The organism is Paenibacillus brevis, assembly GCF_018919145.1.
Classification (GTDB): domain Bacteria; phylum Bacillota; class Bacilli; order Paenibacillales; family Paenibacillaceae; genus Fontibacillus; species Fontibacillus brevis.
The window spans coordinates 114405-164471 of record NZ_JAHLQJ010000014.1 but is presented as its reverse complement, the minus strand read 5'-3'; the positions used below and the strand labels follow the sequence as shown (position 1 = coordinate 164471).

The 50067-nt window shown below is 50.3% G+C and carries 55 protein-coding genes (1 of these 55 cut by a window edge); 44 read left to right on the top strand and 11 right to left on the bottom strand.

Features of this window, described 5'->3' with window-relative positions; translation table 11 throughout:
• On the top strand, positions 1-188 hold a 188-nt coding region (locus KQJ23_RS16815; RefSeq protein ID WP_216480062.1), incomplete at its 5' end, for a hypothetical protein.
• 14 nt (positions 189-202) lie between these two features.
• On the opposite strand, the gene KQJ23_RS16810 is transcribed toward KQJ23_RS16815, so the two are convergent.
• Together KQJ23_RS16810 and KQJ23_RS16805 are read right to left on the bottom strand one after the other, a co-directional pair.
• A complete protein-coding gene (locus KQJ23_RS16810; protein ID WP_216480061.1) occupies positions 203-2269 on the bottom strand; it encodes an ABC transporter ATP-binding protein in 2067 nt (688 codons plus the stop codon).
• A gap of 14 nt (positions 2270-2283) precedes the next feature.
• Complete coding sequence (locus KQJ23_RS16805) at positions 2284-4029, bottom strand: ABC transporter ATP-binding protein (RefSeq protein ID WP_216480060.1); 1746 nt, start codon at positions 4027-4029, stop codon at positions 2284-2286.
• A gap of 450 nt (positions 4030-4479) precedes the next feature.
• Between KQJ23_RS16805 and KQJ23_RS16800 the strand changes: the two genes are divergently transcribed.
• The gene (locus tag KQJ23_RS16800; RefSeq protein ID WP_216480059.1) at positions 4480-4803 is read left to right on the top strand and encodes a HesB/YadR/YfhF family protein; all 324 of its coding nucleotides are present in this window, start codon (positions 4480-4482) and stop codon (positions 4801-4803) included.
• Between the two features lie 155 nt (positions 4804-4958).
• On the opposite strand, the gene KQJ23_RS16795 is transcribed toward KQJ23_RS16800, so the two are convergent.
• Positions 4959-5474 carry an ADP-heptose synthase gene (locus KQJ23_RS16795; protein WP_216480058.1) on the bottom strand — a complete coding sequence of 172 codons (516 nt, stop codon included), beginning with the start codon at positions 5472-5474 and terminating at the stop codon, positions 4959-4961.
• Between the two features lie 135 nt (positions 5475-5609).
• Here KQJ23_RS16795 and KQJ23_RS16790 point away from each other — a divergent pair, with 135 nt between their 5' ends.
• Positions 5610-6590 (top strand): phosphotransferase family protein, encoded by a 981-nt coding sequence (locus KQJ23_RS16790; protein ID WP_216480057.1) that lies wholly within the window; start codon positions 5610-5612, stop codon positions 6588-6590.
• A gap of 25 nt (positions 6591-6615) precedes the next feature.
• On the top strand, positions 6616-8364 hold the full coding sequence (locus KQJ23_RS16785) for an ABC transporter ATP-binding protein (RefSeq protein ID WP_249529839.1): 1749 nt from the start codon (positions 6616-6618) through the stop codon (positions 8362-8364).
• 14 nt (positions 8365-8378) lie between these two features.
• Here the strand turns inward: KQJ23_RS16785 and KQJ23_RS16780 are convergent, their stop codons facing one another.
• Both KQJ23_RS16780 and KQJ23_RS16775 read right to left on the bottom strand, forming a co-directional pair.
• Positions 8379-8831 (bottom strand): DUF441 domain-containing protein, encoded by a 453-nt coding sequence (locus tag KQJ23_RS16780; RefSeq protein ID WP_216480077.1) that lies wholly within the window; start codon positions 8829-8831, stop codon positions 8379-8381.
• On the bottom strand, positions 8831-9829 hold the full coding sequence (locus tag KQJ23_RS16775) for a YpdA family putative bacillithiol disulfide reductase (protein ID WP_216480056.1): 999 nt from the start codon (positions 9827-9829) through the stop codon (positions 8831-8833). The genes KQJ23_RS16780 and KQJ23_RS16775 overlap by 1 nt, the downstream gene beginning before the upstream one ends.
• A 209-nt stretch (positions 9830-10038) precedes the next feature.
• Between KQJ23_RS16775 and KQJ23_RS16770 the strand changes: the two genes are divergently transcribed.
• From KQJ23_RS16770 to rsgA, 3 genes are all read left to right on the top strand, one after another.
• The gene (locus KQJ23_RS16770) at positions 10039-10506 is read left to right on the top strand and encodes a DUF3939 domain-containing protein (protein ID WP_216480055.1); all 468 of its coding nucleotides are present in this window, start codon (positions 10039-10041) and stop codon (positions 10504-10506) included.
• A 171-nt stretch (positions 10507-10677) separates the two neighbouring features.
• Positions 10678-11367: an HAD family hydrolase gene (locus KQJ23_RS16765; protein WP_216480054.1), complete on the top strand. Its 690-nt coding sequence runs from the start codon at positions 10678-10680 to the stop codon at positions 11365-11367.
• A gap of 356 nt (positions 11368-11723) precedes the next feature.
• On the top strand, positions 11724-12860 hold the full coding sequence (rsgA, locus tag KQJ23_RS16760; protein WP_216480076.1) for a ribosome small subunit-dependent GTPase A: 1137 nt from the start codon (positions 11724-11726) through the stop codon (positions 12858-12860).
• Here the strand turns inward: rsgA and KQJ23_RS16755 are convergent, their stop codons facing one another.
• Complete coding sequence (locus tag KQJ23_RS16755) at positions 12861-13655, bottom strand: alpha/beta hydrolase (RefSeq protein ID WP_216480053.1); 795 nt, start codon at positions 13653-13655, stop codon at positions 12861-12863.
• Positions 13656-13901: 246 nt separating this feature from the next.
• On the opposite strand from KQJ23_RS16755, the gene KQJ23_RS24000 reads away from it, so the two are divergent.
• Entirely contained in the window at positions 13902-14033 is a 132-nt protein-coding gene (locus tag KQJ23_RS24000; RefSeq protein ID WP_262362620.1) for a hypothetical protein, read from the top strand.
• A gap of 64 nt (positions 14034-14097) precedes the next feature.
• Here the strand turns inward: KQJ23_RS24000 and KQJ23_RS16750 are convergent, their stop codons facing one another.
• Positions 14098-14337, bottom strand: coding sequence for a hypothetical protein (locus KQJ23_RS16750; RefSeq protein WP_212938432.1), 240 nt, complete (start codon positions 14335-14337; stop codon positions 14098-14100).
• A 158-nt stretch (positions 14338-14495) separates the two neighbouring features.
• Between KQJ23_RS16750 and KQJ23_RS16745 the strand changes: the two genes are divergently transcribed.
• The 5 genes from KQJ23_RS16745 (at position 14496) to KQJ23_RS16725 (ending at position 18171) form a co-directional block, all read left to right on the top strand.
• Positions 14496-15269, top strand: coding sequence for a hypothetical protein (locus tag KQJ23_RS16745; RefSeq protein ID WP_216480052.1), 774 nt, complete (start codon positions 14496-14498; stop codon positions 15267-15269).
• A 116-nt stretch (positions 15270-15385) separates the two neighbouring features.
• Positions 15386-15781 (top strand): GntR family transcriptional regulator, encoded by a 396-nt coding sequence (locus KQJ23_RS16740; protein WP_216480051.1) that lies wholly within the window; start codon positions 15386-15388, stop codon positions 15779-15781.
• Positions 15768-16634, top strand: coding sequence for an ABC transporter ATP-binding protein (locus KQJ23_RS16735; protein ID WP_216480050.1), 867 nt, complete (start codon positions 15768-15770; stop codon positions 16632-16634). The genes KQJ23_RS16740 and KQJ23_RS16735 overlap by 14 nt, the downstream gene beginning before the upstream one ends.
• On the top strand, positions 16627-17265 hold the full coding sequence (locus KQJ23_RS16730; protein WP_216480049.1) for an ABC-2 transporter permease: 639 nt from the start codon (positions 16627-16629) through the stop codon (positions 17263-17265). The genes KQJ23_RS16735 and KQJ23_RS16730 overlap by 8 nt, the downstream gene beginning before the upstream one ends.
• A gap of 99 nt (positions 17266-17364) precedes the next feature.
• A complete protein-coding gene (locus KQJ23_RS16725) occupies positions 17365-18171 on the top strand; it encodes an SDR family oxidoreductase (protein WP_216480048.1) in 807 nt (268 codons plus the stop codon).
• 275 nt (positions 18172-18446) lie between these two features.
• Here the strand turns inward: KQJ23_RS16725 and gluQRS are convergent, their stop codons facing one another.
• The gene (gluQRS, locus tag KQJ23_RS16720) at positions 18447-19436 is read right to left on the bottom strand and encodes a tRNA glutamyl-Q(34) synthetase GluQRS (RefSeq protein WP_216480047.1); all 990 of its coding nucleotides are present in this window, start codon (positions 19434-19436) and stop codon (positions 18447-18449) included.
• Between the two features lie 196 nt (positions 19437-19632).
• On the opposite strand from gluQRS, the gene hrpB reads away from it, so the two are divergent.
• The 22 genes from hrpB (at position 19633) to KQJ23_RS16610 (ending at position 39588) form a co-directional block, all read left to right on the top strand.
• Positions 19633-22161, top strand: coding sequence for an ATP-dependent helicase HrpB (hrpB, locus tag KQJ23_RS16715; RefSeq protein ID WP_216480046.1), 2529 nt, complete (start codon positions 19633-19635; stop codon positions 22159-22161).
• A 114-nt stretch (positions 22162-22275) separates the two neighbouring features.
• A complete protein-coding gene (locus tag KQJ23_RS16710; protein ID WP_216480045.1) occupies positions 22276-22821 on the top strand; it encodes a general stress protein in 546 nt (181 codons plus the stop codon).
• 255 nt (positions 22822-23076) lie between these two features.
• The gene (locus tag KQJ23_RS16705) at positions 23077-23577 is read left to right on the top strand and encodes a PTS sugar transporter subunit IIA (RefSeq protein WP_216480044.1); all 501 of its coding nucleotides are present in this window, start codon (positions 23077-23079) and stop codon (positions 23575-23577) included.
• A 29-nt stretch (positions 23578-23606) separates the two neighbouring features.
• A complete protein-coding gene (nagE, locus tag KQJ23_RS16700) occupies positions 23607-25067 on the top strand; it encodes an N-acetylglucosamine-specific PTS transporter subunit IIBC (RefSeq protein WP_216480043.1) in 1461 nt (486 codons plus the stop codon).
• A gap of 668 nt (positions 25068-25735) precedes the next feature.
• Entirely contained in the window at positions 25736-26098 is a 363-nt protein-coding gene (locus tag KQJ23_RS16695; protein ID WP_216480042.1) for a replication termination protein, read from the top strand.
• A 215-nt stretch (positions 26099-26313) separates the two neighbouring features.
• Entirely contained in the window at positions 26314-26940 is a 627-nt protein-coding gene (locus tag KQJ23_RS16690) for an FMN-dependent NADH-azoreductase (protein ID WP_044478473.1), read from the top strand.
• 133 nt (positions 26941-27073) lie between these two features.
• Positions 27074-27289 carry a hypothetical protein gene (locus KQJ23_RS16685; RefSeq protein WP_216480041.1) on the top strand — a complete coding sequence of 72 codons (216 nt, stop codon included), beginning with the start codon at positions 27074-27076 and terminating at the stop codon, positions 27287-27289.
• A gap of 22 nt (positions 27290-27311) precedes the next feature.
• A complete protein-coding gene (locus KQJ23_RS16680; RefSeq protein WP_216480040.1) occupies positions 27312-27962 on the top strand; it encodes a hypothetical protein in 651 nt (216 codons plus the stop codon).
• The gene (locus tag KQJ23_RS16675; protein ID WP_216480039.1) at positions 27959-29164 is read left to right on the top strand and encodes a glutathionylspermidine synthase family protein; all 1206 of its coding nucleotides are present in this window, start codon (positions 27959-27961) and stop codon (positions 29162-29164) included. The genes KQJ23_RS16680 and KQJ23_RS16675 overlap by 4 nt, the downstream gene beginning before the upstream one ends.
• Entirely contained in the window at positions 29157-29777 is a 621-nt protein-coding gene (locus KQJ23_RS16670) for a hypothetical protein (protein ID WP_216480038.1), read from the top strand. The genes KQJ23_RS16675 and KQJ23_RS16670 overlap by 8 nt, the downstream gene beginning before the upstream one ends.
• The gene (locus tag KQJ23_RS16665) at positions 29774-30163 is read left to right on the top strand and encodes a DUF350 domain-containing protein (protein ID WP_216480037.1); all 390 of its coding nucleotides are present in this window, start codon (positions 29774-29776) and stop codon (positions 30161-30163) included. Before KQJ23_RS16670 ends, KQJ23_RS16665 begins: the two co-directional genes overlap by 4 nt.
• A 47-nt stretch (positions 30164-30210) precedes the next feature.
• On the top strand, positions 30211-30927 hold the full coding sequence (locus KQJ23_RS16660) for an MgtC/SapB family protein (protein ID WP_216480036.1): 717 nt from the start codon (positions 30211-30213) through the stop codon (positions 30925-30927).
• Positions 30928-31051: 124 nt separating this feature from the next.
• Positions 31052-31747 carry a response regulator transcription factor gene (locus KQJ23_RS16655; protein ID WP_216480035.1) on the top strand — a complete coding sequence of 232 codons (696 nt, stop codon included), beginning with the start codon at positions 31052-31054 and terminating at the stop codon, positions 31745-31747.
• The gene (locus tag KQJ23_RS16650; protein WP_249529838.1) at positions 31725-32834 is read left to right on the top strand and encodes a sensor histidine kinase; all 1110 of its coding nucleotides are present in this window, start codon (positions 31725-31727) and stop codon (positions 32832-32834) included. Before KQJ23_RS16655 ends, KQJ23_RS16650 begins: the two co-directional genes overlap by 23 nt.
• A gap of 191 nt (positions 32835-33025) precedes the next feature.
• On the top strand, positions 33026-33547 hold the full coding sequence (locus KQJ23_RS16645; protein ID WP_216480034.1) for an RNA polymerase sigma factor: 522 nt from the start codon (positions 33026-33028) through the stop codon (positions 33545-33547).
• Positions 33548-33669: 122 nt separating this feature from the next.
• A complete protein-coding gene (locus tag KQJ23_RS16640; protein WP_249529837.1) occupies positions 33670-34899 on the top strand; it encodes an MFS transporter in 1230 nt (409 codons plus the stop codon).
• A 54-nt stretch (positions 34900-34953) separates the two neighbouring features.
• On the top strand, positions 34954-35541 hold the full coding sequence (locus KQJ23_RS16635; RefSeq protein ID WP_346779418.1) for a nucleotidyltransferase family protein: 588 nt from the start codon (positions 34954-34956) through the stop codon (positions 35539-35541).
• A 23-nt stretch (positions 35542-35564) separates the two neighbouring features.
• Entirely contained in the window at positions 35565-35963 is a 399-nt protein-coding gene (locus tag KQJ23_RS16630; RefSeq protein WP_216480032.1) for a hypothetical protein, read from the top strand.
• Between the two features lie 22 nt (positions 35964-35985).
• Entirely contained in the window at positions 35986-36870 is an 885-nt protein-coding gene (locus tag KQJ23_RS16625) for an NAD-dependent epimerase/dehydratase family protein (protein WP_216480031.1), read from the top strand.
• A gap of 33 nt (positions 36871-36903) precedes the next feature.
• Positions 36904-37653 (top strand): SDR family NAD(P)-dependent oxidoreductase, encoded by a 750-nt coding sequence (locus tag KQJ23_RS16620; RefSeq protein WP_216480030.1) that lies wholly within the window; start codon positions 36904-36906, stop codon positions 37651-37653.
• A gap of 33 nt (positions 37654-37686) precedes the next feature.
• A complete protein-coding gene (locus KQJ23_RS16615; RefSeq protein ID WP_216480029.1) occupies positions 37687-38619 on the top strand; it encodes a Gfo/Idh/MocA family protein in 933 nt (310 codons plus the stop codon).
• 36 nt (positions 38620-38655) lie between these two features.
• Entirely contained in the window at positions 38656-39588 is a 933-nt protein-coding gene (locus KQJ23_RS16610) for a hypothetical protein (RefSeq protein WP_216480028.1), read from the top strand.
• Between the two features lie 79 nt (positions 39589-39667).
• On the opposite strand, the gene KQJ23_RS16605 is transcribed toward KQJ23_RS16610, so the two are convergent.
• Both KQJ23_RS16605 and KQJ23_RS16600 read right to left on the bottom strand, forming a co-directional pair.
• Positions 39668-39997, bottom strand: coding sequence for a hypothetical protein (locus tag KQJ23_RS16605; RefSeq protein WP_216480027.1), 330 nt, complete (start codon positions 39995-39997; stop codon positions 39668-39670).
• Positions 39998-40034: 37 nt separating this feature from the next.
• Positions 40035-41294 (bottom strand): multidrug effflux MFS transporter, encoded by a 1260-nt coding sequence (locus KQJ23_RS16600; RefSeq protein ID WP_249529835.1) that lies wholly within the window; start codon positions 41292-41294, stop codon positions 40035-40037.
• Positions 41295-41553: 259 nt separating this feature from the next.
• Here KQJ23_RS16600 and KQJ23_RS16595 point away from each other — a divergent pair, with 259 nt between their 5' ends.
• The 7 genes from KQJ23_RS16595 (at position 41554) to KQJ23_RS16565 (ending at position 47152) form a co-directional block, all read left to right on the top strand.
• Complete coding sequence (locus KQJ23_RS16595; RefSeq protein ID WP_216480025.1) at positions 41554-42600, top strand: ABC transporter substrate-binding protein; 1047 nt, start codon at positions 41554-41556, stop codon at positions 42598-42600.
• A 34-nt stretch (positions 42601-42634) separates the two neighbouring features.
• A complete protein-coding gene (locus KQJ23_RS16590) occupies positions 42635-43549 on the top strand; it encodes an ABC transporter permease (protein WP_216480024.1) in 915 nt (304 codons plus the stop codon).
• The gene (locus tag KQJ23_RS16585; protein WP_216480023.1) at positions 43549-44343 is read left to right on the top strand and encodes an ABC transporter ATP-binding protein; all 795 of its coding nucleotides are present in this window, start codon (positions 43549-43551) and stop codon (positions 44341-44343) included. Before KQJ23_RS16590 ends, KQJ23_RS16585 begins: the two co-directional genes overlap by 1 nt.
• A 116-nt stretch (positions 44344-44459) precedes the next feature.
• Positions 44460-44753 (top strand): antibiotic biosynthesis monooxygenase family protein, encoded by a 294-nt coding sequence (locus tag KQJ23_RS16580; protein WP_044478494.1) that lies wholly within the window; start codon positions 44460-44462, stop codon positions 44751-44753.
• Complete coding sequence (locus KQJ23_RS16575) at positions 44734-45279, top strand: GNAT family N-acetyltransferase (RefSeq protein ID WP_216480022.1); 546 nt, start codon at positions 44734-44736, stop codon at positions 45277-45279. Before KQJ23_RS16580 ends, KQJ23_RS16575 begins: the two co-directional genes overlap by 20 nt.
• Positions 45276-45887, top strand: coding sequence for a TVP38/TMEM64 family protein (locus KQJ23_RS16570; protein WP_216480021.1), 612 nt, complete (start codon positions 45276-45278; stop codon positions 45885-45887). The genes KQJ23_RS16575 and KQJ23_RS16570 overlap by 4 nt, the downstream gene beginning before the upstream one ends.
• 44 nt (positions 45888-45931) lie before the next feature.
• On the top strand, positions 45932-47152 hold the full coding sequence (locus tag KQJ23_RS16565; protein WP_430522310.1) for an MFS transporter: 1221 nt from the start codon (positions 45932-45934) through the stop codon (positions 47150-47152).
• 33 nt (positions 47153-47185) lie between these two features.
• Here KQJ23_RS16565 and KQJ23_RS16560 read toward each other — a convergent pair whose 3' ends face one another.
• On the bottom strand, positions 47186-47881 hold the full coding sequence (locus KQJ23_RS16560; protein WP_216480020.1) for a metal-dependent hydrolase: 696 nt from the start codon (positions 47879-47881) through the stop codon (positions 47186-47188).
• A gap of 135 nt (positions 47882-48016) precedes the next feature.
• Here KQJ23_RS16560 and KQJ23_RS16555 point away from each other — a divergent pair, with 135 nt between their 5' ends.
• Together KQJ23_RS16555 and rpoD are read left to right on the top strand one after the other, a co-directional pair.
• On the top strand, positions 48017-48667 hold the full coding sequence (locus KQJ23_RS16555; RefSeq protein WP_216480019.1) for a bifunctional 4-hydroxy-2-oxoglutarate aldolase/2-dehydro-3-deoxy-phosphogluconate aldolase: 651 nt from the start codon (positions 48017-48019) through the stop codon (positions 48665-48667).
• Between the two features lie 873 nt (positions 48668-49540).
• On the top strand, positions 49541-50067 hold the 5' portion of the coding sequence (rpoD, locus tag KQJ23_RS16550; RefSeq protein ID WP_216480018.1) for an RNA polymerase sigma factor RpoD. The gene runs 370 nt beyond the window's last position; 527 of the gene's 897 nt are visible here — the first part of the coding sequence; it begins with the start codon at positions 49541-49543; its stop codon lies beyond the right edge, outside the window.

Here is a 50067-nt window from a genome sequence, read left to right as displayed (position 1 = left end):
CCATTTCAGATTTTACTCAATCAAAGGAATCCGTGAACAACAGCGATCGTAAGCATACTTCACACGTTGCCTTCCGTCACGCGGCAAAATCATTAGTTGGTTTTATATTGGCTGTTGCTGCACAATTGCATGAAACTGCACCGAATGGAGCGATGCATGAACTTCAGGGGCAGCCCTTCGTTATATGATGCGCTATATTCAACTATCCCTGATTAACCGCAGACTGTACGGATGCAGCAGCTATGCTTGCGGCAGGATCGGCATTGCCCGATTGCAGGCGGTACATCTTGTAATAGCGTCCGCCGAGCGCGAGCAGTTCTTCATGCGTGCCGCTCTCTACGATTTGTCCGCGATGCAGAACCAAGATCTGGTCCGCGCTGCGAATCGTCGATAAGCGGTGGGCAATAATGAAGGTCGTGCGGCCTCGTTTGAGCACCTCCAGCGCCGATTGGATCAGGGCTTCCGTCTCGGTATCAATGTTTGCGGTAGCTTCATCCAGAATGAGGATGGCCGGATCAAAGGCTAATGCCCGGGCAAAGGAGATCAGCTGCCGTTCGCCTGCGGATAAGGTGCTCCCCTTTTCCACGACCGGCTCATCAATCCCTTTCGGCAAATGGCTCAAGATTCGCGTTGCGCCGACGTCATCGAGCGCTTTCTGGATCGTCTCGCGGGTGATGCGTTCATCGCCCAGGCTGACGTTGGAAGCAATGGTCCCGGTGAATAAATACGGATCCTGCAGTACAATTCCCATATGCTGGCGAATCCACTGCTTGGGCAGCTCCTTGACCGGCTTACCATCAATGGTAATCGTACCCTTCTGGGGATCATAGAACCGGAACAGCAGGTTGATAATGGAGCTCTTGCCGGAGCCGGTATGACCGACCAGCGCGACAGTCTGGCCTTGCTTGGCTTCGAAGGAAATGTTTTTTAATACGAAATCCTCCTTGTAAGCGAAGGAGACGTCCTTGAACTCGACGTTGCCGCGGTAGCGCGGCATGGAGCCATCTGTCACATCTTCGCCAGGCTCCTCCATCAGCTTGAACACACGTCCTGCCGATACCATGGAGGAATCAAGCGCAGCCAGTTGATTGACCATCCCGGTCATGGGCTGGAACAGCCGGCCGAGGACATCGACGAAGGCATACAGAACCCCAAGCGAGATGATCCCGGCACCGCTTAATTGGGCTGAGCCGAAATACCACAGCACAACTGCGAATGCCAAGCTCCGAATCACGTTCACCAGATTGTGAGAGGTAAAGGCATTAAGATTAAGCATTTTGTTGCTGTGACTCATGTAATCATTGTTCAGATTTTCAAACTCTTCACGGGTCTGCTTCTGACGCCGGAAAATCCGGATAATGGACATTCCCTGTATGGACTCGTTGATAATTGCATTGATCTCACTCAACCGCGAGCGAATAATCGTGTTGTATTTGGTCGCGAACTTTCGATAAAGCACAATCCAGGCATACAGGATCGGCACAACAAACAAACACACCAGGCCGAGCCGGACATCAAGGATGAATAAAGCGATGTAAACGCCGATCATATTGATAATGCCGGAGAAGAAGTTCGCCAGCACCGCGATGAACAGATCCTTAACGGCCTCAGTGTCGTTGGTGACCCGGGATACGACCTTCCCGGCTGGCAGATTGTCGAAAAAGTGCACCGGAAGCTTTTGAATATGGGCGTAGACATCAATCCGCAGCTTGCGGATCACTTTGTTTGCTGATGATTGTAGCCAATAGGTCTTCCCGAATTCCATCAGAATTGAAACAGCGAGGAATACCAAGTACCAGGAAATCAGCTTCAGAATACCCGGAATTTCTGGCTTATAGAAGGAGAAGACCCCGACAGAATCCAACCGGACTGCGGGATATTCCTGCACCTCGCCTTGATGTGATAAAGTCAGGACTCCATCCTTGAAGGAACGCTCGCCGGATATTTCGGGAATGGCGCCCTCAACAAGTACGAAGGAACGGCCAACCTGCAGCACTCGAACCTCCGGGCCCCTGGCCTCCTCCGGAGCAAAACGGTCACTCCGCTTAAACTGTCTTCCGTCATAAGAGACCGTCTCCTTGCTTGAAGACGCTGTTTCATAGAACGGCTTCTCGATGGCCAGCATATGGTCATCGATCATGGCGCGCGCCAGAAATGGGCCTGCCAGTTCGGCAGCTACGCCGATAGCTAACATAACCAGCGCCAGGATAAATGTATTTTTGGCATGTAATGCATATTTGAACAGTCGTTTTCCCGTTTGGTTGTTCATAGACGGGCACCTCCTTAGTCGGTCAGGTTCGATTCCACTTGCTGTCGTTCATATTGCTCAAGGTACCATCCGCCATGCTTCAACAGCTGTTCATGTGTGCCTTGTTCGATAATCCGTCCCTTATCCAGGACAATAATCCAGTCGGCATGCTCAATGGCTGACAGGCGGTGTGTAGAAATGAGCGTGGTTTTGCCGGAACGCTTGGTCCGGATATTTTCGATAATCCGTGCCTCTGTACGGGCATCGACGGCAGAGAGCGCGTCGTCCAGGATCAGAATCTCCGGTTCGGCGATAAAAGCGCGGGCGAGAGAGACACGCTGCTTCTGTCCACCTGAAAGGGCAACCCCTTTCTCACCGACCAGAGTGTCCAGCCCATCCGACAATGTCTCAAGATCTTGCTCAAACGCCGCGGTCCGGATTGCCTCCATAATTACTTCGTCGGAAGCATCCTTGCAGCCGAATTGAATGTTCTGCCGGACACTCTTGGAGAACAGAATCTGCTCTTGAGGAACGTAGCCGATCCAAGAATACAACTGATCCAGAGCAATCTGATCAATCGGAACCCCGGATATCGTCAGCTTACCGCTGCCGGCCGGATATTCTCTCAGCAGCTGCTTAAGCAAGGTTGACTTGCCGCTGCCGGTTCTGCCTACTACGCCCAACGTCTGGCCTTTTGCAACAGATAGCTGGATATGATCAAGATTCGTAACCGTTGAAGCTGGATATTGGAAGGTAAGGCTATCAAATTCGATGGTATCCGGTGAGTCAACAGAGACAGGCTCAGCAGGATCCATGACATCGGGACGCACGTTTAAGGTTTCGTTAACACGATCCAGCGAGGCACCGCCGCGCTGCATAATATTGATCAGCTCACCAATGGCGAACATCGGCCAGATCATCATCCCCAAATACATATTGAAAGAGACAAGTTCACCAAGCGTCAGCTCATTATTGAATACGAGATAAATGCCAAAGGTCAGACTGATCGCATAGCTGAGTCCTACAAAGAGACGGATTGTCGGCTCAAAGTAGGCATCCACTTTGGCTACAGCCAAGTTTTTGCGGAATACATCCTCGGTAATATCCGCAAATTTCTTCTCATCATTCCGCTCCTGAACATAAGCGCGAATCACCCGGATGCCGGATACCGATTCCAGCACCTGGTCATTCATATCGCCGAAGGCATCTTGAGCAAGAGTATAGCGCTCATGGATGATCTTCCCGTAAATCTTCATCGCCAGGGCAATGAAGGGAAGCGGGATAATCGCGGCAAGCGTCAGCTTCCAACTGATCAATGTACTCATCGCGATAAAGATCACCGACAGGTAAGCGGTGGAGTCCGTAAGGGTCAGCATTCCGAAGCCGACTGTGACCGCGACGGAACGCAGGTCATTGGTTGCCCGGGCCATCAGATCGCCGGTGCGGTTGCGCTCGAAGAAAGGCGGTGTCATACCGAGCAGGTGATTCATGAAACGGGTGCGCAATAAGCGCTCTACCAGGTTCGAGCCTCCGAACAATTTATGCATCCATATGTAGGTGATCAGATAGATGAAGATCAGAACGACCAGAATGAGTACAATATAGGTGGTCAGCGATTGCCCGGTAATGGACCCTGTGGCAATATCGTCGATTGCATTGCCGAGCAGACGCGGGGGAGCAAGCTCTGCGATTCCTGCCACGATGAGCAGAACCAGACCAACCAGGTACCGCTTTTGCTCACGCTTGAAGAACCAGCTTAAATTTTTTAGGACTGAAAACATAGCGAGGTTTCCTCCTCTTCCTTGAGTAATGTTTCTTTTTTCTCTTTGAACCTCTGCTGAATCCCCTGAGAACAGCAAAAAGGCATATCGTCATAGAACGATATGCCCAAAATCCATCATTTAGATTCCGCGTACGTTACACGACAATGTCAAGTAACCGCGCGAATAGGGATGCCGGTTCACAGCCTTTCCAGGCTAGAAGCCGAATGAACCGATCAGATTCACTCCAGCAGGGGTTACTTTGGTATTCAGTTTCTGCGTGCCCGCATATACAGGAGCGGGAAAATGTTGAATCATGAACACCAGGATCACCCTTTCTGCATGGTAATTAATTGAAGACGAATCTCGTATGTTGACGATTTTAACACCGCTTTCTTTAAGGTGTCAAACTTTTTTTTGCAAATCGGCAAAAATGGACTAAAATAAAGGAAACAACAAGGAGGGATCGAGATGATCGAGGTTACAAGCGATGCGGCCCGTTGGTTCAAGCAAGAATTGGGATTGAAGTCCGGGCAGTCTGTCCGATTGTTTGCGCGCTATAGTGCCGGAGGAGCCATTCACCCGGGATTTTCGCTTGGCATACAGGCAGATGAGCCAATCTCTCCGGGCATTTCCTCTGAAGCGGAAGGCATCACGTTTTACATGGAGGATCATGATAAGTGGTATCTCGACGGCTATAATTTGAAGGTTACTTATAACGCCGGTGAGGATGACATTGAATATGCATATCTACCGGAATCAGCGGCATCTGCCGATGCTTATCAGAGCCAGTGATTCTTAGGGAGCGGCATAGCTTGAGCGGCCGAATTAAAATAGCACAGGACGCAGAACGATCTCACTTCTGCCCTGTGCTATTTTTTGAGCATTAATCTGTTAGTCATCTCTTGAATCACCTCGTGATCCAAAGACGACTTTTTGGACTACCTCTGTTAGCCTTGATTGCTGAAGATGGGGCCCTCCATCGCATATTCGAAATCGCCGATATCGAATATCTGTACGGGGGCTTCCACTTCGATGATTCTCCGGATCAACTCCAGTTGATCCGTAAGCACCGGGGCATGCTCCCGCTGAGCGGTCAGGACAAGCTCTGTCTCTATCGGATCGAGCAACTCGCCGTACATTTCGTTGTCCAACGCGTTGACGACGGTCCACGAAACTTCCTCGCCGAAGAGAATGGACGGACTCTTGGACCAGGGCACGGTAAGACAGCGCTCCAGCTTTTTCCGGTTTAACGGCTCCTCCAGATAAGCGATCAGCTCTTCGATCTTCTGCTTCACATGCTGATCATCCGCAGAATCGTTCATCAAAGGCTCCGGGCTGTTACGGAACTCATAGAGCTCCATGACGGTGGTGTAAGGAACTATATATTCTACTGGTGCTTGAGGCATCAGCAATTCGCCGTATATCGCCACCATCACGGCCTCGATTACAAAACGTCGTGACATGGGTGTCCTCCTAAATTACGTAAGGTCAAGCTGCTGCTAGACCCTTTCATGTTAATATGGAGTATATCATTATTGAACCTACAAATACAGCATCTTACAAAAATGAGCAGGCTCATCCTGTTCAGGGGAGGACTAATGGAAAGTACAGATCGAGACTTTAAGCATGAGCCTTCTTCAAGAGCACTGGACTGGGTGCTTCGTCAGGCAGGGCCAGGCAGCAGGCTAGTTCAAGCCACCCGGCTTAAGGGAGGAATCTCATCGGTTGTCTTTCGGCTGGAAATAGCTATCGATAATCAAGCAGGGAACTGCTTGTGGGTAATGAGAATCATTCAGAATGAAGCGTGGATCAAGGAGGAGCCCAATCTGCCGTTGCACGAGAAGGCAGCGCTCTTGGCGGCCTGCGAAGCGGGCATGCCTGCGCCGGTCTGGATTGCCTCCGACCCGGATGGACGGGAATGCGGTTATCCGGCTGTGCTGATGAGCTGCCTTCCAGGGACAGTCATCTTGGAGAGACAAGCCTCCTCTGCATGGCTTCAGGCGCTTGGTGAAGCCATCGCCAGACTTCATAGAGCACCTGCCCGTGAGATGGCGTGGCATTATTTTACATATGTATCACTGGATGCGCTTGAAGTTCCGGCCTGGACGGAGGAGCCGTCTGCCTGGTGTTGTATTCTGGATACGGTAAGAGGCCCGAGGCCAGAATATACCCCTTGCCTGATACACCGTGATTATCACCCGGCCAATGTGCTGTGGGCAGGGGGAGCTATCAGCGGTATTGTAGACTGGATTAATGCTTGCGAGGGACCTGCGGGGATCGATACAGGGCATTGCCGGCTCAACCTGGTTCAGCTGTACGGTGTGCAAGCGGCCGATGATTTCCTGGAAGCGTATCTAGCTGCTCCCGGCGCCTCTCTACTTGCCGCAGATCCATATTGGGATATGCTGTGTTTGGTCGAGGTGCTTCCAGGCCCTCCAGGGGTATATAAAGGTTGGGAGGATCTTGGCGTGCAGGGATTGACTCCCGAGCTGATCCGGAGAAGGCTGGATGAATATGCAGCACGGCTTGCCGCGAAGCATAAAAAGTACGAAGAAAGGCCTCTCGAACATCAGGATTAGAGACAGAAAGGGAAGTGAATCTAGATTGAAGCATTGGAAAGCCTATTTTCAATTTGTTAAGCCTTACACGAAATGGATACTGCTAACGCTGTTTATTGGGATATTGAAATTCGGAATCCCGGCATTGCTGCCTTTAGTGCAGAAATACGTTGTCGACGATGTGCTGCTTAACTCCGCACTTCAGCTGGAGGAGCAGGTTTCAAGGTTGGTATGGGTGCTGACAGGCTCGCTGATTCTGTTTGTGATCGTGCGGGGACCGGTAGAGTATGCAAGACAGTATTTTGCCCAATTGATCACGTCCAGGATTTTGTTCGATTTGCGCAATCGTCTTTACGCACATCTCCAGCGCTTATCGCTCCGTTACTATCAGAATACGAAGGTTGGAGAAGTCATATCGCGATTCATCAATGATGCGGAGCAGACAAAGAACATTGTCGAAGTCGGCATGATGAATGTATGGCTGGATTTATTCACATTGATTTTTGTGCTCGGGTTTATGGTGTATCTTGATCCGGTGCTCACGGTGGTCGCCATATCGATTTTTCCGCTGTATGCTATAGCGGTCAAAATATTATACAAGCGTTTGAAGGCGCTGACCAAGGAACGTTCTGCTGCGCTGGCAGGCATTCAAGCTTATCTTCATGAGCGGATCCAGGGGATTTCGGTCATCCGAAGCTTTGCGCTGGAGCGTCATGAGGCCCGCCAATTTGAAGGGATCAACGGGAAATACCTCAATAAGGCGATTGCTCACAGCCGCTGGAATGCCTGGACCTTCGCTGTGATTAACACCTTGACGGATATCGCCCCCCTGCTGGTTATCGGCTATGGGGGTTATCAGGTCATTCAGCATAATTTGACGCTGGGCACGTTTGTTGCGTTCTTCGGTTATTTGGACAGACTGTATGCGCCGTTGAAGCGGTTGATCAATTCCTCAACGATTCTGACCCAAGCTTCGGCCTCCTGGGAGCGTGTGCTGGAATTGCTGGAGGAGCCTTATGACATGACAGATGCGAAAGGGGCAGCTATTCTTCCGGCTGGCAAGCATGGCGTAGCCTTCAGACAAGTGTGGTTCCAATACCAGGATCAGGGAGGATGGGTGCTGAAAAATATTTCTCTCCAGGCAAGTCCGGGACAGACGGTTGCGTTGGTCGGCATGAGTGGAGGCGGCAAATCATCGCTGGTTGGTCTGATTCCAAGATTCTATGATGTTCAGAAGGGCACGATACTCGTAGGGGGAAGGGATGTCCGGGAATGGACAATGGAGAGCTTGCGCAATCAGATTGGCATGGTGCTTCAAGAGAACTTCCTGTTCAGCGGCAGCGTGCGCGATAATATCTCTCTCGGCAATCCGGAAGCGGGAGAAGAGGAGATTATTGCGGCAGCCAAGGCGGCAAATGCCCATGATTTTATTCTGGAGCTACCCCAGGGGTATGATACCGAGGTGGGTGAACGCGGAGTGAAGCTGTCGGGGGGACAGAAGCAGCGGATTGCGATTGCAAGAGTCTTCCTTAAGGATCCTGCGATTCTGATCCTGGATGAAGCAACCTCCGCATTGGATCTAGAATCCGAGCATCTGATCCAGCAATCCCTGCAAAACCTGTCCCGAAGCCGGACAACTTTGATTGTGGCTCACCGCCTGTCTACGATCACACATGCCGATCTCATTGTCGTCATGAAGAATGGAGCCGTAGCTGAACGGGGGACCCATGAGCAATTGATGCAAAAGAATGGTGTCTACGCGCAGTTATATAATATTCAGCATTTAAATGCTTAATGAACCTAGCTGTGCTATCCTTTCCCGATGATGAGGGAGAGGATGCCGGCGGCGATGAGCGGCCCTACAGGCACGCCCTTGAAGAAGGCGACACCGAGCACGGTTCCGATCAATAGCCCCGCAACAACGGTCGGCTGGCTTCCCATCAGGGAAGCGCCTCTGCCGCCCAGCCAGGCTACGAGCATGCCAACGGCAATCGCCAGAAGCGATTGCCAATGAAAGAAGGAAGCCCACAGGGTCTGGAGCGAAATTTTTCCGCTCGCAACCGGAGCCATTACTCCGATGGTCAGAATGATGATTCCGATGGTTAGGCCGTATTTTTCAAGCCATGGAAAGGCAAAATGCAGCTGAAGCACACGGACCATCAAGAGAACAAGCATAGCAATGGTGATCGGCATGTTGCCGCTAAAGATCCCAAGTGCTGTCATCAGGAGCAGGAAAAGAGAGATCAGATCGACCTGGTTCATCATGAACGGGCGCCGGTCTTGCTCAGAATATGATCGGCAATCAGACGACCGTGTCCTCTTCCTGTTTCTATGAATACCTCGTTCGCATTGCGTCCGGAAGCTATGACACCTGCTACATATATGCCGGGTACATTGGATTCCATCGTCTCCGGGTGGAAGACGGGCTTCTCCATCTCGCCGGACATTTCGACCCCGGCATCCAGCATCAGCTTGCGGTCCGGCCGGAAGCCGGTTAGCGCCAATACAAAGTCATTTGGAAGCACTGTCGTCGTCCGGCCGCTTGGGCCAACGGATTCAACGACAATTTCGCTCTGTCTGACTTCCATTACTCTTGCCCCCAGCATAAGCTGAACTTTTCCCTTATTCACAAGACCCTCGAAGAGAGGCCTTACCCATGGCTTCACTGATTCCGAAAGGGTCCCCCCGCGGGACACCACCGTAATTTCTGCGCCTACACGCGCCAATTCCATGGCTGCGTCAATGGCAGAATTACTGCCTCCAATGATCGCAACCTTCATCCCCGCATAGGGATGGGCCTCCTGGAAGTAATGGGAGACCTTGTCCAAATCTTCTCCCGGAATGCCTAGCAGGTTGGGGTGGTCAAAATAGCCGGTAGAGATCACGACGTATTTCGTATCATAAACCCATTCTTCAGCCTGTCTTGTCCGGGAATATACTTTGAAGCTGCCGTCAGATTGCCGTTCAATGCGAGTGGCTTCCTCATAAGCGGCGATCGGTACTTGATAGTGCTCGCTGACCCGGCGGTAATAGGCAAGAGCCTCATGCCGGTAAGGCTTCTCGTTAGGCGTAACGAAAGGAATATCACCGATTTCCAGCAGCTCTGCAGTGCTAAAGAATTGCATAAAAGTCGGATAGGAATAGATGGAATGAACAACACAATTTTTCTCGAGCACAAGGGTATGTAAACCGCGCCGTTCGCATTCAATAGCTGCGGACAGTCCGCACGGACCCGCGCCGATAATGATAACGTCCTGCATAGGGGCCTCCTAAGTTGTGAGTTATTGAAACAGTTCCATCCTACCGCAAACGGAGGAGAATATCCAGAAGCAGCCTGTTAGGCGCAGCCGAATATTTTTTGACTATTGTATGACGTTTTTGCGTTCGAGGTTCATATTTAAAATTTTAGGATATAATAGTATTGAAAGCGTTTGCTGTCTTAGAAATGGAGATAGGAGGTTGATGCGATATGTTCTTTTGGAATAAAAAACGCAAATCTATTCCCGCTGACGGTCCCCCTCCTGCCGTACACGTAACGCTTGAGGAGCTCAAACGAGCTGTTCTGAAATATGAGATGGACATGCCAAAGGGAATTAACCGCAAGACATTGGTACTTCCGGACAAGAGCCTTGATCTAAGCCGGCTTGTCAGATATTTAGGGGGGTTGAGTGAACAGAAGTTCTATCTATCTTCGGAAACATTTGAAATCTTCGAAGAGCATGAACGAGAGATTCCTTATTATTTGGATTTGGTCCAAAGAGCAGTTGATTCTTATGTAGAAGAATCGGGGAAAATGCCTGTCGTTAAGCATGCTCCGCCGTTTCAAGTCGATATCAAGACGCTGATGGACGGACATTTTCTGAAGGAAGCTCCTCCATTTCCGCTGTACATTACAGATCAGGAAATGCTGTTAACGCATCGGAAGGAAGTCGTGTAAATTTATCGCTTAAAGCTGCCAGTTATTTAGATATATGTCGAATAAGAATAGCTGAAGCGCGGATCTGAATGACGGATTTGCGCTATTTTTGTCGTTTACAGGTTGACAGAAGACTTACAATAAAAGTAGAGAGAAACAATAGAATTCCGGGAGATATTGGGGGAGAACAAGATGATTAGAGGATTATTATTCGATCTGGATAATACGTTGATGGACCGCGACTGGACCTTTCGGGAGTTTTCCCGCCAGCTGGTTAGAGAGCTACTAAGCGAACAGGATCAGGAGAAGCTGGAGCAAATTGTTGCGTATATGATCGAAAGTGATGCGGATGGTTATCGGCCGAAGGATGGCTTTTTTCTTGAATTGATCGAGCGGCTGCCATGGCGCGTCAAGCCAGCGTTGCCCGAGGTTCAGGCCTATTACAACGAGCATTACATGAAGCATGCCCGAGTTATGACCCATGCGCTGGATACACTGAAAGCCTGCCGGGAAGCGGGATATAAGCTAGGCGTAATCACAAACGGGCTTAGCGCTGTTCAGCATGGCAAGATCGATCGGCTTGAGCTGCGGGATTATTTTGACGCTATTATCGTCTCCGGAGATCATGGGATGAAGAAGCCTGACCAGCAAATTTATGAGTTGGCTTTGAAAGAACTGGGTACAGAGGCGGAAGAGACGCTAATCATAGGGGATCATCCGGTTAATGATATCTGGGGAGCATCCAGGGCAGGTATCCGCGGAATATGGTTGAAACGCAAGCATGCATGGCCGGAGACCATGACGGATGTAACGCCGCTTCATGCCGTGCATGAGCTGGACGAAGTCGTATCGATTTTGAACGATTTGCAAACTCGGGCTTGACAAATAAAATAACCGTTCATTATGATTAAGAAAATGTTTGTTAAAGGAGGCTGTTACTATGAGCAGAATGACATATTCGATTGAACTGTTGCTTGTCGTACCGTTTAGAGCCTCTGATAGGGTAAGCTATTTGCATCGGGAATTGCAGACTTGAACTGATCCTGGATCTGTGTTCGAGCGTTATTTCTGTATGATAATACTACCGCAGGGGCGCCTTGGCCCCTGCGGTTTTTTATGCTCTTCGCTCATTCGATAAGTTGGATGAATTGCGAAGCAGAGGACGCAGGTAGATGGCCTGCGTCTTTTTTGTGTTGATTTAAGGACGAAAATAACCATTTGGAGGAATCGAATTGAAAATGCATACAGGTGAAAATGAAAATCACAATATCCAGACCCGCTATGAATGGCTTAACAAGTATGGTTGGAATACAAGAGTGGAGTCAAGCTTCGCGGAACAGTCTCAGGATGAGATATTCCCGGCCCGAATCACAGCAGATCACGGGCAGAAATACAAGATCGTCTCCGAGCGCGGGGAGGGTTGGGCAGAGCTGTCGGGAAGGCAAAAATATGAGCTTGAAGAACGAAGCGCTTTTCCGGCCGTTGGGGATTGGGTCTTGTTAAGATACTTAACCGGGACGACGCCCGATGGTATTATACATGGCTTGCTTCCCCGCAGTAGCCGAATTTCGCGGCGTTCCGCTGGAACCGTGCCCGTAGAGCAATTGATTGCGGTTAATGTTGATTTGCTCTTGCTTGTGGCCGCATTAAACCATGACCTTAACCTGCGCAGACTGGAGCGATACCTGGTTATGGCTTGGAACAGCGGCGCCAACCCGGTCATTCTGCTCAGTAAAGCCGATCTCGCCGAGGAGCCGGATGCTATTATCGCGGAAGTGGAGGCGATAGCGCCCGGAGTTCCTGTCATTGCTGTCAGCGCCAAGGAAAACCAAGGGAGGGAGCAGCTTGAAGCTCTATTGAAGCCAGGGCTCACGATCGCAATGACAGGCTCTTCTGGAGCGGGAAAGTCAACGATTCTGAACTGGTTGTGCGGCGAGGAGTTGCAGGCGACTACGGAGGTGCGGGAGGATGATAGCCGAGGCCGCCATACGACAACTCATCGCGAGTTATTCCCGCTTCCTCAAGGAGCGGTAATGATCGATACTCCCGGAATGAGAGAGCTCCAATTGTGGGAAGACCAGGACGGGGGATGGGCCGAGGCTTTTGCTGATATTGAGAGGCTAGCTGCTGACTGCCGATTCAAGGATTGCAGACATGAGCAAGAAGCGGGCTGTGCCGTGCTGGCGGCAATCAGCAAAGGGGAGCTTGAACGCAAACGGCTGGATAATTACCGGAGAACGGAGCGGGAATTGAAGTATCAGCATGCGAAGGAGAATCAGAGGAAGAGGTCGCAGCATCGAACGGGAGGAAAAAAAGAACTCCGCCGCGACAAGGGAGCGCAGCGGAGACGTTATGAGCTTGAACCGATGGATTAATCAGGATTGACGCAATGGCAGCCATTGCAATACATCCTGAATTCGGGCGTCCCAGTATTCCCAGTCATGGGCGCCCGGTCCTTCCTTATAGGTCAGTTCCAGGCCCGCACGAAGGCAGGCATCCCGGAAGATCAGATTATCCTGGTATAGAAAATCCTCCGTCCCGCAGCATTGATACAGACTTGGAAGCAATTGACGCTGTTCATCTGACTGGAAATTCCCGAGCAAGTGGATCAGATCATTGTCCGTCCCAGCTGGACCTTCCGTTCCGAAAATGCGTCTGAACAAGCGAGCCCTCTGCGACTCTTCATCTTCTCTCATCAAGGTACCCGATATATGAAGTGCCCCGGAAAGACTTGCTGCCGCAGCGAACATATCAGGCCGGCGAAGCGCGAGCTTGAAGGCGCCGTATCCCCCCATAGATAAGCCTGCAACAAAATTATCCTCCTTGCAGCTGGAGAGCGGGAAGAAGGAACGGCATTTTGCAGGAAGTTCTTCACTGATAAAGGTCCAGTAACGATTGCCTTCCGCCATATCTGTATAGAAGCTTAGGTCGACTTGCGGCATAACTACGGCTAAACCCAGCTTTGAAACGTAGCGTTCAATCGAGGTTCTGCGCAGCCAGATAGTGTCATCATCAGACATGCCATGAAGCAGATACAGTGTAGGATGAAGCCCATCGCTGCTTAGTCCTTTCATTCCGATTTGTCCATGAGTGGTCTCTGGCAAAATAACAGTCATTGAGGTGCTGATTCCCAGTACATCCGAAAAAAAGCGAACTTGCATAAGAGCCATAAAATAATCTCCTCCTGGTGGAAGCCGTGGCTTCTATGTATGATGAGTGCATGCTATTTCCATTATAGTACGTTGAGAGAACGGTTACAAAATGGAAGGGCGGGTAAGATTCTGTCGACTCCTTGGAACCTTTGTCCAAACAAGAGCAGACCCGTTTAAAAGCTTGGGAACGGTTTATATTAGGGGTATAAGAAGCAGAGGGAAATGTCCCGTCGGGTGAGACTGAATTCCAAGGAGGGGATGGAAATGGGGATTGATCGCTTCCTGATCTATAAAATTAACACCTGTACCTATGAGCCGATGCGGATCAATTTATTGAAGCTGTTGTTGATCCGGATTGAAAAGGCGTTGGGAGAGGAAGAAGCCATCCAGAAATAAAGAAGCAGCCGCCGGAAGGCTCCGGCGGCTGCTTCTTCTTATTGGATCATCGTTTGGTTTAAATTTAATAAAGCGACAGGGCAAGTGAATCAAATTCGCTCTGACTGTGAAGGATAGCCTCGGAGCCTTCGATTTCAATACTGATGAGTGAGGCCAGACATTTTTTCAGCGCGTTTTTACCAAACAGATATTTGTTCTCGAGCGCGCTGGTCAGCAGTCTCAAGGTGCGCTGTACAGGTTGCTTGGTATCGGTATTAAAATATACGGGTACTTGGTTGTCTTGGAAAGTTATTAGAATTCTCATAGTTAATCACCTCTATACAGTGGTCTCATTGTAAACATTGTAAAGTAGAAATCTTAAAAATTCATTAAGATAACATTATAATTCGATTAATGTTTTGTGACGGAGTAACAATTATAATGTAATCTATCAACTTTCGGCTTGAACAAGGAGGAGTGAATATGCAGGAGGATTTTGTGACGGAGAGAAAAGAAGTAACTCTATCTGCCGAAGAATTGTACAGGGCCGCTTGCCGTTGGGGAATCGGCGAGGTGTTGAACAGACTGGATTTATCTTCGAATGGTTGGGAGCAAGCACCTGACAGACTGCCTGCTTGGGTATCTGATTTAACGGCCTCTTCCTTTCGCGGATGTTGGATGCGTTATCATTTGGAGGAACAAGCCGGAGAAGAATTCATTCATTGCTGTGAAGAGCAGGTTATATTTGGTGAACGGATGGGAGAAGCTTCCTCCTCGTTTAAGCTGTGCGGAGAGCAAGTATGGGAATCGTTATGTCATGCATGGGCAAAAAAGACTTGTCAGAGTATACGGACTGAGGAGGATCAAGCGGATTTGCCTGCGATGCTGCTGTCCAGAAATGAGTATGATACCTTGATCTCCCGCTTGAAGGAGATGGAACTGGATGAACTCATGAACAGACTGGCCATCAATTCCGGGGATCATGAGGGCAGCATCGCCCTTGCCAGAAGTCTGAAGCGGCCCGGCTCTCATGGGGAGATTCTATTCTATGGCAGGCATTCGGGCTGCGAGAAGCTGGAGCTTCATCAGGTGCGATTCGTCTCTACGGATCATATGAACTGGATCCTGCGAGAAAGCACAGGGGACAGGGAGGATTGGCTGATCGCTTCTCCTTCAAGCCGACATAAATTTCAGGAGATGCTGGAGCTGTGGCTGATGCATTCTTCATCAGTCGAAGCACCTAATGAATGTCTTTAAATGCGTTACGTATCATAGACCTCATCTAAATTAGGTGAGGTTTTTTGTTGCGTTCAATGTGTATAATGTGTATATTGTATATATACACTTTAGTGGATGGGGCGGTGATGAGCCGAATGAATATATTATTGAATCCCTCTTCAGGAGAGCCTATCTACTTGCAAATCGTGAGACAGATAAGGGCTAGCATATTGCAAGGAGAATTGCTTCCGGGAACTCCGTTGCCGTCGATCCGGCAGCTTGCGAAGGATCTGCAGATTAGTGTCATTACGACCAAGCGCGCTTACAGCGAGCTGGAATCTGAAGGGCTAATCGACTCCATGGTAGGCAAGGGGTCTTTCGTATCGGGAGGCAGTCCGGAGTTTATCCGTGAACAACGGATGCGCCTGATCGAAGAGAGAATTCAGGAATTGCTTACCGAGTGCCGCAGCATTCCGTTAAGTACGAATGAGCTTATCGATTGGATCAGATTATTGGATCAAGAAGGAGAGATCGGGTATGACAGCAATTGATGTTCAGGGATTGAGCAAGCGAATGAGTGGTTTTGCGCTGGAACAGGTGTCGTTTTCTGTGCCGAGGGGTTATATCACCGGGCTAATTGGTCCAAACGGTGCGGGTAAGAGTACATTCATTAAAATGCTGATGGGGATGGTCGCGCCAGATCAAGGCAGCATCACCATTCACGGGGAAAGAGCAGGGATTGCCGGAGCAGCATATAGAGCGAATATTGGTTATGTTTCGGATGAGAATATTTACTATGACTGCTTATCCCTTGGGCAAATGAAGGAGATTTTCAAATCGTTCTATCCTCGCTGGGATGAAGAGATATTTAAGGAATATCTGGATCGCTTTGAACTGCCTGTAAAGAAAAAGATCAAGGACTGCTCGAAGGGAATGAAGACAAAATTTGCTTTGGCACTAGCGTTTTCACATCATCCGGACCTGCTCATTATGGATGAGCCAACGGCAGGTCTGGACCCGGTATTCCGCAGAGAGCTGCTCGATTTGTTGGCGGAATTCATTCAGGATGAGAAGCGGACGGTACTGTTCTCAACCCATTTGACGACGGATCTGGATAAGGTAGCGGACTATATTACCTTCATTCATCGGGGAAAGCTGGTCTTCTCCGAGACAAAGGACGAGATCCTTGAACGGCATTTGATTGTTAAGGGCAGCAAGGAGCTGCTTGACGCAGATACCCGTAAGGAGTTTATCGGACTGCGTGAGACGGATTTTGGATTCGAGGGACTTACTGCTGACGGCAGCCGGCTCCAATCGATCTTTGGCAGCAGCGCCCTTTATCACCAGCCAACACTTGAAGATATTATGTATTATACGGCTAAGGGAGGGAAGGCATATGCATAGCATTGGAGGCTTGGTGAGAAAAGACATTTTGTTAATTCGGCGTTTTATCTGGCTTTTGGCCATTTATGCGATTGTCTTCTCGGGAGTAGTGCAGAAGGATAATCAGACCCTCATTTACAGTCTGTTCCCGGGATTATTGCTCATTCTAGGCATTAGCTCGGATTCGCAGCGTTCAGCACAACAGTTCTTGGTTAGCCTGCCCGTTCCAAGGAATCGTCTTGTCTTGTCCAAATATCTCTCTTCAATGATCTTTATCGTGGCAGCAGTGCTGATTTCAACAGCTATGAATTTTGCTTCCGATTTGCTGTACGGACGCCCGGTTCATTTAGATTTGATGCTGATTGCGGGAACCTTTCTTTCCATGATTATTTTTTTGTCCATTTATCTGCCTTTCTTCTACTGGCTTGGGCTCAAGGGGTTTCAAGTGGTAAATGTCGTGATGATGATCACGATTATGCTGGCGAATGGAGCTGCGACCTGGCTGCTGACAGAATCGGATTCTCAGTTTTTACAGGACAGATTTCTTGCGCAGCCGGGCTTATCCTGGATTTTTCTGATCCTGCTGACGCTTTTGGCCTCCGTCATTTCCTATATTATCTCATGCAAAGCATACGGTACGAGGGATTTATAAGCTTGTTCGGTGATTAAAACGCCCCCCTTTATGGGTAATCTTGAGACAGGTGCTAACCTAAGTCAATTCCCCATACTGAAAATAGGAGCGTGTATCATCATGGCTGAAAATAACGGAATCCGTCAACGATTTCAGGGCAAGACGGCAATTGTGACAGGCGCGGGCTCCGGGATCGGCAAAGCGGCTGCAATCAAACTGGCCAGTGAAGGAGCCAAAGTTGCGCTCTTTGATCTGCTTAATGATCGAACGCGCACAACCGAACACCAAATCAATCAAATTTACCGTGGAGTGTCCAGGGCATTTGATGTTGATATCTCCGATCCGCAGCGGGTGGAGCAGGCGGTGAATGAGACTGTCGAGGCTTTCGGCGGAATCGATATTGTGTTCGCCAACGCTGGAATTAACGGTACACTGGCTCCAGTGGAAGAGATGAGCTTCGAGGATTGGGAGCGGACGATGCGAATCAACCTGAATGGAACCTTCCTGACGGTTAAACATACAGTTCCCCATTTAAAACAGCAAGGCGGCGGAAGCATCATTATTACCAGCTCGATCAATGGGAACGACAGGTTCTCCGGCTTTGGAATGACGGCTTATAGTACGACAAAGGCAGGGCAGGTGGCATTTTCAAAAATGGCGGCATTGGAGCTCGCGAAGTTCAAAATCCGGGTCAACTCTATTTGCCCGGGTGCTATCGCCACGAACATTGATTCGAGTACCGAGGTCAGCGACGAACTGGACGAGATTGTCATTCCGGTTGAATATCCCCAAGGCTCGCAGCCTCTGGCTGACGGTCCCGGTCAACCTGAAAATGTGGCTGATCTGGTCGCGTTTCTTGCATCCGACGAATCAAAGCATATCACCGGTGCCCGGATTGTGATCGACGGCGCGGAGTCACTGCTCTAAGTGCGTGTTCATAAAGTCGGCTTTTCAGTACCGGGAAGGCTGCGGGGACCCGAAGAAGGGGAACGGAGTGCAGGCAGACCTTACATGAGCGAAATGCTTCCTAAGGAAGCATACCCTGTAAGCATCCGTTGAAGTTCGAGGGTGAACGCGAGATTCTACGTCGAATGATCCTCATGAAAACCTTCATGATCAAAAGACGACTTTTTGAACAACCTCTATAAAAAATAGGAAGGGAGAGCCCGAAATCGGGTCTCCCTTTTTGCTTGAATCACAACTCAGTTTTTGTACAGTATGCTTAATGCTTGCCCGGTCACGATAAATGGTTCCTTATCAATCTTCTCAAGCGTGAATTCTGCAATCAAATCTGAAGCCATTAGCGGCTCGAAACGGTCGATAAGTCCGCTAACGTATGCAAGCCACCCTATGAGGGCCGTCGGCCGAACTCCGGCGCTGCGCAGACCGGCAATACTCAGATCGCCGTGGCGCTTGGCAAGCCTGGTGCCATCGGCCCCGAGCAATAACGGGGCATGAGCAAAAGAAGGGATCTGTTCTCCCCAGCCGAGCGCGCGATAGAGCTGGATTTGTCTTGGTGTGGAATCTAAGAGATCATCTCCACGAAGTACGTTCGTGATCTCCATCAGGGCATCATCAACCGTTACGGCTAACTGATAAGAATACATGCCGTCAGCCCGGCGAACGACAAAGTCACCGCCGCGGCCCGGCGGAAATTGCTGAACTCCGGAAATGCCATCCTGAAAGCGCAGTAATTGATCCTGCGGCACTTCCGGCAGAGCAAAGCGCAGGGAAGGCGTCTTCTTTCGAGCGCGCTCAGCACGCTCTGCCTTCGTCAACTGCCGGCAGGCTCCGGAATAGGGAGCGCCTTCCGATGCCAATCCGTGAGGAGCGCCTGCAATGCTATGAAGCTCGGCCCGGCTGCAATAGCATGGGTAGAGAAGCCCTTCAGCCTCCAGCCGATTCAGCGCCTCAGCGTACAACTCCAGCCGCCGGCTCTGAAAATAAGGAGAATGGGGTTCTTGAGCTCCGGGGCCTTCATCCCAATCCAGACCAAGCCAGCACAGGTCGTCGATGATTTGCACGGATTTTTCCGGTCTGGAGCGCTGATGATCAATGTCCTCAATGCGCAATAGGAACACGCCGTTTGCCGCACGCATTTGCAGCCATGAGAGCAGGGCGATTTTTGCGTTTCCCAGATGCATGTCTCCAGAGGGCGTCGGTGCGAATCGTCCTCTTTTTGTTGAATTCATCCCAGTTCACTTCCCCTTGTATCAAGAAATGTCATTTTAATATTATACAAGCCAATCTGCATGCCGAAAAGAACTCGCCTTTATCGGACGGAAATGATTCCATGATCAGGGATGACAGCTATGGTAAAATTGCTGTGATGATATATTAATTACAAGGCTGCGTAGAAAAGGATATAAGCTGAGCAAGGAGATCAGAATGAATCAGATTAGAATGCCGATTGATGAAGTCATACCTGAGATAAAGCAGCATTTGGAACATTCGGGAGCAGCGGTCCTGATCGCTGAGCCGGGAGCGGGAAAGACAACCCGGACACCGCTGGAGCTGCTCCAAACGCCCTGGATGCACGGCATGGGGGTAATTCTGCTTGAGCCCCGCAGAATGGCAGCCAGATCAGCAGCTGTCTATATGGCTGCACAGCTTGGCGAGGCGGTTGGAGAGACGGTCGGCTACCGGATCCGAAGCGAGAGCAAGGCCTCTTCCCGCACGCGAATCACGGTGGTAACCGAAGGAATCCTGACACGAATGCTCCAGCATGACCCCGCCTTGACCGGGATCGGGCTAATTATATTCGATGAATTTCATGAGCGGAGCATCCACGCAGATCTTGGGCTGGCGTTGACACTTCAAAGCCGTGAGCTGCTGCGGGATGATCTGCGGCTGCTCGTGATGTCGGCGACACTGGATGCGGAGCCGGTTGCGGCGCTGCTTGGCGGCGCGCCGGTCGTCGAGAGCCGGGGCGTGATGTACCCGGTCGAGACGGTCTATGCGGGACGTCCGAGCCAGGAGCCGCTGGATGCGGCGGTGGCAAGGACGGTGCGGCGGGCGCTGGCCGAGAGGGAGGGCGGCGTGCTGGTGTTCTTGCCCGGCGCGAATGAAATTCGACGGGCCCAAGCGGCGCTGGCCGGGGGCATATTGCCGCCCGGGGTAGAGGTTGCGCCGCTGTATGGGGCGCTGCCCCAGCAGGAGCAGCAGCGTGCTCTTGCCGAGGCGGCGGCAGGCTGCCGCAAGGTGGTGCTTGCCACGTCGATCGCCGAGACCAGCCTGACGGTGCCCGGTATCACGGCGGTGATCGACTGCGGCCTGCGGCGCACCGCGCTGTTCTCGCCGCGCACGGGCATGAGTCGGCTTGTCACGGTGCCTGCGGCACGGGACTCCGCCGACCAGCGGCGCGGCCGTGCCGGCCGCACAGCGCCCGGTGTGTGCTACCGCCTCTGGAGCGAGGCGGAGGACCGGGCGCTAAGCCCCGCAACGCCTCCGGAGATCCTGGAGGCGGATCTTACGCCGCTTGCGCTGGAGCTCGCGGCGTGGGGCGCCTCCGGCCCGGACGAGCTTGCCTGGCTCGATCCTCCGCCTCAGGCGCCCTATGGCCAAGCCATCCAGCTGCTTGGCCAGCTTGGCGCGCTCGATCAAGCCGGCCGCCTCATGGCCCATGGCCGGCGCCTGGCCGGGCTGGGCCTCCATCCCCGGCTTGCGCAGATGCTCTTGCGCGCCTGGCCGCTGGGCCTTGCCCGGCCCGCTTGCCTTCTGGCAGGTCTGCTGGAGGAGCCCGGCGCGCTTAAGGGCGGCGCAGACCTGAGGGATCATCTTGGCGCGCTTATGGAGGCAAGGTCCGAACGCAAGCCGAAGGGCGGCGCATCTTCCCTCTTAGTGGATGAAGGTGCGATGCGCCGAATAGATCTGGCAAGCAAGCAGTGGGAGCGAGCGCTGGCTGATCAGTTCTCCGGCGGGCCGGCTCCTGCTCCCGAAGCGGATTGGGAGCGCTACTGCGGCCTGCTTGTTTCTTTTGCTTATCCCGATCGGATGGCCAAGCGGCGGTCGGATGGCCGCTATCTGCTGAGAAGCGGCCGCGGGGCAGCCTTTCATCGTGGTGATCCGCTTGCTGCTGAATCCTATCTTGCTATTGCCGATGTCGATGATGGGGGCATAGAGAGCCGTATATGGCTTGCGGCTCCATTCGAGGAGTCCTGGTTAAGTGAGTTCTATCAAGATGAAATCACAGAGAACCGGACAGCTGAGTGGGATGAACAGGCAGGGGTTGTACGGGCAAGAAAGACACTGACACTGGGCGCGCTCGTGCTCAAGGAGATCCCGGATCCCAACCCTGACCCAGGCTTGATTCAGCAGGCGCTTATTCGGGTCATTACGGAGCAGGGCTCACAGGTCCTGCCATGGAATCCAAAGGCAAGACAGCTTCAGTCAAGAATATTATTTCTGAGAGAACTGAATTCCAAATGGCCGGATGTATCGGATGAGGCCTTAGCGAAGCAGGCGGAGGAATGGTTCCTGCCCTATGTTACTGAAATGAAGAAGAAAAGAGATCTGCAATCCTTGCCGATGCTGACGATCCTCGAGACGCGGCTTGGCTGGGAACTGTGCCGGGAGTTGGATCGGGAAGCTCCAAGCCATCTGACTGTGCCGAGCGGCTCCAAAATTCAGCTGCAGTATGACAGTCAAGGAAATCCCTTCGCAGCCGTTCGGCTTCAGGAGGTATTCGGCATGCTGAACACGCCAAGGATCGGCTACGGAACAGTTCCTGTTGCCCTTCATTTATTGTCTCCGGCAAGCCGTCCGGTACAGGTAACCTCCGATCTGGCAAGCTTTTGGCAGCATACTTATTTTGAAGTCAAAAAGGATCTGAAGGGGCGTTATCCTAAGCATTATTGGCCCGATGATCCATCGACTGCGCAGGCTACTCGTAAAGTCCGGCCGGATGGAGCGCGCTAAGACTATGATTGATGCAGTGAGAGTTCCTAGTGGTCTAGGTTATGTGCAGAACGGTTTGATTCGCGCCCTCCCGGGTAATATAGGAGTAACCTATTCTTCAGGAGGTTGATCCTAATGGCGAAGAAAATAGTAGGTGTATTCGAAAATGAACGGGAAGCGACGGATGCGATTAAATCATTGCAAGCTCAGGGGTTCGCACCTGATGAGATTTCCGTGTTAACGAGAGATAGCCGCGATCAGGAAGCGATACAGGATGAGACAGGCACCATGGCACCCGAAGGCGTTGCCGTCGGAGCAACAGCGGGCGGCGTGTTGGGAGGCACTGCAGGACTTCTTGCGGGACTTGGCGCCTTGGCGATTCCGGGTATCGGACCGATTGTAGCGGCCGGACCGATTGCTGCTGCATTGACAGGGATGGCTGCCGGAGCCGGTCTCGGCGGACTCGCTGGCGGCTTGATTGGCCTCGGTATTCCGGAAGATGAAGCGAAGGCTTATGAGAAATATCTGGATAAAGGACATATCCTCGTCTTGGTAGATGAAGATAGCCGCAGTCAGCGGGTATATGATACGTTCAATACGAACCATTCCTTGAACTCGAATCTGTATCTATCCGGTATGGCTGATCCCTATGGAGAGGACCCGTCTTCCCGAATTCAATAAGATACCGCTTTCAAAAATGATGTTGACGTAGGATTCTGTTTGACTTATGATGTTGCTAGAACTTCAAACCGCTGTACGATTGGCGTGTTACCATTTGATTATGGGCATGAGCCAAGAGGATGAACCTGTTAGTCAGGTTCGTTTTCTTGGCTTTTTTTGTTCCTTTTTATATAACCAGTGCTCGGCAGGCATAATATAAACTGGGAAGCACGTCCGGGAGAGCGGGTTCTATAAGATATAGGAGGGCATAGAGAGATGTTTTCAAAATGGAGAAAGAAATCTACTGAACCAAGCACGCTTGAAATTTTAGCACCAGTGACGGGAAAGGCAGTTGCGCTTACCGAAGTACCTGATGAAGCATTCGCGGCAGGACACATGGGGAAGGGGATTGCGATTGAACCTGCGGAAGGGAAACTGATCGCTCCTTTCGAAGGAAAGGTCGTCCATGTAATCAAGTCTAACCACGCCGTAATGATTGAAAATGCTGAGGGGATTCAATTTCTATTCCATATCGGGATCAACACGGTGTCGCTCAAGGGAGAGGGCTTTACTTCCCATGTATCAGCCGGCGACAAAGTGAAGGCAGGACAAACGCTGATCGAATTTAACATCGAGCAGATCAAGGCTGCCGGCTACCCGGTGATTACCCCAATCGTGGTGACAAACGCTGATGAAATGGTTAGCACGCTAGAAATGCATGCCGGTCCTGTGACTGCAGGCAGGGATACCATTTTCAAAGCGGTTTTAAAGTCATAACTAATTCAATTTGAAAGGATGATTGTTTCATGCTGGCTTTTCTCCAGAAGATAGGGAAGTCGCTTATGCTGCCGGTCGCAACGCTACCAGCGGCAGCCATTTTACTACGATTCGGCAGTATCGACTACATCAAGGATTTTCACATGGGAGATGGTGTTGGAGGGTTCCTCAATACGTATGTTGCTCCATTCCTTGAGGCTGGAGGCGGCACCATTTTTGATAATCTGCCTTTGATTTTTGCGGTCGGGGTAGCGATCGGTCTTGCTGGAGACGCAGTAGCGGCGCTCTCGGCGGTGATTGGGCAACTGATTCTGCTCGACGTACTTGATAAAGTCCCTGGAATTTTCCCGAATCTGATGCAATCTCCGGATACGAAATTGAATATGGGGGTTCTCGGCGGGATTTTGGTTGGTTGTATTTCGGCTTTTCTTTATAAAAAGTACCATAAAATCAAGCTTCCCGATTGGCTCGGCTTTTTCGGCGGCAAACGCTTCGTTCCGATGGTTACCGCCTTCACGATGGTTATCGTCGGTTTGATCTGCGGCTTGATCTGGGGCCCGATCCAAGCGGCTTTGGACGTGTTCGGTAACTGGGTGACCGGACTTGGAGGTATCGGCTCGGCAGTTCACATCATTGCCAACCGTTTGCTGGTTCCTTTTGGCCTCCATCATATTATCAACTCCATCGTTTGGTTCCAGATTGGTGATTTCACTAATGCAGCAGGTGAAGTCATTCATGGTGACCTGCATCGCTTCTTCGCCGGAGACGCATCGGCAGGTATGTTCATGACCGGCTTCTTCCCGATCATGATGTTCGGTCTTCCGGGAGCGGCTCTTGCGATTATTCACACGGCAAAACCGGAAAGACGCAAGCTGGTATCCTCGATTTTCCTGGGTGCGGCCTTCGCATCGTTCCTGACAGGGATCACCGAGCCGCTTGAATTCGCCTTTATGTTCGTAGCTCCAGTACTGTATGGCGTGCACATCGTATTATCGGGTATTTCCGCATTTGTTACTTATGCTTTCGGCATGAAGCTGGGCTTTGGCTTTTCAGCAGGCTTCATAGATTATGCAATCAACTACCAGATCTCGACTAAGCCGTTGCTGCTAATTCCGATCGGCCTTGTGTTCGCCGTCCTCTATTATGTTATCTTCCGCTTCCTCATTGTGAAGATGAATTTGAAGACACCGGGGCGCGAGGAGGATGATCTGAGTATTACTGACGAGGAGTCAGTGGAGGGAGATGTTCCCTTGGGAGACAGCCGCTCTGCTAAAATCCTGACCCATATCGGCGGACCGTCCAATGTTGAATCGGTTGATGCTTGCATTACTCGTCTTCGCCTGGTAGTCAAGGATGAAAAGAAAGTTAATGATAGTGCCTTGAAACAGCTTGGTGCATCCGGGGTAATGAGACTTGGCAAGGGCGCCGTACAGGTTGTGTTCGGACCTCAATCGGAATCGATCAAGGATGAAATCAAGAAAATGCTGTAATCTGCAAAACATAATTTTCGGGGCCGTCCATTAGGCCCCCTAAAAAGTTGGACGAGAAAACATATAGTTTTCCGTCCGACTTTTTTTTGTTTCGCCTTTTTCAGTGAGACACAAAAAGGATACTCCCGCCCCAGCAATTTTAGTGCCTTATGTCACTAAAATCGCCGCATGAACACCCTCACTAGGAATTTTAATGCCTTATGTCACTAAAATCGCTGCATGAACACCCTCACTAGGAATTTTAATGCCTTATGTCACTAAAATCACCGCATGGGCTCCCTCCCCAGCAATTTTAATGCCTTATGTCACTAAATTTGTCGCGTTATGAGTAACCCATTGTACCGACGAGCCTAAGTCGAGGGCTCAGAGGCTCCCTGCTGCTACGAGGATACAAAATATGCGAGGTAGGGGCGGCACTTTTTACTCATCCTATTTTGTCCCAGACAGAGCCCCTATTTTGGGCGAGATAGCGTTACATATAACCCTTATTACAATAATTCATCATATGAAAAATTCACAACAACAAAACCAACTTTTCTAGTTCCTCACTGCATCCCCTTACCATCCTCATACTTACTCTTTTATTTACTTGTTTTAAGCGGAAATTCAACGTATAGTGAACCTAAATATAGGAGCTGGCATTAAAATCAGGGAAGGGAGGGCTTGAATTGGCCTTTCTAATCGCGCAACGAGCTTATATCAAGTTATTTCTAATTACCAAGGTAGAACAACAACGGGGATACGGCTATCAAATGCTAGATCAGTTGAAGGAGGAGTTCAAGCCATTCGGATATGTGCCGCCCCAAAGCGAGGTATACCGGGCACTCCATGAGCTGGTCCAGGAAGGAATACTTTATCGGACGAAGCAGTTAAAAGGGGTAGATCCCAGCGTTGATTTTCAGGAGATCGTGTTATATCAGTTTACGGATGACGGCTACGAAAAAGCTAAACTTTATAAGAAGCAGGTCAAAGCAGATCTGGATCGCTGCATAGGATTGCTGCAAAAGGCTGCAACTGATAATTATGCATGATCTCGGCGGATTGAAGGAGAGCGTTGCGGCATTGAAAAGCATGGTTTCTGCTGCGCGTCAATATCACGCGAAACTTGCTGAATAACCTGAAATATTTTCGTAATAACCATGAAAATGTAATAATTTGACTTTGACAGGGTCATTCTGATCATGTACTATACTTATTACAGTTAGAGAATAATTGTAAGTCTATATCATCAGGAGGTATATCCAGAATGTCCCATGTCTTATTTATCAAAGCAAATAATCGCCCGGTTGACCAATCGGCTACTGTAAAGCTGTATGAAAGCTTCTTGCAATCATATAAGGAGAACCATCCGGAAGATACGATTACAGAATTGAACGTATTTGAGGCGAACCTGCCTTACTTCGATAATGATATGATGAGTGGTCTGTTCAAGCTTGGACGCGGAATTGAGACTACACCTGAAGAGCAGAGAGCAGCAGATCTTGCAAATACATATCTGGACCAGTTCCTGGCAGCAGATAAAGTGGTATTTGCATTCCCGCTGTGGAACTTCACCATTCCTGCACAGCTGCTGACATACCTCTTCTACCTGAATCAAGCGGGTAAAACCTTTAAGTATACCGAGCAAGGCCCGGTTGGCCTCGTAGGCGACAAGAAGGTTGTTCTGCTTCAAGCGCGCGGCGGTATTTACAGCGAAGGACCAATGGCGAACATTGAAATGTCCATGAATTACCTGAAGGCTACGCTTGCCTTCTGGGGAATCACAAATCCGGAGACGGTTATCGTCGAAGGACATAACCAATTCCCAGACCGCGCCGAATCGATCGTACAAGACGGCGTGAAGCAAGCCGCTGAATTGGCAGCTTCGTTCTAATAAGAATATCAAGCCACGGGCCGTATCCGGATCTCTTTCCGGGTGCGGCCTCTTTTGCGTAGTGATGAAACTCTTCCCGGCTACTCCCGTATCAGTTATTATGAATTGAGCACTGGAAAGGATGAAATCAGACATGGAACAAGGGATGATTGTAAAAATGTACGAAAAAAGCGCAGACGGATCGCTGAATGAAATTGATGAGCGCCTTTGGAGTCCGGCTATGATCGGTGCACTGGAGCATGTCAATTATATAGTGATACAGGATCGGGAATATGAAACGGTTGAAGGCCGATTAAATATTGATACACAGGTTTTAGAGCTTTTGCTCGTTCCTATTAGAAATCACTAAACAATGGAGGAGGGAGTTAGCTGTGGCGAATAAAGAATCAACCCCGAAGACACAGGAGAACAGCAGACTGTTCTCTTCTGAAGGGAAGCCGGTGCGCGTACTATCCACATCGCTAGGGATTGCCCTGCTGGCCAATGCGTTTCTGATTCCGGGAGAGCCTGCATTGGCATCGGGAAGCGGGTCGTCCGAACCGACATTGGTGGAATGGTCCAGTGAAGAGGTTAAAGCCTATTTTGATCAAAATGTGGACTGGAGCCTGCCGATTCCAGCCGAGGAGCAGAGCGGCCAGGAAGAAACTTCAGGCGGAACGACGATTGTCAACCACTATGGCGGATACGGAGGCTTTGGCTGGGATGATCTGCTGCTGTATCATTTGCTTTTTAATAGCGGAACGAACTATTCCAGCTCTACCTGGCACAAGAATAATAAAGGCTACTATCCAGGTACAACGACACCATATACGCCGCGTACTTATTCCAGCGGTTCTTTTCAGAGCAAGCCTGTAGCCGGGTCGGTCGTTCCTCCGAAGACCTCGACGTCAACGAAGGGCTCTATCATCCGCCGTTCCACCTCATCGACAAGCGGCGGCATCGGCGGTAATTCCGGCAGCCTTGGTTCTTCCTCCAGCTCCAAGAGCGGCTCGGGCACGAGCAAGGGATTTTTCGGCGGATGAGCAGACAGACATTCAGGGTCGCAGGCGGGCCTGCTGCTGATCGGGAAGCACGTGTCAAGGTATTGGAGGGACTTGGTTTTACATGGGCAAATCTGGAGGAAGAGGAATATTGGCTGGATCATATCATCCTGATGGACAGAACAGTCTATGAGGAATTGAATGAGGCTTCTCGCGCGCTCTGGCGCATTCTCGACAAGGCGGCAAGATATGTGCATGGAAAAAGAGATTTATACGAGCTGATAGGGATTCCGCCGCTGTTGTGGGATTTGCTGGATATCCTTCCGATGCCGGAAGAAGGCCTGATCAGCAGGTATGCCCGATTCGATTTTGCCGTCTCCCAGTCCGGAGCGATCAAGCTGCTGGAGCTGAACGCCGATACGCCTACCGGGTATGTAGAAGCCTCTATCGCTACACCGTGGCTGTTAACTCAGGCGGGTTACAAGACTGTGAATGAAGGAATGCCGCAACTTGTTGCAGAGGCCTGGAGCAAGGAACAGCCTGAACGCGCAGCTTGCGTAGGTTATGGCGAGCATTTTGAAGATAGCGGGACGATCGAGGCACTGGTAAAGCATAGCGGACGCGAGATGATCTGTGAGGATTGTCGTGAGCTTTGGTTTGATGAGGGATATTTGAAGAACAAGAAGGGGGACATTATTGAGCGCTTGTTCGCCCTGTATCCTAAAGAATGGATGGCCGTGGATGATGCTGGAGAGGCAATGGCCTATGCTTTGGAGACGGGCCGGTTGATCTTGTTCAATTCACCGCACAGCCTCATACTCCAGTCCAAGGGGTTGCTTGCCGCGGTATGGGGGCTGTATGAACTGGGGCTTCTTTATAATGCCCAGGAGCGGGAATTCATTTCCAAATATATGCTTCCTACCTATAATAAACCGTTGTTCTCCGGAGATTTTGTGTCCAAATCGATGTTTGGCCGGGAAGGAGGCTCCGTGCGGATGTATGATCCTGAAGGGATGCTGGAGGCGGAGGATGATGATGGATTCGACAGCAGCGTGCTATTCCCGTCTGTCTATCAGAAGAGAGCGGACTTGGCGGTTGTGGAGACGAGTGCAGGCAAGCTGCATCTGCTGACAGGCATGTTTGTCATTAATGGAGAGCCCTGCGGATTGTTAGGCAGAGCAGGCGGACTCATCACGGGGAATACGAGCCATTTTATCGCGATAGGAGTGGACAGCCATGAATAGTAAAACCAAGCTTACAGTGCTATTGGTCTGCCTGGTGCTGCTCTTGAGCGGCTGCGGGGCATCGGGCGTGCTGCATACGGGAACGGGCAGTGAGCAGACTGTGGAGGCCTCCAGAGTTCCATGGGACTACCGGATTCAGGAAGCCACAGTCGGTGATCTTGTCGGGAGTGACATGACTTTGCTTCCGGATAACGAACTGCTTCCAAACGACGGAAACTATGCGACTGGAGATACGATCTGGATTCTTCAATTCATGGACGCAGAGCTCACGACCGATGAGAGTCAGAAGAATGAAATCCGCCTGTCAGCGTGGAGCACCCTTAAATCTTACTCAGATCAATTCTCTGCGGAGAAGGATCTGGCTGAGCTTAAGGTTGCTGTTACGACGGAGGTTGGACTGGTGGGGGTCTACAAGACCGAATATAACGGGGACACCCGTAATTTTGCGGTGCTGGAGCTTCCGACAGGCAACCGGGTGAAGCAGCCTGTTGATGATGCGCGGTATGAGCAGCTGAAGAGCGCACAGGAGGTTGCGGTAGTGCTGGAGGAAGTCCATGATTTCGCAGATTACGATTTGACTTATGCTAAATTCCGGGGGTGGGCAAATCCATGATTCTTGTCAATATTGTCATCAGTATTGCCATCATGATCGGGCTTCAATTGTTAGGGATGGTCATTTTCAACTGGATGACGCCTTATAATGATATGGAGGAATTAAAGCGTGGCAATAAAGCCGCTGCACTGGCTATGGGCGGCAAATTTATTGGTACGGCCATCATTCTAGGCGTCTCAGCGTATACGAATTCCTCGATCTGGTTCATGATTCTCTGGTTTGCGGTGGGATATATCTGTCTGATCGCCGTATATTGGATTTTTGAATGGGTGACGCCTACGATCAAAGTTTCGGATGCTTTGAAAGAGGGGAATGTAGCGGTAGGAATTTTGTTGTGCATGGTCTTCATCGGCATGGCTTTCGCTGTGAGCAGTCTTATCATATAATGGATCAAAGATTGACATGAGAAGAGACAGGGAGCGATTAACGAATCATGGAAGTTGTCGAGCTGGGAATGATATTCAAATTGACCTTAGCGATGCTGTTTGGCTTGTTTATCGGGATTGATCGCCAATTAAAGCAGAAGCCGCTGGGAATTAAGACAAGCATGGTCATTTGTATCGCCAGCTGTCTCGTTACAATCGTATCTATTGAGGCATTTGAGGTCTTTGCAGGACCAGACCATCCGAATATGGACCCGATGCGGCTTGCAGCACAGGTTGTCAGCGGCATTGGTTTTCTTGGAGCCGGGGCCATTTTGCGCCGCAGTAATGAAGGGATTTCCGGGCTGACCTCCGCGGCGATGATCTGGGCGGCCTCGGGGATCGGGATTGCGATTGGAGCCGGATTCTATTGGGAGGCAGGATTGACCGTCATCCTGCTGATGCTTTCCGTTAATTTCATTCCTTATCTCATTAAATGGGTCGGGCCATATAAGCTGAATCAACGGGATGTATCCATCAAAGTCGTGATGGAGGCGGAGGGCGACTTGTCCATGCTGATTCGGATTATCGAACGCAAGGATGAAGGCAGCCGTGCAGTTAAGGCGCCGCAGCATCGGATCCGCCGATTGAAGATCAAGGATCTGGAAGAAGGCAAGCATCGGGTGGACATGGTCATCGCTGCATCAGAAAGGGAGCTCACCACGGAAATTTATCAGTTCATCAGACAAATCGATCATGTCATCAGCGTTGAAGTAGAGAACCTGTAAGCCAGTAGCTATCTTAAAGGTTCGTAATCCTTTTTTAACTTTTTTGTTTGTTTTACCATGCACGTGGCATGGTATGATTGTTGATGGTCATGCCATTTCATGCAACTAAAAGGATGAGTTACTTATGAGTAAGCAAATTTTGATTGTTGATGATGATGAGAAAATCGCTAAACTAATAGAGATTTATATGCTGAATGAAGGATTTACGGTACACCGTACAGGCAACGGACTACAGGCGCTGGAAATGGTGGAAGAGCTTCCGATTGATCTGATCATTCTGGACGTAATGATGCCGGGACTCGACGGCATCTCCGTTTGTCTGAAAATTCGCGAGACCTTGACCACCCCGATTCTGATGCTTAGCGCCAAGGATGGGGACATGGATAAAATTACCGGGCTGATGACGGGTGCGGACGATTATATGGTGAAGCCGTTCAATCCGCTGGAGCTGGTGGCCAGAGTCAAATCGCTGTTGCGGCGCTCTTCTTATTTCAGTCAGCCGCCTCAGCAGGCTTCCGATCATCTGATCACGCTCGGTTCGCTTCATATTGACAAGGAGACTCATATAGCCTCCGTGGATGGACGGCCGGTCAAGCTGACCCCGATCGAATTCAGCATCTTGCATTTGCTGGCAAGCCATCCGGGCAGGGTTTTCGGATCGGAAGAAATTTTCGAGCTGATCTGGAAGGATAAGTATTTTGAGAGCAATAACTCGGTCACTGTACATATCAGCCGGCTCCGGGACAAGCTGGAGAAGGAAATGGACGGGGAGAAGCTGATTAGAACCGTATGGGGGGTTGGCTATAAAATTGAAGGCTAGCCTCAGGTTTTTAGCATGGCTATTTTGGACCGTCGTTGCTTCCTTGATTTCGCTTCTGCTGCTGGTCGTAACAGCCCGATTGTTCTATTTTTTCCTGCCGACAATTTCGTTTAATTCTTTTATTTACTGGGTTAACGTGAATATTGGCTTTCCATTAGCCTATTACCTGGCAGGCGTTCCGATCATGCTGCTGTTCTCGTTGTATTTCTATAGAAGAAGCGTCCGGCGCCATGAGCACAAGTATCTGGACCAGCTTATTGAGGGCGTGCACAAGATCGAGCAGGGCTCCAATGCCAAAATTCCGGTTGAGAATGTAGGCCAGCTTGGGCAGCTCGCAACGGATATTAACCGAATGCTGGACAGAATGCGTACCTCCATGGAAGAGGAGCGCAAGGCTGAGCAGACCAAGAATGAGTTAATTACGAATGTCTCCCATGATTTGCGGACACCGCTGACAACGATCACCGGGTACCTTGGACTAATTGATCAGGACCGCTATCGGGATGAGGTTGAGCTTCGATACTATATCAATATGGCTTATGAGGAATCCTTGCGATTGAAGCAACTGGTGCAGGACTTGTTCGAATACACCCGACTGCAGGGGAAAGAAATGAAGCTGATCCCGAGCCGGATTAATCTGGCCGAGCTGCTCCATCAGATTTCCGCCCATTTTGGCTGGCAGCTGCAGGAGAATAATATGGAATGCCGTCTCTTTATGCCGGCACACCCGCTGAATATTTTAGCGGATACGGACAAGCTGCGGAGAGTCTACGAGAACCTGTTTACGAATGCCATCCGGTATGGGAGCGCCGGCCGATTGATCGATATTCGCGGCTGGATCGACGGGGATGAGGTTGTTACAGAGGTCATCAATTATGGGGAAGCGATTCCTGAGGCGGATCTTCCGCATCTATTCAACCGGTTCTACCGGGTGGAAAAATCACGGGCTGGTCATACCGGGGGCTCCGGGATCGGATTGGCGATCGCTAAAAATATCGTCGAACTGCATGGCGGAAGTATATCGGCAGACAGTGACGTGTATAGAACGGTGTTTACGGTGCGTCTGCCCATGAGCCGTGAGAAATAAGCAAAAGCTGTCCGAAGCGTTCGGGCGGCTTTGTTTTTTTATTATCTGTTCTGCTCCTTGCAAGTTTAAGGAAAACGAAGGTCTTTCTTAAGGAATTCTTAAGATTTTCTTATATGGAATGCAACCAGTCTGCTGGATAATAAGATTAACAATTGGCTTCAGACTGATCTTATTAGGAGTGGAAACCAGCAATGAAGAGAAGATCCATGGATTTAATATATCGCGAGTTCAAACTGGACGTATACCGTTACTTATATTATTTGTGTCATGATCACCACCAATCCGAGGATCTGACGCAAGAGACATTTTGCCGGGCGTGCAAGAAGCTTGAGAATCTGGAAATGGGCAAGATTAAAGCCTGGCTGCTGCGGGTTGCGCATAATGCCTACATCGACAGAGTGCGTAAAGAGAGCAGATCCCAGGTTTATGAAAATGAATTTTTCTATGGGATACCGAATGATGAGACTCCTGAGCACCATGCTCTGCGGCAGGAGCGGAGCGACGAGCTTTATGCGCTTCTGGCACAGCTGACGCCCCAGCAGCAGCATGCTGTGCTTTTGTATGACATTCAAGGCTTTTCTTATCAGGAATCCGCTGATTTGATGAAGATCAGTCTTTCCCATTTCAAAATTCTCCTTTACCGGGCCAGACAGAAGCTCCGTTCTCAAAAGAAGGATGTCCAGGTCAATACCATGCTTGCTGCTAATCTCTGATTTAAGCCATTCGAGAACGCCGATAAGGCGTTCTTTTTGCATTTGCTTTGATTTTTTTACGCTTCACCTTCATAATGAATGTGTTAAACGTAGAGAGAAATTGTGTGGATGGAGAGATGATGATGAATGCTTCAAATGCAGGGGGGACAGCCGCTCAAAAGCTGACCTTCTTTCCGGTTTTATTTGCAATCAGTCTGGTGCATCTGCTGAATGATACGATGCAATCCGCGATTCCGGCCCTGTTTCCGGTCTTGAGAGACTCTCTGATGCTGAGCTACGGTCAGATCGGCTGGATATCCTTTGCCATGAATATGACAGCCTCTGTCTTTCAGCCGATGGTGGGCATTTACTCGGATATACGGCCCAGACCTTACATATTACCGCTCGGAGTGTGCTTCACACTGGTCGGTGTGGTCATGCTTGCATATGCTCCTGTCTACAGCATGATTCTGCTCGCCGTGATGTGCATTGGCATCGGTTCCTCGATCTTTCATCCGGAGTCTTCCCGGGTGGCTTATCTTGCAGCGGGGAATCGCCGCGGCTTAGCTCAGTCCATCTTCCAAGTGGGAGGCAACATCGGGGCTTCATTGGGACCGCTGATGACGGCCCTGATATTTATACCGCTTGGCCAGCAGAGCGTAGTCTGGTTTGCGCTGGCGGCTGTTGCTGCAATTATAATCCAGTTTTTCGTAGCCAGATGGTATGCTTCCCTGAATGCTCGGCCGGTAGCGCGAAAAACCTCTATTAAAGAGTCCGGTAAGGCGCTTTTGCCCAAACCCGGTCTTAGCAGAGGGAAAATCAGCGGTGCGATTACGGTGCTTGTTGTGCTGCTGTTTTCTAAAAATGTGTATTCCATCAGCATTTCCAGCTTTTATGCCTTCTATTTAATCGATCACTTTGGACTCGGCAAGAGTACTGCCCAATGGTATGTATTTGCTTTCCTTGCTGCTTCTGCGGTAGGCACCTTCTTCGGCGGACCGATCGCCGACCGTTATGGAAGAAAAAATATCATCTGGCTGTCGATCCTCGGCGCCGCGCCTTTTGCGCTGCTCATGCCGTATGCGAACCTGTTCTGGTCCGGCATATTGGTTGTGCTGGCCGGTCTGATCATGTCTTCCTCATTTTCAATTATTGTTGTCTATGCCCAGGAACTGCTGCCGGGAAAGGTTGGGCTGGTCTCCGGCCTGTTCTTCGGGCTGTCCTTCGGTTTAGGGGGACTTGGATCGGCCGTGCTCGGTAATTTTGCAGACCAATGGGGCATCGTGTTTATTATGCAGATTTGTTCCTATCTTCCTTTGCTTGGTTTGCTGACGGTTTTGCTGCCTAAGGATGAGGCGCTGCGAGCAGGCTGACAATGAGATGAGATTCAAGCTGTCCTTGGATTGCATGAACGGGAGGAATGTGGAATGAGCTACGAGATGCCAGCTTTGATTGAGCTTCGGGATGCAAGCTGTCTAGAGGCTCTTATCCTCGGACAACAGGAAATGATAGCTGATTTGCAGGCAGTTGCTTCACTCCAGCTTCCGCAAGGACGGATTGCCGCCGGTTATATTCGGAATTTCGTCTGGGATATCCTTCACGGGTATTCGGAACGGACGCCGCTGCTCGATGTGGATGTGATCTATTACGATCCCGATTGCCTCGATGAGGAAGCGGAGAAAGAGATTGATGCCAGGCTTGGAGAGCTGGTCCCGAAATGGAATTGGTCCGCGAAGAATCAGGCCAGAATGCACTTGAGGAATGGGCATCGACCCTATGAATCGGCAGAAGATGCGATGCGGTATTGGCCTGAAACTGCAACCGCTGTCGCTGCCTTCTGGACCAAGGATGGGATGGTGCAAATCAGTGCACCGCTCGGGCTGGAGGATTTGCTCCATCTGCGGCTTAGAGAAAATCCGATTTGTGATTCTACAGGCACGTTCGAGCAGCGGGTACAGAGCAAGCGCTGGCTGGAACTATGGCCGAGGCTGAAGCTCGTATCTAAGGAAGTTTAAATTCGTTGTAGGGGGAGAGGGCTATGAATAAGTCCAAGGGCTATTTGTATTACCTGATCTGGATGATCGGTGCGTTGCTTCTTGTCTATTATGGGAACCGCTTTGTCTCGATGATGGAGCAGAACTTTGACAGTGTGCTGAAGGTGAGTTACAGCCTGATCGGTAATATTCTATACGGATTGGCGCTGGGGGCATATCTTAGTATGCTTGGCGGTCTGCCGAACCGGCGCAGTTTCCAGCGGCCTTTATTCTTCTTTGTATTTCTGCCGACCTTATTGCTTGTCATTTATCCTATTCTCAGCATTTACTTCAAGATGCCTTACGGTTCATTGTATATTCAATTGACAGCTCATGAGGGCTATTTCTTTATCACCGCTCTATGCGGATTGACTATGATGAAGAGCTTGTTTGGGAGTAAGTAAATAGAATTGAGGAGGGATATCCATGGGCAAGGTGCTGATTCTCGGTGGTACCCGGTATTTTGGCAAACGATTAGTGGAGCTTTTACACGCGGAAGGCCGTCATGAGATTACGGTGGCAACGAGAGGCATAACCGGGGCGGAATTCGCTAAAGACGTAAGACGAATTACGGTCGACCGAACGGATGCGGATTCGCTGGGCAAGGCAGCGGCAGCGGATTCCTGGGATATCATCTATGATAATATTTGCTTTTCACCGAACGAGGCATTGAGTGCAGTCGATGCCTTTGAAGGGCGGGCAGGACGTTATGTGCTAACCTCCACCTTATCTGTCTATGGATTCGGCTCATCCCCGCTCCGGGAAGAGGATATGAACCCTTTCAACTATCCTTGGGCAGCTGCGAAACGGGGAGAATTGGAGTACGGCGAAGGGAAGCGGCAGGCGGAAGCCGTGTTTTTTCAAAAGGCTGCTTTCCCGGTGGCTGCCATGCGTATTCCAATCGTACTCGGTCCGGATGATTACACAAGGCGCCTTCATTTTCATGTGGAGCACGTTAAACATAAGCTTCCGATTGTCATGCCTAATCCGAGTGCGGAGATGTCGTTCATATCATCTGCAGAGACGGCCGAGTTCCTGCAATGGCTTGGGAGCTCCGGGCTCGTCGGCCCGGTAAATACTTGCTCGGAGGGCAGTATGGCGTTATCACGGATAATGGAATGGATTGAAGAAGCAACGGGCAAGAAGGCGAACTTGGTTGCTGAGGCAGACGAGGAGCATCACTCTCCGTTCGGTATTCCATCCTCATGGACGCTGGACACAAGCAAGGCCGCGGCAGGAGGATACTGCTTCTCGCGGACTGCCGATTGGCTCCCGAAACTGATCGCCGATATTGCTGCAGGAAGAGCATGAGCATGGATTATGATTCTAAAGGAGGCATTCGGGATGAAGTGGAAGGATCGCATCGTCATCGTAACGGGAGCAGGAAGAGGAATCGGGCGACGATTGGCCGAGAAGTATGCTGAAGCCGGTGCAACCGTAATTGTCGCGGAGATGCTGGAAACGGAAGGACAGGCGGTTGCCGAAGCTATTTCCTTGCAAGGAGGCAAGGCCAAGTTTGCTCCTTGCGATGTCCGAGCCGAAGAGGATCTCATCCGGCTGATGGAATCAACGGCAGAAGAATTCGGCCGCATCGATGTTCTGATTAATAATGCGGGTGTATCCCGCTTCAAGTCTCCGTATGAGCTGTCGGTGGAGGAGTGGGATGATGTGCTGAATACGAATGTGCGGAGCGTATTTATTGCTTCCCGTGAGGCAGCAAAGGTCATGAGACTGCAGCCGGAGGGAGGTGCGATCGTGAATATAGCTTCCACCCGTGCGCTGATGTCCGAACCCGGTTCGGAGGCCTATGCCGCATCCAAAGGCGCGATTGTTTCGATCAGTCATGCGCTTGCTGTATCCCTTGGCCCTGACCGGATTCGGGTCAATTGCATCAGTCCCGGATGGATTGAGACCGGAGACTATAACTCCTTGCGCGATGTGGATCATCGCCAGCATCCAGCCGGACGGGTGGGAGAACCGGGAGACATTGCCCGGGCCTGCCTGTATTTGACCGACCCCGACAATTCCTTCCTAACCGGAAGCCATCTGGTCATAGACGGCGGAATGACACGGAAAATGATATATGAAGAATAAATCTGAGTTCAAGAAGCTAGGGGGAGATAACATATGAAAATAGGCATCATCGGATTAGGCGATATTGCTCAGAAAGCTTATTTACCTGTTATTACTGCCTTGGAGGGAATAGAACTTGTATTCTGCACCCGTAATCGGGAGACATTGGATCGTCTGTCGGCCAAGTACCGGGTTCCTGAAGCCGTGGAATCTGTCGAGGAGTTGATCAGCCTCGGGGTTAATGCGGCGTTCATTCATTCCTCTACCGAATCTCACGCGCAGATTGCAGAGCAGTTAATTCGCAGCGGAGTACATGTCTACGTTGATAAGCCGATTTCCTATCATTACAGCGAAGCTGAGCGGCTAACCGCACTTGCTGAGGAATTGGGCGTTATTCTGATGGTAGGCTTCAACCGGCGCTTTGCCCCAATGCATGCGGCAATGAAGGATACGGCTCAGGTACGTTCCGTACTTTTGCAAAAAAATCGTCTTCGTTCGCCGGATTATGCCCGCCGTTTTGTGTATGATGATTTTATTCATGTCGTTGATACGATCCGTTACTTGGCACCGGGGCAAATTACGAAGCCGCCCCGGATCTCGACCTTTGTGGAGGACGGAAGACTGGTGTATGTGCAGCTTCAATTGGAAGGACAAGACTTCCTGTGCACCGGTGTGATGAACCGCGATTCCGGGGCTAATGATGAAATTCTCGAGGTAATGAGCCCAGGGAACAAGTGGGTGATTGAGAGCATGAATACAACCGTTCATTATGAAGCAGGACAGGAACAGGTACAGAAATTCAAGGACTGGGATCCCGTGTTGCATCGCCGCGGCTTCGTTCGTATTATTGATCATTTTCTGGAGTGCGTCCAAAACGACCGGCAGCCCTCCCTCACTATGCAAGATGCCTTGGAGAGCCACCGGATTTGCGAACTGATCGTTCTGGAAGCCGAGCGGAATAATGCATTACCTTGGAGTCTGGCATGATATGATGATCAATTCTCATCCGAAGGAGGGAGCTCATTGTTCAAGGAAATGAACGAACGCTTGCTTGAACTGAAGGAACAAGGCCATCGCCAGGAAAAAGTAGAAAAACTTCTGGAAGAGCTGCGCAAGGAACTCTCCTGGCTAAGGGAGTCGCGAAGATTGGCTGAAGCCAGGCTTGCTGCGGAAGAGAAGGATGTGGAACGGTTAACCCGGGTGTCTATATCCAATCTGCTTTATACCGTTCTTGGAAAGAAGGCGGAACAGCTTGAACAAGAGAAACGGGAAGTGGTAGCTGCAAAGCTCAAGTTTGACGGGGCGGAACATGCGCTGCGCAGCAGTGAAGAGCAGTTGAAGTTGCTGGAGCTGGAATTGCAGAAGCTGAAGTATTGGAAGAACGATTATGACCGCTTGTTTAAAGCGAAAGAAGCTCAGATGCTGTCGGAAAACCCGGAGCTTAAGGAGCTGTCGGAAGCTCTTGCGGCATTAAAGGCGGAGCAGAGGGAGTTACAGGAAGCAATTCGGGCCGGGCAATCGTTGAGGCAACATTTACAAGAAGCGGAGAAAGGACTTTCCTCGGCAAAAGATTGGGGAACCTACGATATGCTGGGCGGAGGCATGATATCTACCGGTATTAAGCATAGTCGGCTGGATGAGGCAATGGATCACATCCATGCGGCCCAGAATGAGATGCGCCGATTTGAGAGGGAGCTCCATGATGTAGGCATACACGATTTCGGGAAATCTCTGGAGATCAGCGGCTTGCTTCGGTTCTCGGATTATTTTTTCGACGGATTGATTGTGGATTGGATGGTCCAGGGGCGAATCAAAGAAGCTTTGGAACAGGTACAGGGCCGAGTTGATGAAGTCAACCGAATCGTATCGCAATTAGAATCGCTGAAGCGGAGGAAAGATAGCGAGACGGAGAACATTCACAGAAAATATGTAGCACTGATTGAAAACTATTCCTAACTAATAAAAGAGCCGGTCCGGAAGTCATACATTCCGGCTCGGCTCTTCTTTAGTTCGTAGTATTCATTCAGAAAGCAATTCAAGACTCCTGTGAGTCCGATGGTTCAAATTTGTAATCCTTTAGCTTCTCCAGAGCGCTGCGCGGATCTTTCTTCGCCGGCGCTTTTCGGCGTTCCGCAGGCTGATCCGGCTTCGGCAGTAAATTAGCGATATAGTGCAAGTAATCTCTGTTCTCCTCGGCCTGTTCAAGAATAACACCCAAGGCTATAAAGATCATTCCGCTTAGAAACCCGGATACAACTGTGCAGAGAGCGGTCCAAAAGCTGCCGAGATAAGGTCCTCCCAGAACACCAACAAGTAAACCGACTGCAAAAAGAAAAAAGCCAATCCCCTTTAAAAGTCTGCTCACATGAAACCCTCCCGAATTAGATTACAAATTCATTAGATTACGATTTTGTCCGAAATGGGTATACCAGCACTGTGTAGCAAAGCACCGCGCCGACATCCCCGCAGAAGATGACCAGTGCCATAGGAACAGCTGTATACTCTCCGCCAAGCCCGACCAATGGGGCGACGACCGCTCCAAGAATATACGGCAGCAAGCCCAGCAACGCCGAAGCGCTTCCTGCGGACTTCTGCTGATTCTGCATCGCGAGCGTGAAGCTGGACGTACCGACGATACCGACGGCAGAGACAACAAAGAACAGTGGAACCAGCAGTGCAGCAAGTCCTGCGTTCAGCAACACACCTGCAAGCAGGAGTATCGAGGCTATCGCGGCCATGCCGAGACCAAAGCGCAGGAGCACGGTTTCGGACACCCGTCCTGCCAGCCGGCCTGTGACCTGGCTGGCAATAATGATGCCTACGCCGTTCATGGCAAAGATCAGACTGAAGGTCTGCTCGCTGACTTGATATATATTTTGCAGTACGAAGGAGGACCCGGAAATATAACCGAACATCGCCGCAGAAATGAGTCCTTGGCATAAGCAATAGCCGATGAACAGGCGGTCACGCAGCAGTCTGGCAAAGGTAGAGCGGGTATCCTGCCAGCCGCCGCGTTGCCGACGTTCCCGCGGAAGGGTCTCCGGCTGACCGAGCAGCACGGCAAGCAGCATGATTACGCCAACTACGCATAGCACAGCAAAGACGCCGCGCCAGGAGACAAACCGGAGCAACTGCCCGCCAAGAATCGGCGCCAGAATCGGAGCGGCTCCGTTAATAAGCATGAGCAGCGAGAAGAATTTAGTCAGCTCGGAGCCGGAATACATATCCCGCACAATGGCGCGGGAGAGGACGATGCCGGCGGCTCCGGACAGTCCTTGAATGAAGCGAAGCACATTCAAGGTGATCGCATCCGGTGCAAATACGCATAGCACCGAGCTGATCGCATAGGCGGCCATGGCAATAATGAGCGGGACGCGCCGTCCCCGGGCATCGCTCAGCGGGCCAACGACAAGCTGTCCGAGCGCCAGACCCAGCAGGCAGGCTGTCAGGCTGAGCTGGATCATGGATGCGCTCGTGGACAGCTCCCCGGCCATGGTCGGCAGGGCGGGAAGGTACATATCCAGCGATAGCGGCCCGAAGGCAGACAAACTGCCAAGAATGAGAGCCGAGGTGAATCGGCGGCTCCGGACAGCCGGATTATTGAAGCTGCCTTCTGAACGATTGCCGGCTTGTTGTGAATTGGAATCCGTAGTAATACTCATAGATGATGATCCTTTCATGAAAAGAGTCAGTGAAGTTTCAGTATAATGACGATTTTCCTATTATACTACATTTTAAAAAGCGGCGGATCGCTTATGAACCGGATTGATCTGTATTTTGCCGAAAAGAGATTGACGTATAATTGACCACCATTTAATATAGTAATCATATTTTACTTTAATACTTTTATCCATAAAAGCGTCAATGAGACTATGCTTTCGTGGGATGAATTTAATGAGCAGATGAGAGGGGTTATGACAAATGAATTTAAAGAAATCAGCCATTTTAGCAATGACAACAGCAGCATTGATCTTTGGAGTGGTAGGATGCGGGAACAATAATACAGCCGGCACGGCGAATTCCGGCGGGAATTCTTCCTCTGCCGCAGGCAAGGACAGTTACAAGATCGCTATCTCCCAATATGTGGAGCATCCCTCACTGGATGCCACGCGCGAAGGATTCTTGGCGGCGCTCAAGGATGCCGGGATTGTAGAGAAGGAAAATTTGACGCTGGATTATAACAATGCCCAAGCGGATTCTGCAAATAACATGTCAATTGCGCAAAAAATCGCCGGGGGAAAATACGATCTTGTATTGGCTATTGCTACCCCGCCAGCGATTGCAGTAGCAGGTCAGGTGAAGGATTCTCCGATTCTGTTCGCTGCGGTTACAGACCCGCTTGACGCCAAGCTGGTCAGTGATCTGGAGCATCCGGGCGGCAATATTTCGGGGGCATCGGATACGAACCCTGAAGCGATCAAGAAGCTGATGAACTTTATTGCCGATCATTTTGGAGATGTAAAGGATGTTGGCATTGTTCTCAATGAGGGCGAACCGAATGCGGTCGTGATGAGCAAGATTGCTGAAGAGGCATTGAAAGAACGGGGCATTTCCTTGGTTAAGGCAACAGTAACCAATACCTCTGAAGTGAAGCAGGCTGCTGAATCTCTGGTAGGCCGGGTTGACGCAATTTACATCACGCTGGATAACACGGTAGTCGAGGCGGTAAATACGATTATCCAGACGGCAAATGAGCATGACATTCCATTCTTCTCCGCAGATCGGGATACCGTAGAGAAGGGCGCCTTCGCTACCGTTGGATTCAAATATTATGATCATGGATACCAGGTTGGTCAGATGGCCGTGGAAGTGCTCAAAAACGGCAAAAATGTTGGTGATTTGCAGGTTACAGTTCCTGACAAGCTGGACTTCATCCTGAACCTCAGCGCAGCTGCGGAGCAGGGCATTGAAGTGACCGATGCGATGAAGGAACAAGTGCTTGACAAGGAGAACAATCTGATCGAGTAGACGAAGGTCATACTCGCCTGGAGGTAGATTCATCATGACAACTGCATTACTTGGGGCGCTCGAATCCGGGTTGATTTATGCTTTGATGGCGCTTGGCGTATATATTACATTCCGCATTCTGGATTTCCCTGATTTGACTGTGGACGGCAGCTTTACCACAGGAGGTGCGATTGCCGCGGTAATGATTACGAGCGGAACGTCGCCCTGGATCGCAACACTGTCAGCGCTTGCCGGCGGCATGGTTGCCGGCGCACTGACCGGAATTATTCATACTAAAGGCAAAATTAACGGACTGCTCTCGGGGATCTTGATGATGATTGCACTGTATTCCATTAACATGCGGATCATGGGCAAGCCGAATGTCAGCTTGCTTGGCGAGCCTACTGCATTTGGTTCCATATCCCCGTTAATCCTGATGCCGTTCATCGTTATTCTGATCAAGCTGGCATTGGACTGGTTCTTCCACACAGATCTCGGCTTGGCGCTTCGGGCGACCGGCGACAATCAGCGAATGATCCGCAGCTTGGGGATGCACACCGATTACACCCTTATTTTGGGGCTAAGCCTGTCTAATGGACTTGTTGCCCTTTCGGGTGCCTTAATTGCTCAGCAGACCGGCTTCTCGGATATTTCGTCGGGGATTGGGATGATTGTGATCGGGCTTGCCTCGGTCATCATTGGAGAGGCGATTATCGGAGCTCGCAGCGTCTTTATTGCTACACTAGCAGTCATTGTCGGTTCGATTGTATACCGCGTGGTTGTAGCCTTGGCCCTGAGAGTCGACTGGCTTGAGCCGACGGATCTGAAGCTGATCACTGCTGTAATTGTGGTGGTTGCTCTAGTGGTGCCGACGGCTAACAGATCGTGGAAGCAGAAAGCCCTGGCACGCAAGCGGACACAGGAAATGGCGGATATGACCAGCGCCCGCCAGACAGGAGGTGGATTCTGATGCTGCAGCTCAATCAGGTATCCAAGCTGTTTAATCCTGGTTCTCCCGATGAGAAAACCGCATTGATTAATGTAAATTTAACCTTGCAGCCCGGCGACTTTGTGACTGTTATCGGAAGCAACGGTGCGGGTAAATCTACACTGATGAATATGATCTCTGGCGTACTCCGTCCTGATTCCGGCGAGATCCGGATCGAAGGTAATGAAATCAGTCATCTGCCCGAATATAAGAGAAGCCGCTGGATTGGCCGTGTATTTCAGGATCCGATGGCTGGAACCGCGCCTCATATGACTATTGAGGAGAACCTCGCGATGGCATATGCGCGAGGCAAGAGGCGCGGACTCTCGTTCGGCGTAACCTCCGCCCGCCGTGTCTGGTTCCGGCAGCAGCTTAGCCGTCTGGGGATCGGACTGGAAGAACGTCTCAAGGCAAAGGTCGGCACGCTGTCGGGCGGCGAAAGACAGGCATTAAGCCTGTTGATGGCGACCTTTACCGAGCCGCAAATTTTGCTGCTTGACGAGCACACGGCTGCGCTGGATCCGGCACGGGCCGAATTGGTCACGCGCTTGACTCAAACCATTGTAGAAGAGCTGAAGCTGACCACATTGATGGTGACACACAATATGGAGCAAGCAATCCGGCTCGGAAACCGTCTCATTATGATGGACGGCGGGCGCATTATTCTGGATTTCAATGAAGAGCGAAAATCCGATCTGACGACCGAGCGTTTGCTTGGCGAGTTCGAGCGAATCAGCGGGCACAAGCTGGCCGATGACCGCGTCGTGCTTGGTTAATCTGCTGTCGAGACCGTCAGCTGGCCTTAGTAGGCCGGTCTGGCGGTTTTTCATATGGCTTATCGTTCATAATGTTGCAGGTCCGTGCTATAATCGATTAACGGAGGGGATGAAGCATGATACTGGAAGCAGCCCAGCTTCAGGTTAAGCCAGGCTTGATAAATGATTTCGAGAGTAATTTCCGCAAAGCATCGAAGATCATCTCACAGATGCCCGGATATCTATCGCATGAGCTACATAAGTGTGTCGAGACAGAAGATAAATATTTATTGCTTGTGAAATGGGAGTCCATTACCGCGCATGAAGTAGGCTTCCGCAAATCACCTCAATATGAAGAGTGGAAAGCCTTACTGCATCATTTCTATGACCCTTTCCCTACGGTGGAACACTATGTACAAATTAAAAATTAATGATTATACCCTGCAGGATGCCGTTCTGTCTGACCTAGGGGACATTGTATCGATCTATAACGAGACCATTGCCGGACGGATGGTAACAGCCGATCTTGAACCGGTGTCCGTGGAGAGCCGGGTGAACTGGTTCAAGGAGCATTCACCGGATCACCGGCCTTTATGGGTGCTGAAATCCGGAGACAAGGTTGTGGCTTGGATCAGCTTTCAATCGTTCTATGGGCGGCCTGCTTATTTAGCAACCGCCGAGATCAGCATTTATATTTCTGAGGCCTATCGCTCCAGGGGCTTAGGCAAAATACTCATGGAGCAGGCGATAGCCTTTTGTCCGCGAATCGGTGTGCTTACCCTGTTAGGCTTTGTCTTTGCCCATAACGAACCAAGCCTTGCGCTGCTCAGAAAGTTCGGCTTTGAAGAGTGGGCTTTTTTACCTCGCGTTGCTAATCTGGAAGGAATTGAGCGAGATCTGGTCATTTTGGGACGCCGGATAGATTCGGATATCGAGATAGGAGAAGAGCTTCATTGAATGAATGGATTGAATCGATAACTGGATGGCTGCTGGATGCTACCCAACTCAGCGGATTCGGCATACTTGCCATTACATTGCCGCTAGCCTTGATTCAGGGCACTTTTGGCGTGTTCCCCTTTGCGACCATTGTAATGCTGCATATTTCAACGCTTGGTGTGGCTCAGGGATTACTGGCGAGCTGGTTCGCCGGATCGGTAGCGGGGATGATTGTGTATTGGCTTTGTAAAACGACGTTTACAGAATGGTTCAGCAAAAAATGGATGTACAAGCTGGAGAAATACGAAAAATGGCAGCGAAGTCTGGAGCGTTACGGTGTGTGGGCCGTGATTTTCTTGCGCACGATTCCGATTATGCCTAACAATCTGATCTCCTTCATGGCCGCGATCTCCAAGCTGAAGACAACTTCCTATACCTGGTCCAATGCAGTAGGCAATCTGTCTAGCATTTGGCTGTTCGGTATCTTAAGTGCTTCAATCGTATTTCCGGATATGGATTTGCGCAAGTTGATTTTCCCTTACGTGTTGTTTCTTATCTTGTTGCTATCTTTGTTTGTTATTCGCCAGCGTCTGATGAAGCATCGGGAACATCGTAAAAGCACAGTATAATCATGAAGAATAGATGGGCAGACCTTTAATTGGAGGCAGCAGGAATGAATATGAACGATAAGACAGATGCCGTGACAAAGCCAAAACAAAGAAAGTTGCTATTTAGTGCAGGACTAAGCTGGATGTTCGATGCGATGGATGTTGGGCTGATCTCATTTATTATCGCGGCTCTGGCTGCCGAGTGGAGCCTTTTGCCAGAGCAGACAGGCCTATTCACGAGTATAAATTCGATAGGTATGGCGGTTGGGGCAGCCATATCCGGCATACTCGCCGACAAATATGGCCGGAAAGCAATTCTGCTGTGGACGCTCCTGATTTTCTCGGTGGCCAGCGGATTATCGGCCTTGGCAACCAGTTTCACCGTATTGTGCTTGCTGCGTTTTGTAGCAGGATTTGGCCTTGGTGGAGAACTTCCGGTCGCATCAACACTTGTATCGGAATCTGTTCCGGCAAAAGAGCGCGGCCGTGCGGTCGTCCTGCTGGAGAGCTTCTGGGCTGCTGGCTGGATCTTGTCGGCCTTGATCGCATACTTTGTGATTCCAAGGTACGGATGGCAGGCAGCCTTCATCCTTGGTGCGGTACCCGCGCTCTATGCGCTGTATTTACGCAGATCGATTCAAGATCCTCCCCGTTATGTCCGGAGTGCGGAGAAGCTTACGCTGGGTCAGCGGTTTATGTCCGTATGGGCGTCGCCGCACCGCAAATCTACAATCATGCTGTGGATTCTCTGGTTTACTGTGGTTTTCTCCTACTATGGCATGTTTTTGTGGCTGCCAACGGTTATGGGGCTGAAGGGTTTCAGTCTAGTCAAAAGCTTTGAGTACGTCCTGATTATGACGCTGGCTCAACTCCCCGGATATTTCACCGCAGCTTATTTGATTGAGAAGCTGGGCCGGAAATTTGTATTGGTTGTCTATCTGCTTCTTACCGCTGTCAGTGCGGCCTGGTTCGGCAATGCCACGAGCGAGGGCATGCTGATTGCAGCCGGGATGTGCCTGTCGTTCTTTAACCTGGGGGCATGGGGAGGCATGTATGCTTATACGCCAGAATTATATCCTACTTCAGTCCGTTCTACCGGTGTCGGCCTTGCCGCTTCGTTCGGCCGGGTTGGAGGAATTATCGCTCCGTTCATGGTAGGGATGCTCGTAGCAAGACAAGTACAGATCGGGTCCATATTCTGGATTTTCTTCGTAACGATTTTAATCGGAGCTGCGGCTGTATTATGGCTGGGAACCGAGACCAAAGGAAAAGAGCTTATCGATTAAGATAAGCTCTTTACGTCTATCATGGTTAGGGAATCAACCAAGCTCGGAGGATTGAATAAATTCTCCCGGCATGAGAGCCCGGCCTTGAATGCCTGATTCCTTCAAGGTTCTAACGAACAGATCGCCATCCTGTTGAATCAGCCCGAAGGTATTATAGTGAATTGGAACGACATGTCGTGCCTGCAGCCACTTGGCAGCCGTCAGGGCGTCTTCAGGCCCCATAGTGAAGTAATCCCCGATTGGCAGAAAAGCGAGATCAATACGGCTTCGTTCGCCGATGAGCTTCATATCACTGAACAAGGCGGTATCCCCGGCGTGATAAATTGTAAGCCCGTCCAACTCAAGGACAATTCCTGCCGGGACACCCATATAGATGTTGGTTCCCTCTACTTCGATGGAGGAGGTGTGAAGCGCTGGCGTAAGGCGGAGCCGGCCAAAGGGAAACGGGAAGCTTCCGCCCAGATTCAGACCCGATGTCTTTAGCTCTTTTTTAGCAAAATAATGGGCTAGTTCGACGATCGCGACAATTTCAGCACCGGTTCTCCGTGCAATCGGCTCTGCATCTCCAATATGGTCGGAATGCGCGTGAGTCAGCAGGATATAATCGGCTTGAATCGAATCGGCCTTGCCGCTGCTTGATGGGTTACCTGTGATGAAGGGGTCGATCAGAAGCTTGTAATCTCCGGTATCGATATGAACCGTGGAATGCCCAAGATAGGTAATCTTCATCCTTCATTACTCCTTTATTGGCAAATGTAGTTCTGATTTCATTCTCTATTATAAAGAAACGAAATGCCCATGTCATATCGCCAGAGTATACCATGTCCAGAATTCAGGATGCTTTGAACCGAGGAGGAGAATCTTATGTCAAAGAATTTGCTGGATCAACTAAAAGAGGAGAGGATTGTAGCTATTTTGCGCGGTATTCCCAAGGAGAGAGCTAATCAAATCGCTCATGCTCTTTGCGAAGGCGGAATTGTGTTTACAGAGGTCACGATGAATACGGAGGGAGCAACCCGGATGATCTCAGACTGGAGAGAGCAATTCGGAGAGCGAATGCGAATCGGGGCCGGCACCGTGCTGGATCTTAAGACAGCTCAGGAAGCGGCCTCTGCCGGCGCCGAATATCTAGTCTCCCCGAATCTGGATGAATCCGTTGTCGAGTATGCATTAAGCCGGGGTCTATCCGTTTTTCCGGGGGCAATGACTCCAACCGAAATTATCCGAGCGTGGAAAGGCGGCGCAACCGCGGTGAAGATTTTTCCGATGGCTACATTAGGCGTGGGCTATTTAAAGGAAATACGTGCTCCGCTGGATCATATCCCGATGCTGGCGACGGGAGGAGTACGAATGGATAATATTCGCGAATTTCTCGCTGCTGGAGCCGTTGCAGTCGGCATAGGCGGGTATCTGGTGAACCCTGCGCTTGTGAGGGAAGGACGCTATGAGCGGATTGCGCAAAATGCTAAGGATCTGGTTCGGGCCGTCAAGTCCTATGGACCCTCGCTTGTCTGACTGGCATTCCGGTTTTGCTTCGAGCTTCACTCGCTCTACATGACCAGATTGATTATGCTCATGCTCATTCGTTGGGGAGTAATGTTGCACATTTACGGGAAAAGGCGCAATAGCAAAGGATAGTTAAATATCAGAGGCGAGTTAGAGGGGCAACGTGTGAAGAGTTGCTACGATCGCTGTTGTTCGCGGATTTCTTTGATTGGAATAAGCTTGCCGCCTGTGGCATGTCAGCAGGATATGCGCGCAAGCCTTGGGCAAAGTGCGCATAGCAACTCGGTCGATCCGCTTTTCGCACGAACGGAATGCATACCGATCGCGTGTCTGGAAGTTATGCCCTGTCTTACGTACGGACGTTCACCCGGCGAGACAAGTGCCTTTATTTGCTTCGCAATGAGCCGAATTTCATCCTTAACCAAGAAATTTGCATAGCTTCACCAAAGATGAAGGATACTTTGATCAGGCTGGTCAACAGTATCAAGAAGCGGGTTAATCCGGGGACAAATAAAGTTCTTCTCAAAAGAAGGATTTCGTTAGTCAGAGATCGAAAGATTTTAGGTAATCGGTGATTCTTTGTAATCTCTTAACGATTCACTTGTTTAGAAGAAAGACGTAATATGTCGAGAATGGCGGAATAAGGAAAAAAACATGAAAAAAGCGTCAACAGCACGTGTCGACGCTACATAAAATGACAGAAATTATCCTTGTTAAAAATATTAAGATATGCTACAATGACGGATAGTCAAAACATATATTTTTAACCCAATATTGGTTATATATTAGCATAATACCGCCGATTTGTCAAATAAAGTGTATCGATGTTAGAGAGAGAGCAGCCATTTATTTTTCCATATATTAGGGTGGGGGTCTGTAACCATGACAGAAGACTTGACCAAGAACCATGAACTTGATTTTACGGATGACCTGTCATTGCCTCCGGGCGTGAAAATTGATGATCCGGTGCGGATGTATTTGAAGGAGATCGGACGAGTTCCGCTTCTGTCCGCCGATGAAGAAATTCAATTGGCTCAGCGGATCGAGCAAGGTGATGAGGAAGCCAAACGGCGTCTGGCCGAAGCAAACCTACGACTTGTAGTTAGTATTGCCCGTCGCTATGTCGGTCGGGGAATGGTATTCCTTGATCTGATTCAGGAAGGCAATATGGGCTTAATTAAGGCTGTCGAAAAGTTCGATTATTCCAAGGGTTTTAAATTCAGTACGTATGCCACCTGGTGGATTCGCCAAGCGATTACAAGAGCAATTGCCGACCAAGCGAGAACGATCCGGATTCCGGTGCATATGGTGGAGACGATCAATAAGCTGATCCGGGTATCCAGACAGCTGCTGCAAGAGATCGGCCGCGAACCTACACCGGAAGAAATCGCGCAAGAGATGGATCTGAC

Excerpts from the sequence above, each read along its gene's own strand:
- KQJ23_RS16810 (WP_216480061.1), bottom strand. The coding sequence starts at position 2,269 with ATGAACAACCAAACGGGAAAACGACTGTTCAAATATGCATTACATGCC.
- KQJ23_RS16805 (WP_216480060.1), bottom strand. The coding sequence starts at position 4,029 with ATGTTTTCAGTCCTAAAAAATTTAAGCTGGTTCTTCAAGCGTGAGCAA.
- KQJ23_RS16800 (WP_216480059.1), top strand. The coding sequence starts at position 4,480 with ATGATCGAGGTTACAAGCGATGCGGCCCGTTGGTTCAAGCAAGAATTG.
- KQJ23_RS16795 (WP_216480058.1), bottom strand. The coding sequence starts at position 5,474 with ATGTCACGACGTTTTGTAATCGAGGCCGTGATGGTGGCGATATACGGC.
- KQJ23_RS16790 (WP_216480057.1), top strand. The coding sequence starts at position 5,610 with ATGGAAAGTACAGATCGAGACTTTAAGCATGAGCCTTCTTCAAGAGCA.
- KQJ23_RS16780 (WP_216480077.1), bottom strand. The coding sequence starts at position 8,831 with ATGAACCAGGTCGATCTGATCTCTCTTTTCCTGCTCCTGATGACAGCA.
- KQJ23_RS16775 (WP_216480056.1), bottom strand. The coding sequence starts at position 9,829 with ATGCAGGACGTTATCATTATCGGCGCGGGTCCGTGCGGACTGTCCGCA.
- KQJ23_RS16770 (WP_216480055.1), top strand. The coding sequence starts at position 10,039 with ATGTTCTTTTGGAATAAAAAACGCAAATCTATTCCCGCTGACGGTCCC.
- KQJ23_RS16765 (WP_216480054.1), top strand. The coding sequence starts at position 10,678 with ATGATTAGAGGATTATTATTCGATCTGGATAATACGTTGATGGACCGC.
- rsgA (WP_216480076.1), top strand. The coding sequence starts at position 11,724 with ATGCATACAGGTGAAAATGAAAATCACAATATCCAGACCCGCTATGAA.
- KQJ23_RS16755 (WP_216480053.1), bottom strand. The coding sequence starts at position 13,655 with ATGGCTCTTATGCAAGTTCGCTTTTTTTCGGATGTACTGGGAATCAGC.
- KQJ23_RS24000 (WP_262362620.1), top strand. The coding sequence starts at position 13,902 with ATGGGGATTGATCGCTTCCTGATCTATAAAATTAACACCTGTACCTAT.
- KQJ23_RS16750 (WP_212938432.1), bottom strand. The coding sequence starts at position 14,337 with ATGAGAATTCTAATAACTTTCCAAGACAACCAAGTACCCGTATATTTT.
- KQJ23_RS16745 (WP_216480052.1), top strand. The coding sequence starts at position 14,496 with ATGCAGGAGGATTTTGTGACGGAGAGAAAAGAAGTAACTCTATCTGCC.
- KQJ23_RS16740 (WP_216480051.1), top strand. The coding sequence starts at position 15,386 with ATGAATATATTATTGAATCCCTCTTCAGGAGAGCCTATCTACTTGCAA.
- KQJ23_RS16735 (WP_216480050.1), top strand. The coding sequence starts at position 15,768 with ATGACAGCAATTGATGTTCAGGGATTGAGCAAGCGAATGAGTGGTTTT.
- KQJ23_RS16730 (WP_216480049.1), top strand. The coding sequence starts at position 16,627 with ATGCATAGCATTGGAGGCTTGGTGAGAAAAGACATTTTGTTAATTCGG.
- KQJ23_RS16725 (WP_216480048.1), top strand. The coding sequence starts at position 17,365 with ATGGCTGAAAATAACGGAATCCGTCAACGATTTCAGGGCAAGACGGCA.
- gluQRS (WP_216480047.1), bottom strand. The coding sequence starts at position 19,436 with ATGAATTCAACAAAAAGAGGACGATTCGCACCGACGCCCTCTGGAGAC.
- hrpB (WP_216480046.1), top strand. The coding sequence starts at position 19,633 with ATGAATCAGATTAGAATGCCGATTGATGAAGTCATACCTGAGATAAAG.
- KQJ23_RS16710 (WP_216480045.1), top strand. The coding sequence starts at position 22,276 with ATGGCGAAGAAAATAGTAGGTGTATTCGAAAATGAACGGGAAGCGACG.
- KQJ23_RS16705 (WP_216480044.1), top strand. The coding sequence starts at position 23,077 with ATGTTTTCAAAATGGAGAAAGAAATCTACTGAACCAAGCACGCTTGAA.
- nagE (WP_216480043.1), top strand. The coding sequence starts at position 23,607 with ATGCTGGCTTTTCTCCAGAAGATAGGGAAGTCGCTTATGCTGCCGGTC.
- KQJ23_RS16690 (WP_044478473.1), top strand. The coding sequence starts at position 26,314 with ATGTCCCATGTCTTATTTATCAAAGCAAATAATCGCCCGGTTGACCAA.
- KQJ23_RS16685 (WP_216480041.1), top strand. The coding sequence starts at position 27,074 with ATGGAACAAGGGATGATTGTAAAAATGTACGAAAAAAGCGCAGACGGA.
- KQJ23_RS16675 (WP_216480039.1), top strand. The coding sequence starts at position 27,959 with ATGAGCAGACAGACATTCAGGGTCGCAGGCGGGCCTGCTGCTGATCGG.
- KQJ23_RS16670 (WP_216480038.1), top strand. The coding sequence starts at position 29,157 with ATGAATAGTAAAACCAAGCTTACAGTGCTATTGGTCTGCCTGGTGCTG.
- KQJ23_RS16665 (WP_216480037.1), top strand. The coding sequence starts at position 29,774 with ATGATTCTTGTCAATATTGTCATCAGTATTGCCATCATGATCGGGCTT.
- KQJ23_RS16660 (WP_216480036.1), top strand. The coding sequence starts at position 30,211 with ATGGAAGTTGTCGAGCTGGGAATGATATTCAAATTGACCTTAGCGATG.
- KQJ23_RS16655 (WP_216480035.1), top strand. The coding sequence starts at position 31,052 with ATGAGTAAGCAAATTTTGATTGTTGATGATGATGAGAAAATCGCTAAA.
- KQJ23_RS16645 (WP_216480034.1), top strand. The coding sequence starts at position 33,026 with ATGAAGAGAAGATCCATGGATTTAATATATCGCGAGTTCAAACTGGAC.
- KQJ23_RS16640 (WP_249529837.1), top strand. The coding sequence starts at position 33,670 with ATGAATGCTTCAAATGCAGGGGGGACAGCCGCTCAAAAGCTGACCTTC.
- KQJ23_RS16635 (WP_346779418.1), top strand. The coding sequence starts at position 34,954 with ATGAGCTACGAGATGCCAGCTTTGATTGAGCTTCGGGATGCAAGCTGT.
- KQJ23_RS16630 (WP_216480032.1), top strand. The coding sequence starts at position 35,565 with ATGAATAAGTCCAAGGGCTATTTGTATTACCTGATCTGGATGATCGGT.
- KQJ23_RS16625 (WP_216480031.1), top strand. The coding sequence starts at position 35,986 with ATGGGCAAGGTGCTGATTCTCGGTGGTACCCGGTATTTTGGCAAACGA.
- KQJ23_RS16620 (WP_216480030.1), top strand. The coding sequence starts at position 36,904 with ATGAAGTGGAAGGATCGCATCGTCATCGTAACGGGAGCAGGAAGAGGA.
- KQJ23_RS16615 (WP_216480029.1), top strand. The coding sequence starts at position 37,687 with ATGAAAATAGGCATCATCGGATTAGGCGATATTGCTCAGAAAGCTTAT.
- KQJ23_RS16600 (WP_249529835.1), bottom strand. The coding sequence starts at position 41,294 with ATGAGTATTACTACGGATTCCAATTCACAACAAGCCGGCAATCGTTCA.
- KQJ23_RS16595 (WP_216480025.1), top strand. The coding sequence starts at position 41,554 with ATGAATTTAAAGAAATCAGCCATTTTAGCAATGACAACAGCAGCATTG.
- KQJ23_RS16590 (WP_216480024.1), top strand. The coding sequence starts at position 42,635 with ATGACAACTGCATTACTTGGGGCGCTCGAATCCGGGTTGATTTATGCT.
- KQJ23_RS16585 (WP_216480023.1), top strand. The coding sequence starts at position 43,549 with ATGCTGCAGCTCAATCAGGTATCCAAGCTGTTTAATCCTGGTTCTCCC.
- KQJ23_RS16580 (WP_044478494.1), top strand. The coding sequence starts at position 44,460 with ATGATACTGGAAGCAGCCCAGCTTCAGGTTAAGCCAGGCTTGATAAAT.
- KQJ23_RS16575 (WP_216480022.1), top strand. The coding sequence starts at position 44,734 with ATGTACAAATTAAAAATTAATGATTATACCCTGCAGGATGCCGTTCTG.
- KQJ23_RS16565 (WP_430522310.1), top strand. The coding sequence starts at position 45,932 with ATGAATATGAACGATAAGACAGATGCCGTGACAAAGCCAAAACAAAGA.
- KQJ23_RS16560 (WP_216480020.1), bottom strand. The coding sequence starts at position 47,881 with ATGAAGATTACCTATCTTGGGCATTCCACGGTTCATATCGATACCGGA.
- KQJ23_RS16555 (WP_216480019.1), top strand. The coding sequence starts at position 48,017 with ATGTCAAAGAATTTGCTGGATCAACTAAAAGAGGAGAGGATTGTAGCT.